Consider the following 57,001-nt stretch of genomic DNA (forward strand, 5'->3'; position numbering starts at 1 on the left):
GCATCAGGGCGATGGTGAGGAAGGCCGGGACGGCCACCTCGCGGTCGCCCCAGTCGATGTGGCGGGCCTGGCTGAGCATCATCGAGCCGATGACCACCAGGGCCGCCGCGGCGACCTGGCCGGGGACCATCCCGGCCAGCGGGGTGAAGAAGAGCATCGCCGCGAAGACGGTGCCGGTGATCACGCTGGCGAAGCCGGTCCTGGCGCCGTCGCCGACACCGGTGGCCGACTCGATGAAGACGGTCTGGCCGGAGGCGCCCGCGACGCCGCCGATCATGCCGCCGGCGCCGTCCACCAGCAGGGCCTTGGACAGGCCCGGCATCCGGCCCTGCTTGTCGGCCAGTCCGGCCTCGTTGCCGATGCCGATGATGGTGGCCATGGCGTCGAAGAAGCCGGCCAGGACCAGGGTGAAGACCGCGAAGCCGGCGCTCAGCGCGCCCATGCTGTGCGCGCCGAAGGCGCCGAATACGTCGATGTGGCCGAAGAGCCCGAAGTTCGGTGCGGAGACCGGGTTGCCGGGCCACTTGGGCACGGACAGGCCCCAGGTGCTGGCGGGCAGGTTCAGCGCCGCCTGCAGGATCAGCGAGAGCACGGTGCCGATGGCGATGCCGATCAGGATCGCGCCGCGGACCTTGCGGACCTGGAGCACGAAGATCGACAGCAGCGTGATGGCGAAGATCAGCACCGGCCAGCCGGAGAGGTTGCCGATGGCGCCCAGCTGGACCGGGGTGTCGGAGTGCGCCGAGTCCGGGACCCGGCTCACGAAACCGGCGTTGACCAGGCCGATCAGGGCGATGAACAGTCCGATGCCGATGGTGATCGCGTGCTTGATCGCCAGCGGGATGCCGTTCATGATCATCTCTCGGAGGCCGGAGACGACCATGATCACGATCAGCAGGCCGTAGATCACGCAGAGACCCATCGCCTGCGGCCAGGTGACATGGGGGGCCATGACCGCGGCGAGGGTGTTGGAGACGCTGAGACCGGCGGCCGCCGCGAGCGGGGCGTTGCCGACCACGCCGAGCAGGATGGTGGTGACCGCGGCCGCCAGGGCGGTGGCGGTGGTGACCTGAGCGTGGTTCAGATGGCCGCCGTTGACGTCCGCGACCGAGAGGATGAGCGGATTCAGCAGCAGGATGTAGGCCATCGCCATGAAGGTGGTGAGGCCGCCGCGGATCTCGTTGCCGATGGACGAGCCACGGGCACTGATCTTGAAGTAGGCGTCCAGCGCACTCTTCGGCGCCGGGCTTGCCGGGGACGCGTCCGCGTCGTGCTCGGCAGAGACTCTGGATTCCGTGGGGATCTGGGTCACGGGTTCCACTCCCAAGGTTCATAGGGGGTTGGGGTGGGGCTCGCGGCCGGCCTGGTGGCCCGTCTGGTGGGGGAACAGGGGACGGTGCGGCTCGCACTTGGTGCTTTCGCTGTCCGGCCGTACTGCTCCGGCGAGAGCGGTGTACGGGCGGTGATGCTGATCCGGTCGTGCGCGGGGCGCTGCGCGGGGTGGTGCGCAGCGTGGTGGTGCAGGTGGTGCAGGTGGTGCAGGTGGTGCAGGTGGTGCAGGTGGTGCGCTGGGTGGTGCAACCCCGGGGCGGGGCTGTGGGAAGACAGGACGACCGCCCCGGGGAGGTTCATGTGATGGCTCCTCAGGTCCCGGTGATGTGCTCGGGACGGACCGGCACCCGGTTCAGGGCCAGGCCGGTCGCGGCGCGGATGGCCGAGACGATTGCCGGGGTGGAGGAGAGGGTGGGGGCCTCGCCGACGCCGCGCAGCCCGTACGGGGCGTTGGGGTCGGCCAGCTCCAGGATCTCCACCGGCTGCGGCGGGGTGTCCAGGATGGTGGGGATCAGGTAGTCGGTGAAGGAGGGGTTGCGCACCTTCCCGTCCCTGGTGATGATCTCCTCCATCACGGCCAGGCCGAGGCCCTGGGTGGAGCCGCCCTGGATCTGCCCGATCACCGACAGCGGGTTCAGCGCCTTGCCGACGTCCTGCGCCGCGGCCAGCTCGACCACCTTCACCAGGCCCAGTTCCACGTCCACGTCCACCACCGCGCGGTGTGCGCAGAAGGTGTACTGGACGTGGCCGAAGCCCTGCCCGGTCTCCTTGTCGAAGGGGACGGTGGGCCGGTGGTGGTGCTCGCGGGTCAGGTCGATCGCCTGGTCGCCGAGCAGGTCCACCATGGAGATCAGCACGCCGGCCGAGGCGGAGACGACCTTGCCGCCGATCAGCGAGAGGTCGTTGTAGGTCCAGCCGTAGCGCGAACGCCCCAGGTTGAACAGCTCGTTGCGGACCGCCTCGGCGGCTAGTTTCACCGCGCCGCCGGTCATGTAGGTCTGCCGGGAGGCGGAGGTGGAGCCCGCCGAGCCGACCTCGGTGTTGGCCGGGTGGATGGTGACCCGCTCCACGCCCAGCTCGGTGCGGGCGATCTGGCCGTGCACGGTGACGCCGCCCTGGCCGACCTCGGCCATCGCGGTGTGCACCATGGCGACCGGCTCGCCGCCGATGACCTCCAGCCGGACCCGGGCGGTGGAGTAGTCGTCGAAGCCCTCGGAGAAGCCGACGTTCTTCAGCCCCACCGCGTAGCCGACGCCGCGGACGATGCCCTCGCCGTGCGAGGTGTTCGACAGCGCGCCGGGCAGCTCGCGGATGTCCAGGTGGGTCGTGTCCAGGGCCGGCGGCAGCGGCAGGTCCTTGACCTTCTGCAGCAGCTCGGCGACGGGCGCCGGGGCGTCGATGACCTGGCCGGTGGGCAGGTGCGAGCCCTGCGAGACGGCGTTCAGCTGGCGCAGCTCCACCGGGTCCATCCCCAGCTTCGCGGCCAGCCTGTCCAGCTGGGTCTCGTAGGCGAAGCAGGCCTGCACCGCGCCGAAGCCGCGCATCGCGCCGCAGGACGGGTTGTTGCTGTAGAGGGCGATGGCCAGCACGTTGACGTTGGGGATCTCGTACGGTCCCACGCTCAGCGAGGAGGCGTTGCCGACCACGGCCGGGGAGGCGGAGGCGTAGGCGCCGCCGTCCAGCACGATCCGGGCGTCCATGTAGACGAGCTTGCCGTCGCGGGTGGCGCCGTGCTCGTAGCGCATCTTCGCCGGGTGGCGGTGGACGTGCCCGAAGAAGGACTCCTCGCGGGAGTACACGATCTTGACTGGCTTGCCGGTGCGCTGCGCCAGCAGGCAGGCGTGGATCTGCATGGACAGGTCCTCGCGGCCGCCGAAGGCGCCGCCGACGCCGGCCAGGGTGAGCCGGACCTTGTTCTCGGGGAGCCCGAGCACCGGTGCGACCTGCTCGCGGTCCACGTGCAGCCACTGGGTGGCGATGTAGAGGTCGATGCCGCCGTCCTCGGCGGGCACCGCCAGGCCGGACTCCGGGCCGAGGAAGGCCTGGTCCTGCATGCCGACCTCGTACTCGCCGACGACCACGACATCGGCCATCGCCCGCACGTCCTCGTTCACGCCGAGGCCGGAGACGACCTTCTGCGAGTGCACGATGTTGCCGGAGGCGTGGCCGCGGTACTCGTGCGGCTCGTGGACGTAGCCGTGGGTCTCCGGGTCCAGGCACTGCTCCTCGGTGGTGATCGGGGGCAGCACCTCGTACTCGACCTTGATCTTCGCCAGCGCGCGGCGCGCGGTCTCCGGGTGGTCGGCGGCGACGATGGCCACCGCCTCGCCGTGGTAGCGGACCTTGCCGAAGGCCAGCGCGGGCTGGTCCTGGATCTCCAGGCCGTAGTACTTGGATCCGGGGATGTCCTCGTGGGTCAGCACCGCGTAGACGCCGGGCTGGGTCAGCGCCTCGGTGGTGTCGATGGAGAGGATCTTCGCGTGGGAGTGCGGCGAGCGCAGCGCCATCCCCCACAGCATGTCCTCGTGCCACAGGTCGGACGAGTAGGCGAACTCGCCCTTGACCTTCAGCGTCCCGTCCGGGCGCAGCGGGGAGCCGCCGATGCCGTCCGGGTGGGCGGTGGTGATCTCCTGGAGGTTCTTCTCGCCGCGGATCGTGCGCGTGGAGGAGTTGCGGGCACTCACTGGGACACCTCCGAGGCGTCGCTGCACTTGCGGGCGGAGGCGAGGCGGACGGCGTCCATGATCTTCTCGTAGCCGGTGCACCGGCAGAGGTTGCCGGACAGGGCCTCGCGGATGTCGCTGTCGCTGGGCTGCGGCTCGCGCTCCAGCAGGTCGTGGGTCTGCACCAGCAGCCCGGGGGTGCAGAAGCCGCACTGGACGGCGCCGGCGTCGATGAACGCCTGCTGCACCGGGTCCAGCCCGCTCTCGTCGTCGGCCAGGCCCTCGACGGTGCGGACCTCGCGGTCCTGCACCTGGCCGGCCGCCACCAGGCAGCTGCAGACCGGCGCGCCGTCCAGGTAGACCGTGCAGGAGCCGCACTCGCCCTGCTCGCAGGCGTTCTTGGAACCCGGCAGGCCCAGCCGCTCGCGCAGCATGAACAGCAGGCTCTCGCCCTCCCAGACATCGTCTGCCTCGACCGGACGGCCGTTGGCGTTGAAGGTCACCCTCATGCTGCTGCGCTCCTCAGGGACTGCGTGTACTCGTTCCAGGTCCAGGTCAGGGTGCGCCGGGCCATCACCGCGAGGGCGTGGCGGCGGTAGGCCGCGCTGCCGCGCACGTCGTCGATGGGGGAGGCGGCGGCGGAGACCAGTTCGCCGAAGCGCTGGACGGCGGCCGGGCCGATCAGGCCGCCGCTCTCCCACAGGCCGCGCGAGGCGAGCTCGTCCGCGAGGAACTGCTCGGCCTCGGCGGCGCGGCGCGGGGTGGGCGCGGCGGAGCCGATGCCGGTGCCGACCGTGCCGTTCTTGGGGTGCAGCGCGAAGCCGAACGCGCAGACCGCGATGACCATGGCGTTGCGGGTGCCGATCTTGGAGAACTGCTGCGGTCCGTCGGCGACCGGGATCCGGATCGCCCGGATCAGCTCGTCCGGCTCCAGGCTGTTGCGCTTGACCCCGACGTAGAAGTCGTCGATCGCGATCAGCCGGGTACCGCGCACCGACTCGGCCTCGACGAAGACGTCCTTGCCGGCCGCCAGCAGGGCGGGGTGGGCGTCACCGGCGGGGGAGGCCCCGCCCAGGTTGCCGCCCACGCTGCCCCGGTTGCGGATCTGCGGGGAGCCGACCGTGTTGCCCGCGATGGACAGGCCCTGCAGCGGCCCGGACAGCTCCTTGGTGATCCTGGCGTAGGGCACGGCGGAGCCGAGCCGGATCACCTCGCCCTCCTGGCCCTCGTAGGTCCCCGACTCCCACGTGGTGAGCTCGGTGATGCGGTTCAGGTCGAGCAGGGCGCCGGGGCGGTGGCGGTCGAAGTTGAGCTCGACCATCACATCGGTGCCGCCGGAGATCGGCAGCGCGGACGGGTTCTCGGCCTTCGCCGCGAGTGCCTCGTCCCAGGTGGCGGGCCGCAGGAACTCCATGCGGTGACTCCTTCGTCAGACGTGCGGTGTGTCGTGCTGTGGGGGGTCCACCGGGGGGTGGGCTTTCGGCTGCGTTGCCGTGATGCGGGGTTGTGAGCAGTACACAAGCGTCAAGGGGTGTGTCGGCAGTCACTGATGGCATGAAGCCCCCGGTACGGACCCACCGGAAGCGCTGTACTTTTCTCCAACGCCTCGCCGGCTGTTCACGCGGACGTCACCGGCAGGACCCGTGCGGGAATTGGGGAGCTGGGCTGCCACCCCGAGGCGTAGTGTCTGGCGGATGAGCAACCCCTTCCTGAGCCCCAGCACGCTGCCGTTCGAGCTGCCGCCCTTCACGGAGATCCGCGAGGAGCACTACCTGCCCGCGTTCGAGGCGGGCATGGCCGAGCAGCTCGCCGAGGTCGCCGCCATCGCCGGCAGCCCCGAGCCGCCGACCTTCGAGAACACCATCGAGGCTCTGGAGCGCTCAGGCGCGGTGCTGAACCGGGTGTCGCTGGCCTTTTTCAACGTCACCTCCTCCGACACCAGCCCCGTCCTGCAGGCGGTGGACGCGGAGACCAGCCCCCGGCTGGCCGCGCACAGCGACGCGATCAACCTGGACCAGGCCCTCTTCGCCCGGATCGACGCGCTCTACCAGCAGCGCGCCGAGCTGCGGCTCGACCCGGAGTCGGAGCACGTCCTGGAGCGCTACCACGCCCGCTTCGTCCGGGCCGGGGCCCGGCTCGGGGAGGCCGAGCGGAACCGGCTGAAGGAGATCAACGCCGAACTGGCCTCCGCGCAGACCGCCTTCGAGCAGAACGTCTTCGCCGACACCCGGGCTGCGGCGCTGGTCCTGGACACCGCCGATGAGCTGGCCGGACTCCCCGCGAGCGCGATCGCGGCGGCCGCCGAGAACGGGACGGCGCTGGGGCACGACGGCAAGTACGTGCTCAGCCTGAAGAGTTACAGCAACCAGCCCGAGCTGGAGTCCTTGGACGATCCCACCGTCCGGCGCCGGCTGCTGGCCGCCTCGCTGGGACGCGGAGCCGCGTCCAACCCCGCGCTGATCCGCCGGATGGTGGTGCTCCGGGCCGAGCGCGCCGCGCTGCTGGGCTTCGAGAGCCACGCCGACTACGTGGTCAGGGACCAGACCGCGGGCACGGTGGAGGCGGTCGAGTCCATGCTGACCGGACTGGTCGGCCCGGCCGTCGCCAACGCCCGTCGGGAGGCCGAGGCACTGGCGGCCGAGGCCGGGGTTGAGCAGATCGAGGCCGCCGACTGGAAGTACTGGTCCGAGAAGGTCCGCAAGGCCCGCTACCAGGTCGACGCCTCGGTGATGCGGCCCTACCTGGAGCTGGAGTCGGTGATCCGCAACGGCGCGTTCTTCGCCGCCGAGCAGGTCTACGGGATCACCTTCACCGAGCGCACCGACCTGGCCGGCTACCACCCGGAGGCCCGGGTCTTCGAGGTGACGGACGCCGACGGCAGCCCGATCGGCCTGTTCATCGGCGACTGGTTCGCCCGTGAGTCCAAGCGCGGCGGCGCCTGGATGAACGAGCTGGTGACCCAGTCGCACCTGCTGGACCGGCGGCCGGTGGTGGTCAACAACCTCAACATCGTCAAGCCGCCGGCGGGCGAGCCCGCGCTGCTCAGCTGGGACGAGGTCACCACGCTGTTCCACGAGTTCGGCCACGCGCTGCACGGGCTGCTCTCCGACGTGCGCTACCCGCTGGTGGCCGGGACGGAGGTGGCCAGGGACTTCGTCGAGTACCCCTCGCAGGTGAACGAGATGTGGGCCGAGTGGCCGCTGGTGCTCGACAACTTCGCCAGGCACCACGTCACCGGGGAGGCCATGCCGGCCGGTCTGGTCGAGCGGATGAAGCAGGCCGAGGCCTTCGGTGAGGGGTTCCGCACGGTGGAGTACCTGGCCGCGGCGCTGCTCGACTGGGCGTGGCACACGGTCCCCGCCGAGGAGGCTCCGCACGGGACCGCGGCCGCGGTGGAGGCGTTCGAGCGGGCGGCGTTGGAGCGGTACGGGGTGGCCATGCCGGAGATCCCGGTGCGGTACCGCAGCGGCTACTTCGCGCACATCTTCTCCGGCGAGTGGTACGCGGCCGGGTACTACGGCTACATCTGGTCGGAGGTGCTGGACGCGGACACGGTGGAGTGGTTCAAGGAGAACGGGAAGACCATCCGGGAGAGCGGGGAGATCTTCCGCCGGGAGCTGCTGTCGGTGGGCGGGAGCAAGGACGCGCTGGCCGCGTTCGCGGCGTTCCGGGGGCGGGGGCCGGAGGTGGAGCCGTTGCTGGTTCGGCGGGGGCTCGCCAGGTGACCGAGCCGTGACCGGGTGATCCTTGGGGGGTGGTTGATGTTCGCGCACGCTTTTCAGCAGGCACAGCCCCGCGCCCCTATCGGGGCGCTGGGGTTGCTGCCCGGAGGGTTGGGTCGGGTAACGTGCGCGGTTGCCACAAAACGTCAACCTGCAACCTGGAGGTACCGCCGTGCGGATCGGAGCACTGCTCGCGCCTGCCGCGCCGCGGTTGCGGCTGCTGGCGGGGCGGGAGGAGCTGGACCGGGTGGTCTCCGGGGTGATGACCACCGATCTGCACGATCCCGGGCGGTACCTGCAGGGCGGGGAGCTGGTGCTCACCGGGATGCTGTGGCGCACCGGCGCCGAGGACTCGGAGCGGTTCGTCCGGGGCCTCGCCGCCGCCGGCGCGGTCGGTCTGGCGGCGGGCGAGGCCGAGGTCGGGCCGGTGCCCGAGGACCTGGTCGCGGCCTGCGAGCGGCATCGGATGCCGCTGTTCGCGGTGCCCGAGGACGTGGCCTTCGCGCAGCTCACCGAATACGTGGTGCGCCAGGTGTCGGCGGACCGGGCCGCCGACCTGTCGGCGCTGGTGGACCGGCACCGGGCGCTGGTCTCCGCCAGCGGCGGGGCCGGTCTTGACGCGGTGCTGGAGCTGCTCGGCGGCGACCTGGACCTGGACTGCTGGGTGCTCACCCCCAGCGGCCGGGTGGTCGCCGGACCACCCGAGCGGCTCAACGACGCCGAACGGGACCAACTGGCCCGGGCGCACCTGGACGGCCAGCGCCGCCGCCCCGGCCCGTCGGTCCGGGCCAGGGTCGGCAACCGGCAGTTCTCGCTGCTGCCGGTGGCCGGGGAGGGCACCGGGCTGCTGGCGCAGTGGCTGCTGGCGGTCGAGGGCGATGTCACCGAGTGGACGCCCAAGCGGCAGCAGCTCGCCGAGAACCTGGCCAGGCTGGCCGGGGCCGAGCGGGAGCGCCGGGACGAGAGCCGCAGGCTGCGGATCCGGCTGGCCGACGAGGTGATCACGCTGCTGCAGCGGGACGCGCCGCCGGAGGAGCTCGGCCGGGCCCTGGAGGCCTCGCTGGCGATGGCGCAGAGCGCCGGTGGGAGCGCGGCCCCGGAGCACTGGGTGGTGGTCTCCGCCGAGGGCCACGGCCTGCCCGAGGGTGCCGCCAGGGCCGCCCTGGTGGAGGCGCTGACCGGCGCCGACGACCGGGCGCTGATCGGCGGCGGCGGGACCGGGGCGATCGTGCTGGTCCCCGAGCCGTCCGGCGGCGCGTCCTTGGCGGAGCGGCTGCGGGGGCTGTTGGGGCCGCTGGAGGCCGGGCTGGGCGCGGACGGACGGCTGACCCTGGGGGCCAGCGCCCCGGCCGCCTCGACCGGCGGGCTGCGCGGCGCGCTGGAGGAGGCCCGGCACGCCCGCCGGATCGCGGCCTCCCGGGTCGGCCGGATCTGCGTCAGCGGCCCGGAGGAGCTGGCCTCGCACGTGCTGCTGCTCGCCGCCGTCCCCGACGAGGTGCGGCGGGCCTTCCGCAGCAGGCTGCTGGACAAGGTCATCGGCTACGACCTGGAGCACCAGGCGGACCTGGTCCGCACCCTGGGCGCCTTCCTGCGCTACGACGGCTCCTGGACCCGCTGCGCCGCCGCGCTGCACGTGCACGTCAACACGCTGCGGTACCGGATCGGACGTATCGAGGAGCTGACCGGGCGGGACCTGTCCAAGCTGGAGGACCGGGTGGACTTCTACCTGGCCCTGGAACTCTCCTGAGCTCTCCTGACCGTTCGGGACATTTCGCCTGACGCCCAGTCACCCGGGCGGGCGAACGCGGACGGCGGCCGACCGTCCGGCACCGCAGACTGGGGCCATGCGCCGTCCCCTGCCGTTCGCCGCCGCGCTGGCCGCGGCCCTGCTGCTGTCCGGCTGCAGCAGCACCGGCGGGCTGCGCGCCGAGGAGGCCGCCCGCTCCTCGGCCGCGGCCGGGGGCGGATCCGGGGTCGGCACCCCGCGCTGGACCTTCGCCATGGTCACCCACGCCGGCAGCGGCGACTCCTTCTGGGACACCGTCCGCAAGGGCTCCGAACAGGCCGCCGCCAAGGACAACATCACCTTCGTCTACTCCAACGACGCCAACACCGCCAACCAGGTGCAGTTGGTTCAGGCCGCCGTCGACCAGAAGGTGGACGGGCTGATCGTCACCCTGGCCAAGGGCGATGCGATGAAGGACGTGCTGGCGCGGGCCGAGGCGGCCGGGATCCCGGTGATCAGCATCAACTCGGGCGAGCAGTACGCGGCGAAGTTCGGCGCGCTCACCCATGTCGGCCAGGACGAGTCCACGGCAGGGAAGGCCGCCGGGGCCGAGCTGAGGCAGCGCGGGCGCAAGAACGTGCTGTGCGTCATCCACGAGCAGGGCAACGTCGGCCAGGAGCAGCGCTGCAACGGCGCCAAGGCGGACTTCGGCGGCCCGCTGCAGGTGCTCTACGTCAACGGCACCGACCTCCCCGACGCCAAGGCGGCGATCGCCGCCAAGCTGCAGGCTGACCCGTCGGTGGACACCGTGCTGACGCTGAGCGCGCCGCTGGCCGCCACCGCGCTGCAGGCGGTCACCGAGGCGGGCCGGGCGGGCGGCAGCACCGAGACCGACACCTTCGACCTCAGCAGCCAGGTGGTCGCCGGGCTGCAGGCCGGGACGGTCGGATTCGCCGTCGACCAGCAGCCCTATCTGCAGGGCTACGAGGGCGTGGACCTGCTCTGGCTCTACAAGTACAACCTCAATGTGCTGGGCGGCGGCAGCCCGGTGGCGACCGGACCGCAGATCCTCACCCGGAAGGACGCGCCCGCGCTGGCCCAGTACGTGGCCAGGGGCACCCGGTGACCGGCCCCGACCTGCTGGCGGCGGGGGAGGACGAGCGGCTGGCGCCGCGCTCCGGGGTGCGCCGGCTGATGGGGCGTCCGGAGCTGGGGGCGCTGGTCGGGGCGGCGGCGGTGTTCCTCTTCTTCGCCGTCGTCACCAGCACCTTCATCACCGCCGGGGCGCTGGGCACGGTGCTCTACTCGGCCTCCACCATCGGCATCATGGCGGTGCCGGTGGCGCTGCTGATGATCGGCGGCGAGTTCGACCTGTCGGCCGGGGTGCTGGTGACCACCGCGGCGCTGGCCTCGTCCATGGTCTCGTACCAGTTCACCGCGGTGACCTGGGTCGGGGTGGCGGTCTCGCTGCTGGTCACCCTGGGCATCGGGCTGTTCAACGGCTGGGTGCTCACCCGGACCCGGCTGCCCAGCTTCATCGTCACCCTGGGCACCTTCCTGATGCTGACCGGCGCCAACCTGGGGGTGACCAAGCTGGTGGACGGCACGGTGGCGACCAAGTCCATCGCCGACATGCAGGGCTACCGCTCCTGTGCCTGGCTGTTCGCCGGCTCGTTCACCGTCGGCGGGCTGACCGTGCGGGCGACCGTGTGGTGGTGGCTGGGGCTGGTCCTGGCGGCCAGTTGGATCCTGCTGCGCACCCGGTTCGGCAACTGGATCTTCGCCGTCGGCGGGGACGCCGACGCGGCGCGCGCGGTGGGGGTGCCGGTCGGGCGGACCAGGATCGCGCTGTACCTGGGGGTGGGGCTGTGCGCCTGGATCCTGGGCCAGCACCTGCTGTTCTCCTTCGACACGGTGCAGTCGGGGGAGGGCGTCGGCAATGAGCTGATCTACATCGTCGCGGCCGTCATCGGCGGCTGCCTGATCACCGGCGGCTACGGCTCGGCGGCCGGCTCGGCGCTGGGCGCGGCGATCTTCGGGATGACCAGCAAGGGCATCGTCTACGCCCAGTGGGACCCGGACTGGTTCAAGTTCTTCCTGGGCGCGATGCTGCTGCTGGCCACCCTGCTCAACTCCTGGGTGCGGCGCCGGGCGGAGCGCGGATGACCGGCCCGACGCAGGCGGACGCGGTACAGGCCGACCCGGCGCCGGCCGCCCCGCTGCTGGAGCTCACCGGGATCGGCAAGAACTACGGCCATGTGCTGGCGCTGCGCGACGTGGACCTGGTGGTCGAGGCGGGGGCGATCAGCTGCGTGCTGGGCGACAACGGCGCCGGCAAGTCCACCCTGATCAAGGTGGTCGCCGGGCTGCACCCGCACGACGCCGGCTCGTACCGGATCTCCGGCGAGGAGGTCAGGCTCTCCTCGCCGCGGCAGGCGCTGGACCGGGGCATCGCCACCGTCTACCAGGACCTGGCCGTGGTGCCGCTGATGCCGGTCTGGCGCAACTTCTTCCTCGGCTCGGAGCTGCAGCGCGGCCGGGGGGCGACCGCCAGGCTGGACGTCCCGGCGATGCGCGCCACCGCCCGGGAGGCGCTGCTGCGGATGGGCATCGACCTGCGCGACGTCGACCAGCCCATCGGCACCCTGTCCGGCGGCGAGCGGCAGTGCACCGCCATCGCCCGCGCCGTCCACTTCGGGGCGAAAGTGCTGGTCCTGGACGAGCCCACGGCCGCGCTGGGGGTCAAGCAGTCCGGGGTGGTGCTCAAATACGTCGCCTCCGCCCGGGATCAGGGGCTGGGCGTGGTGCTGATCACCCACAACCCGCACCATGCCCACCTCGTCGGAGACCGTTTCCTGCTGCTGAAGAGGGGCAGGACAGCAGGGAGCCACACCAGGGCGGAGATCACCCTGGAGCAGCTGACGGCCGAGATGGCCGGAGGCTCCGAACTCGCCGAACTCAGCCATGAGCTGCGGCGCGCCGGGGTACTACGATCACTCGGGGAACGACCCCCGGACCCGCCCGGACCCCCTGGGCGGCCGGCATAGAGTCGGCGGACTCCGCGCAGTCGGCCGGAGGCGTGCCGGCAGACCCCGGTGAAGGAACGGAACCGACGACGTGACGAACCCGCGCAGTCCCTACATCCGCGCCACCGGCCTCCGGGCCTCCGGCCTGGACTTCTCGGCACGGGGCGGCTCGGTGGGACGCCGCACCCCGCCGCGCCGCGACGGCGCCCCCCGGCCCGGACTGCTGCGGCTGCCCACGGTGGGCATCGACATCGGGGGCACGAAGATCGCCGCCGGGGTGGTGGACGGCGAGGGGCGGATCCTGGAGCAACTGCGCACCGAGACCCCGCACAAGAGCAAGAGCCCCAAGGTGGTCGAGGACACCATCACCGATCTGGTGCTGGCACTCGCGGACCGTCACGATGTGCACGCGGTGGGCATCGGCGCCGCCGGATTCGTCGACTCCGACCGGTCCAGGGTGCTCTTCGCCCCGCACCTGTCCTGGCGCAACGAACCGCTGCGGGACGCCCTCAGCTCCCGGCTCCGGCTCCCGGTGGTGGTCGAGAACGACGCCAACGCCGCCGCCTGGGCCGAGTGGCGCTTCGGGGCCGGGGCCGGCACCGACCATCTGGTGATGGTGAACCTGGGCACCGGCATCGGCGGCGCCATCGTCCGCGACGGTTGGCTGGAGCGCGGGCGGTACGGCATGGCCGGGGAGTTCGGCCATATGACCGTGGTGCCGGGCGGGTTGCGCTGCCCGTGCGGCAACCGCGGCTGCTGGGAGCAGTACTCCTCCGGCAACGCCCTGGTCCGTGAGGCCAGGGAGTTGGCCGCCGCCGAGTCCCCGGTCGCCCAGCCGCTGCTGGACCGGGTCGACGGGGACGTCGGCCTGATCACCGGGCCGCTGGTCACCGAGGCGGCGCAGCAGGGCGACGCGGTGGCGGTCGAACTGCTCCAGGAGGTCGGCCACTGGCTCGGCCTGGGCATCGCCAATCTGGCCGCGGCTCTGGACCCGGGCCGCTTCGTCGTCGGCGGCGGGGTCTCGGCGGCCGGCGAGCTGCTGATCGGCCCGGCCAGGGAGGCCTTCCGGCGCAACCTCACCGGTCGCGGCTTCCGACCCGAGGCGGACATCGTGCTGGCCCGGCTGGGCAACGAGGCCGGACTGGTCGGCGCGGCGGACCTGGCCAGGCAGGTGGCGCGGCGGTTCCGCACGGTCAAGCGAAGCAGGGTCGAGCGCCGAACCGGGAGATGAGACGTCGCCGAGCCAGCCGGAAACCGCTACGCTCGGCGATTACGCCGGGTTACAGCGAGCACTTCCATTACGCAAAGGTGTCACCTGATGGACAAGCTGGTACAGAGCACTTCGCACAACGCTTCTGACGACGCCGGAGCGCGTACGGCACTTCCTGAGTACACCGAGCGACTGGCGACCTTGGAGTCCTCCGGATTCAAGCGACTGCTGCCGACGCAGGCCCCCTACCGCTGGAATCTGCGCAGGCTCGGCCTGGGCCGGGTGCTGGACGTGGGCTGCGGCCTCGGACGCAATCTGCTGAGCTGCTCGCCGGAGAGCGTGGGAGTGGACCACAACGAGCACTCGGTGGCGGCAGCCAGGGCGCGCGGCCTCAACGCCTATGTCCCGGACGACTTCTTCGCGTCCGAGGACGGCAGGCCGGCCAGCTTCGACAGCATGCTCTGCGCCCATGTGCTGGAGCACCTGGAGCAGTCGGTCGCCGAGGAGCTGCTGGTGACCTACCTGCCCTCGATCAAGCCAGGCGGCAAGGTCGTCCTGATCACCCCTCAGGAGGCCGGTTTCGCCAGCGATACGACGCATGTCCGCTACATCGACCTGGACGGGCTGCGCGCCCATGTCGAGAACGCCGGACTGGAGGTCGTCCGGGGCTACTCCTTCCCGCTGCCGAGGCCTGCCGGGCGCCGTTTCAAGTACAACGAGTTCGTGATGGTGGCCTCGCTTCGTGCGTAACGGAACCGACACACCTTCCGGCAACGCGTAGGCCGCGCAGTCCTCGTTCGCGAGGATGGCGCGCATGACTGACGGGTGGCGGCCGACGGGGGCCGATACGGCGGGGCCGCGGCTGGTGGGCGGGCGCTACCGGCTGATCGAACGGCTCGGGCACGGGGGAATGGGCACGGTCTGGCGTGCCATGGACGAGCGGATGCGGCGCTATGTGGCCGTGAAGGAGCCGCTGGTCCCGGAGAGCCTGGAGGCCGCCGCACGGGACGAGTTGTTCCGGCGGATGCAACGGGAGGCGCAGGCCGCGGCCGCGATCAGCCATCCGCATGTGGTGCGGGTGCACGACATCGAGACGGTGGACGGCTGCCCCTGGCTGGTGATGGAGCTGATCGACGGGGAGAGCCTGGCCGACCGGCTGGCCGCCGGGACCATCGGGGCGCCGGAGGCGGCCCGGATCGGCGCGCAGATCGCCGACGCCCTCGCCGCGGTGCACGCGGCCGGGGTGGTCCACCGGGACGTCAAGCCCGGGAACATCATGCTGACGCCCGGCGGACAGGCGCTGCTCACCGACTTCGGCATCGCCCGGATCGACGGGCAGGCCGATCTGACCCGCACCGGGCAGCTGGTGGGATCGCTGCCGTACCTCTCGCCGGAGCGGGCCACCGGGCGGCGCGCGGAGCCGGCGGGGGACCTGTGGGCGCTGGGGCTGGTGCTCTACGAGGCCGTCGAGGGGACGCACCCGTTCCGGCGCAGCGCGCCGGAGGCGTCGCTGTTCTCCATCGTCCAGGACCCGCTGCCGGAGCCGCGCCGGGCCGGGCGGCTCCGGCCGGTGATCAGCCTGCTGCTGGCGAAGGAGCCGGACCGGCGGCCGGACGCGTCGACCGCGCGCGAACTGCTGCGGACGGCGGCGGAGGAGCGGGGCGGCGCGACGGCGCAGGAGCCCGGCGCGCGGACGATGGTCCTGGGGAGCGGTGGCGGCAGCGGCAGCGGCGGCCTGCCGCGGACGCGGGTGGCTGCGGACGCGGGCGGTGCCGCGGTGCCGCCGCTGCCGTCCGCCGAGCAGCTGCCGGGGCGGCTGCGCGGTTACAGCTCCAGCTGGGGCGGCCGGTCGCTGGTGGCGGGGGCGGCCGTGGTGGCCGTCGGCGGCGGCTTCCTGGTCTCGTACCTGACCGGCTCGCTCGGCGGCGGGCCGGTGACGCCGGCGAAGAAGCCGGCCGGCTACACGTCCTACGCCCTGGACGGGGGGTCGGTCGCGGTCGCGGTGCCCGGGGACTACGCCGGCAGCCCCGGCGACACCGCCGCGACCTGGCTCAGCAAGGACGGCAACGCCAAGGTCGATCTGAGGGTGCTGGACAGCGGCGGCAGGAGCGCGCAGGAGCTGGCCGACGCCCGGGTGAAGGCGCTGCAGTCCGCCTCGACCAGCTGCGTCAGCTCCAGCACCGGGATGGCCGGCTTCTCCTGGGTCTCCCAGGAGCGTCCGGTGCTGCACCCGGGCGCGCCCAACGGCTACCAGTTCGCCTACTCCTACACCACCGCGCGCGAGGACGGCGGGAACCTCTGCCCCGGCACGGCCACCGACGACCAGGCCATGGAGGAGTACATCGTCACGGCCAGGCACGCCTACGTGCTCACGGTGACCTTCCTGCACTTCCCCGCGAACGCCGGCGCCTACACCGCGGTCTACTCCGCCGTCTCGAACTCCCTGGCCTTCCGCGGCTGATACCCCGATTCCCGGGAAGGGTGCAGGATGGTACTGATCATGAAGTGACAGCGCCACGACCGCGTGAACCGACGAGGAGAGCCATGCGCCTCACCAAGATGACCCACTCCTGCGTCCGTCTGGAGAAGGACGGCCGGACCCTGGTGCTCGACCCCGGTGTCTACTCGGAGCCGGAGGCGCTGGACGGGGCCGACGCCGTCCTGGTCACCCATGAGCACTTCGACCACTTCGAGGAGTCCCGGCTGCGGGCCGCCGCCGAGGCGAACCCCGCGCTGGAGATCTGGACCAACGGCGACGTCGCCGGCCAACTGACCGGCCTCGGCGCGGGGCGGGTGCACCGGGTCGGCGACGGGGACGCGTTCACCGCGGCCGGGTTCGAGGTCCAGGTGCACGGCGAGTGGCACGCGCTGATCCACCCGGACATTCCGCGCGTCGGCAATGTCGGCTTCGCCGTGGACGGCAAGGTGTTCCATCCCGGGGACGCGCTGACCGTCCCCGACCGGCCCGTCCCGACGCTGCTGCTGCCGGTGCACGCGCCCTGGTCCAAGACCGGGGAGGTCGCGGACTACGCCAGGGCGGTCGGCGCGGAGCGGGCACTGGCGCTGCACGATGTGCTGTTGAGCCCGCTGGGGTTGGCGGGTGTCGAGCGGTTCATCGGCATGCTGGCCAAGGACACCGGGTACGAGCGGTTGGCCCCCGGGCAGGGGATCGACCTCTGAGGAATCGAGCAGGGCCCCGCGCCCCTGTCGGGCTGCAACTGAACCTCTGTGAGCAAGTTGCACCTGCCAAGGGACGCGGGGCGCACCGGAAAGCCCTACGCGGTGAGCAGCGGGCGCAGGAACCCGGACTCCAGGCGCACGACCAGAGGCGGCGCATAGCGTCTGGCGACCAGCATCACCGGGACGGCCACCACCGCTCCGACGGCGAAGCCGACCAGGACGTCGTGCGGGTAGTGGGCGCCGACCCAGATCCGGGAGAACCCCATCACCAGCGCGGCCAGCGTCGCTACGGCCGCGAGTCGGCGGCTGATGAGCCACACCGCCGCGGCCGCCGCCGCGGCGATCGCGGAGTGGTTGCTGGGGAAGGCCCAGTCGCCGACGCCGGGGCAGGGCTGCAGTGTCGCCGGTGAGGTGATCACCTGGCAGGGCCGGGCCTCGTCGAAGATGCTCTTGACGATGTCGTTGACCACGTACGCCAGCACCACCGCGACCGGCACGGCCAGCGCCAGCGCCATCGCGGTGGCGCTGCGTGCTCGCCGGGCCTGCCACCAGCACCAGATCATCATCAACGCGAACAGCCCCAGGCCGTAGCTCGCGTAGAAGGAGACCAGGTCGTCGAACCAGTGCGGGGCGTCCGCAGCGCGGGTGATGAACCAGTGGTACAGGCTGCCGTCGATGGAGTCGCCGTTCAGCGCCGCGAGTCGCAGCGGGGAGTGCTGGGTCACTGGGCCGCCCGGGCCTTGCGGCTGCGCAGCAGTTCGAGGGCGATCGGGATCAGCGAGACCACGACGATCAGGGCGATGATCGGCAGCAGGTACTTGTCGATGCTCGGGATGGTGTTGCCGAGGCCGTAGCCGGCCATGGTCACCCCGACGCTCCAGAGCAGGCCGCCGACGACCTGCCAGAGCGTGAAGGTGCGGACCGGCACGCTGAGCGCCCCGGCCATCGGGTTGAGCACGGTGCGGACCACCGGGATGAAGCGGGCCAGCACGATCGCCTTGGCGTACCCGTACTTGGCCAGGATCTCCTCGGCCCTGACCGCGCCCTGCTGCACGTGCTTGTTCCTGCTGCGGGCGAGCAGCGCCTTCCCGCCCTTGGCGCCGAGGACGTAGCCGACCTGGGCGCCGAGCAGCGCGCCGAACACGGCGGCGACCAGCACCTCGGCGAGGTTGAGGTGGACGCCGTTCTTGCTGGTGGTGCAGAGCAGGCCGGCCGTGAACAGCAGCGAGTCGCCGGGCAGGAAGAACCCGACCAGCAGCCCGGTCTCGGCGAACAGGACGACGGCGATGCCGAGCGCCCCGAATGAGGCGAGCAGCGAATTCGCGTCCAGCGGGTTCACCGCCAGATTGATCAAGGCCGTCGGATCCGGGGCCATGGATGTCACACTCCTGCGATGGGGGAGACTGTTTCGAGCCGGGCACTATCGTCTACATGTGTGTAGACGATAGTGCCACTCTAGTGGATAGCAGCGGACGGCCTGTGGGAGGTGAAAGTCCTTGACGATGATCGGACCGCAGCGTCGCCACCCCGGCGAGCTGGAGGCGAGCGTCCTCGCCGTGCTCTGGGCCGGAGGGCGGGCGCTGACACCCGGCGAGATCCAGCGTGCCATCGGCGGCGACCTCGCCCGGACCACGGTGAACACCATTCTCACCCGGCTCTTCGAGAAGGGGATGGTGGTGCGCAAGCGTGTTGGTCGCGCCTTCGCCTACACACCGGCTCAGGAGGCGCAGGACGCGCCGGGGCTCGCGGCCCGGCGGATGCGCTCCGAGCTGGAGAAGGAGGCGGACCGGTCGGTCGTGCTGGCCCGCTTCGTCTCCGGCCTCAGCGAGGACGACGAACAGGTGCTGCGCGCCCTGCTCAGCCGGGACGCGGCCGGGGAGCAGCCGGACGGGGCCGGCCCCGCCGACGAAGGGGGCCCGGTGTGACCGTGGACGTCTGGGCGCCGGTGCTGCTGCCGCTGCTGCTGGCACCGCTGCTGGTACTGCCCTCGGTGCGGGCGCTGCCCGATCTGCTGCCGCCCAGGGCCGCCGCCTGGCTGCTCACCGCGACCGCGGCCGGGCTGGCCGCCGCCGGGGCGGTCGCGCTGGCGCTGCTGAGCGTGGCGGCGCTGCTGCACCTGCCGTTCGTGGCCGCGCTGGGCCATCTCGACCTGCCGGTCGCCCGGCACCTGGCGCCGGGAGCGGTGGTCCCGGTCGGGGCCGCCGCCGCGCTGGCGCTGGTGGTACTGGCGCTGCGGGCGCTGCGGGTGCTGGGGCGGCACCGGGCAGGGCACGCCGAGGCCAGGCTACTGGTCGCACTCCATGCCCGTCCCGGCGCCGGGGGCCGCGGCCGCGCGGGCGGTGACGTGAGCGGTGACATGGGCCGTGACGGCGATGTGATCGTGCTGCCGGACCGGCAGCCGGACGCGTATGCGCTGCCCGGCGGGCTGTTCCGGGGCGGCCGGGACCGGATCGTGGTCACCGCCGGGATGATCGAGGCGCTCCCGCTCGATGAGCGCGGGGTGCTGCTGGCGCACGAGCGGGCCCATCTGACGGGTCGGCACCACCGCTTCCTGCTGCTGGCCGACCTGGCCGTGGCGCTGCACCCGCTGCTCCGTCCGCTGCGCGACGGCGCCGCCTACAGCCTGGAGCGCTGGGCCGACGAGTCGGCCGCCGAACGGGTCGCCGACCGGCGGCTGGTCGCCCGTGCGGTGGGCCGCGCGGCGCTGGCCGGGGCCGGGGCCGGCGCGCTGCGGATGGCGGCGGGGCCGGTGCCGCGCCGGGTGGCGGCGATGCTGGACGGCCGGGCCGCGCCGCGCCGGCGCCGGGCGTCACTGCTGGCCGCGCTGGTACTGGCCGGGGCGCTGGCACTGTCGCTGGGGACCACCCTGGACGCGGCCAGCGACCTGCACCAGCAGGTCGAGGCGGCGCAGTCGCACTCCTGGCTGCAGGGGCTGCACGGGGCCCTGCACCGGCATGAGTGAAGCACCCGCATGACTGAAGCACCGGCATGAGCGAAGCACCGGGATGGATGAAGATGGAGGCATGTCCTTCACCACGCTGACGTTCGAGCTCACCACCGGCGGCCGGGAGGCCGCGGTGGACATCACCGACCGGTGCGACGACTTCCTGCGCGAGGCGGCCGCCGGCCGCGACGGGCTGCTCAATGTGTTCGTCCCGCACGCCACGGCCGGAGTCGCCGTGATCGAGACCGGCGCAGGGAGCGACCAGGACCTGCTGGCCGCGCTGCGCGAGCTGCTCCCCGCCGACGACCGCTGGCGGCACCGCCACGGCAGCCCCGGCCACGGCCGGGACCATGTGGTGCCGGGACTGGTCGCCCCGCACGCCACCCTCCCGGTGGTGGACGGCCGGATCGCCCTGGGCACCTGGCAGTCGGTGGTCCTGGTGGACACCAACGTCGACAACGCCGACCGCACGGTCCGGCTCTCGTTCCTGGGGGGCTGACGGATCGTCCGGGGGATGGGTGACGACACGTCAGAATTCATGGCATGCACACTATCGACAATGGGTTACCCGCCGGTATAAATGTGTGTGACGCACGTCACCCCGTGCGCCACCCATCAGCCGTGGAGGTCCCATGCGCTCACCCGGCGCACGCTCGCTCCGCACTGCCGTCCTGACCCTCCTCACCACCGTCGGCCTCGCCTTCACCGCGTTGGCCGCAGCCCCGGCCCACGCGTCCGAGCCCGGCTACGTCGCCCTGGGGGACTCGTACTCCAGCGGCGTCGGCGCCGGCAGCTACATCAGCTCCAGTGGCACCTGCGAGCGCAGCACCAAGTCCTACCCCTACCTGTGGCAGACCGCCCACAGCCCGTCCTCCTTCTCCTTCGCGGCCTGCTCGGGCGCGACCACGGCGGATGTGCTGAGCGGTCAGCTCTCCACGCTCAGCAGCTCGACCGGGCTGGTCAGCATCACCATCGGCGGCAACGACGCCGGCTTCTCCAGCACCATGGAGACCTGCGTGCTGGACGGCACCAGCTCCTGCCAGTCGGCCGTGGCCACCGCCGAGACCTACATCAACGGACCGCTGGCCGCCAGGCTCGACGCCACCTATGCGGCGATCCACTCGCACGCCCCCAACGCCAAGGTCGTGGTGCTGGACTACCCGCACCTCTACCAGGTCCCGGGGAGCTGCCTGTTCGGCATCAGCGACACCTCGCGCAATGCGATCAACGGCGCGGCGGACGAGCTGGACGGCGTGATCGCCAAGCGCGCCGCCAACGCGGGGTTCACCTTCGTGGACGTCCGCGGGGCCTTCACCGGCCATGAGATCTGCTCCGGCAACTCCTGGCTGCACAGCACCACCCTGCCGATAGACGAGTCCTACCACCCCACCGCGGCCGGCCAGTCCGGCGGCTACCTCCCCGGCTTCACCTCCGCCGCGGGCTGATCCACACCGCCGAGCGCCAGTGGGCCCCGTCCTGCCGGCGCTCGGCTGTACCCCGTTTTAGCGTCGGCCAGGGGTTCGAGTTGGAGGTGGTCTACGACGAGGCGCCGGCCGGGGTGTAGAGGGCGTCGATGTCACCGGCGTAGGCCTTGAGGACGGCTCGGCGGCGGATCTTCAGCGAGGGCGTCAGCAGGCCGCGGTCCTCGGTGAACTCGCCTGCCAGCACCCGGAAGGAACGGATCGACTCGGCCCGGGAGACGGCGGTGTTGGCCATCGCCACGGCGCGCTGCAGGTCGACCTTGAGGTCGGCGTCCTGCCGGGCGGCGGTCGCCGCGGAGTGCTCCGGCTTGCCGCGCTTGCGCTGCCACCGCAGCAGCGCGTCGGCGTCCAGGATCAGGAGCGCGCCGATGTACGGGCGGTTGTCGCCGACCAGCATGCAGTGGGCCACCAGCGGATGCGCCCGCACCCGGTCCTCCAGCACGGCGGGGGCGACGCTCTTGCCGCTGCTGGTGACGATGATCTCCTTCTTGCGGCCGGTGATGGAGAGGTAGCCGTCCTCGTCCAGGTGGCCGAGGTCCCCGGTGGCCAGCCAGCCCTGGTGCAGCGTCAGCCCGCTGGCCTCCGGGTCGCCCAGGTAGCCCTGGAACACCTGTCCGCCGTGGATCCACACCTCGCCGTCGTCGGCGATCCGCACCGTGGTGCCGGGCACCGGGTGTCCGACGGTGCCGAAGCGCGGCCGGTCCGGCGGGTTCGCGGTGGCGGCCGCGGTGCACTCGGTGAGGCCGTAGCCCTCGTAGACGGTGATCCCGGCTCCGGCGAAGAACAGCCCGAGCTCGCGGTTCATCGCCGAGCCGCCGGACATGGCGTGCCGCACCCGGCCGCCCAGCACGGCCCGTACCTTGCTGTAGACCAGCCGGTCGTAGACCTGGTGCTGCAGCCGCTGGGCCGCGCTCGGCCCGGGGCCGTCGCCGAACGCATGCCGTTCCACCGCGGCCGCGTAGCGCACCGCGGCGTCCACCGCCTTGTCGAACGGCCCGAGCTTCCCGGCCTCCTCGGCCGCCTCGCGGGCCCGCTGCATCAGCTTCTCGAAGATGTAGGGGACGGCCAGGACGAAGGTCGGTTGCATGGACTGCAGGGCCGGCATCAGGTCGCTCGGCGCCAGGCTGGGCTCGTGCGCCAGCCGCACCCCCGCGCGCAGCGCCGCGACCTGCACCATCCGGCCGAAGACATGGGCGAGCGGCAGGAACAGCAGGGTGGCCGGCTGCTCGCTGGCCTTGTTCGTGAAGACATCGTGGTAGCGCTCCACCACGTTGTCGGTCTCGGCGAAGAAGTTGGCGTGGCTCAGTACGCAGCCCTTGGGGCGGCCGGTGGTGCCCGAGGTGTAGATGACGGTCGCGGTGGACTGCGGGGTGACCGCCTGCCGGTGCCGCTCCACCAGTTCGTCCGGGACACCGCGGCCGGCCAGGGCCAGGGCCCGCAGCGCTCCGGAGTCCAGTTGCCAGATGCTGCGCAGCTGGGGCAGGCCCTCGACCACCGAGCCGACCGTCATCGCATGGTCCTCGTGCTCGACCACGCAGGCCACGGCCTGGGAGTCGGCGAGGATCCAGCGGACCTGCTCGGCGGAGGAGGTGGGGTAGACCGGGACCGGCTGGGCACCGATGGTCCACAGGGCGTAGTCCAGCACCGTCCACTCGTACCGGGTTCTGGACATCAGGGCGACCCGGTCGCCGAAGCGCACGCCCTGGTGCAGCAGGCCTTTGGCGATGGCGACGACCTCGTCGCGGAACTCGGCCGCGGTGACGGTCTGCCAGCCGCCGTCCTCGGTGCGCCGGGACAGGGCGGCCAGGTCGGGCTGCGCGAGGGCGGTCGCGAAAACGGAGTCGGCGAGACCGCCAGTGGTCGGCGGCACCGTGAGAGCCGGGGTGGAGAACTCGCGCAACACTTGCCCTCTCAAAGTCGCTGGCGCCGATTTGCGCTGACCTGTCCGAAAGTTACCGGGTCATAAAACCCCTGGCCAGGGTGTACTCCCGATCTCCACGTGATGTGCACGCGTCGCCCGCGATCGATCGTGCAGGACTGTTGACGGGGCGTCGGCGCCGGTCATAACTTACCAGTCAGTAAGTTTCGCTCTCCCCGCAGTAGGAGTTCGTAGGAGGCCGTTCATGTCAGTCGTCCCCGCCGCCACCGCCGTGCGCACCGTGACCACGGCTGACGGGGCCGCGCTCGCGGTCCGCACGGACGGCCCCGACGACGCCCCGGTCACCCTGGTGCTGGCGCACGGCTGGACCCTGGACGCCAGTGCCTGGGAGCGGCACGCCATGGAGCTGTCGGCCGACGGCGCGGTCCGGGTGGTCCGCTACGACCAGCGCGGCCACGGCGGCTCCACCGGCGGCAACGCCCGTCCCTGGAGCATCGACCTGCTGGGCGAGGACCTCGCGCGGGTCATAGCGGAGACCGCGCCGAGCGGTCCGCTGGTCCTCGGCGGGCACTCGATGGGCGGGATGACCGTGATGGCGCTGGCCGCCGCCCGCCCCGAACTCTTCGCGGAGCGGGTCGGCGGGGTGCTGCTGACCAGCACCTCCGCCGGGCAGCTGGACCCGCGTGGGCGCCCCGGCGTACCACTGCGGCTGCGGGCGCTGGGCCATGCCGAGTCCGCATTCTTCGGCTACTGCTCGCGCACCGCGGAGCGCTCCGAGCGGATCCGCGACCGGCTGCCCGGGCCCGCGGGGCGGGTCAACCCGTTCCTGGTCAAGCGCTACCTCTACGGCCCCAGGGCGTCCCGCGAGGCCGTGCTGGCCGGGGCCCGGATGATCCACGCCTGCCCGATGACCGCCGTCGCCGACTGGTTCCCGGCGCTGATGCTCCATGACAAGGCCGGGGCGCTGCAGGCGTTGGACGAGCTGCCGGTGGAGATCGTGGTCGGCACCGCGGACCGGCTCACCCCGGTGGCGCACAGCCGCCGGCTGGTGGAGGAGCTGCCGGGGGCGAGGCTGGAGATCGAGCCGGGCTGCGGGCACATGCTGCTGCTGGAACGGCCCGAGGCGGTGATCGGCCCGCTGCGGCGGCTGTGCGCTGCGGCGGCGGCCGGCTGACGGCTGCGGCTGCGGGTCGGCGGGGGTCAGGCCCTTCGACGCGGGTCGGGGCGGGTTGACGCGGGTCGGCGCGGCCGGGTCGGCGGTGGTTCGGCGGGTGCGGTCCGGTCGATGGTGCTCTAACTGCACGAAGCTCGAACTGACGCGCCCACAGGTAGTAGGCTCTCGCCGACACAGCGCCATCCCTGCCCCGTCGTCCCTCATCCACGCCGTCCAGTCGCGTCCGCCTCCGCGTGCACCTCCTGCGGTCGGTCCGGAGGAGCCCATGCGCATTCGCAGCAGGTCGGTCCGCGCGAAGATAGTCGCGCTGCTCCTGGTACCGCTGGTCTCGCTGACCGGCCTCTGGACCTGGACCACGGCCACCAGCGTCGACCAGGTGTGGGGCCTGATCCAGGCCGGCTCGGACTACCGCTGGTTCGGCACGCCCGCCGACGACCTCTCCCGGGCCCTGCAGGACGAACGCCGGGCGGCCGTCGCCTATGTCGCCGCCGCTCCGGGCAAGGGCGACCGCACCGCGCTGCAGAAGGCGGAGGCCGCCACCGACCAGCTGGTCACCGTGTTCCAGGCGCACGCCGACGACAACGGGCGGCGCGGAGACCTGACGGGCGCCCAGAAGCTGGCGCTGCAGGGCATCGAGACCCAGATCGCCGGGCTGCCGACCGAGCGCGCCCAGGTGACCGGGCACAAGGAGGTCTGGGACGAGACCTTCTTCTGGTACACCGACGCCCAGGAACCCTTCTTCAATCTGCGGCTGCAGATGAGCGACCTCCAGGCCGGCGACCTGACCCGGGAGGCCGGGAACCTGATCGAGCTGGTGCGCGCCCGCGAGTACCTCTCCGAGGAGGACGCGCTGATGTACGGGGCGCGGGCCACCGGGTACTTCAGCTCCAGCGAGTTCCAGCAGTTCCTCACCGTCAGCGACGGCGAGCGGCTGCTGTTCCAGGTGCACCAGCCGCAGCTCCCGGACCAGGAGCAGCGGCTGTTCCAGAACTTCACCACCGGCGAGGTCTACTCCCGGGTCACCAGCCTCGAGGGCGCGGTGAGCACCCTGGACGCCCAGCAGGCGCCCAAGGAGATCGACGCCGCCGCCTGGGTCTCGACCTTCGACAGCGCCCTCAGCCAGCTCGCCCAGCTGGACACCCGGTCGGCCTCGATGACCGGCGACCGGGCCAGGTCCTACGCCATGGGCGTGATCTGGCGGGGCGTCGCGGCCGGGGTGGTCGGGCTGCTGGCGGTGGTGCTCACCCTGGTGCTGTCGCTGCGGATCGGCCGCGGCCTGGTCCGTGAACTGGTCGGACTGCGGGACGACGCCTTCGACCTGGCCGGGGTGCGGCTGCCCGAGGTGATGCGCAGACTGCGCGCCGGCGACCGGGTCGACCTGGTGGCCGAGGTCCCGCAGGTGACCGTGCGGCCCAGCGGCAACGACGAGATCGCCCAGGTCGGCCGGGCCTTCAACGCGGTGCAGCGGGCCGCGGTCGAGGCCGCCGTCGAACAGGCCGACCTGCGCCGCGGGGTCGCGGCGGTCTTCGTCAACCTGGCCAGGCGCAGCCAGGCCCTGCTGCACCGGCAGCTGACCCTGCTGGACGAGATGGAGCGCCGCGCCGAGGACCCGGACGAGTTGGAGGACCTGTTCCGGCTGGACCACCTCACCACCCGGATGCGCCGCCACGCCGAGGGCCTGATCATCCTCTCCGGCTCCGCGCCCGGCCGTAACTGGCGCCGCCCGGTGCGGATCCTGGACGTGGTCCGGGCCGCGGTCGGCGAGGTCGAGGACTACGCCAGGGTGCGGGTGCACCGGATGCCGCAGGTCGCCGTCGTCGGCGGTGCGGTCTCCGACATCGTGCACATGATCGCCGAACTGGTCGAGAACGCCGCGGTGTTCTCCCCGCCGCACACCCAGGTCAGGATCCAGGGCGAGGAGGTCGCCAACGGCTTCGTACTGGAGATCGACGACCGCGGCCTGGGCATGGGCGAGGAGGCGATGGCGGCGGCCAACGACCGGCTCGCCACCGGCGGCGACTTCGACCTGACCGACACCGACCGGCTCGGACTGTTCGTCATCAGCCGGCTGAGTGCCCGTCACGGCGTGCAGGTGTCGCTGCGGCGCTCCCCGTACGGGGGCACGACGGCGGTGGTGCTGCTGCCGCGCGAGCTGATCACCGAGGTGCCCTCGCGGGGCGGCGACACCCCGGCGGGAGAGGCCGGCGATACGGACACGCAGGACGCCATGAGCCGCACCGGCGAGTACCCGCTGCTGGTCAGCCGGTCGCGGACCCGCAAGGAGCTGCCGGCCGGCGCCAGGTCCGACTCCGGGCGCAGGACCGGGCCGCGCCATGCGGCCCCGTTCCCGGGCGCGGCCGGGAACGGCGCGGGGGCCGGGAACGGCGCGGAGGAGGAGCGGGAGCAGCAGCAGGGGCCGGCGGCGCTGCCCAAGCGGCGCTCCGCGTCCAGCCGTGCCGACAGCTATCTGGCCGCGCGGGACGCCGCTCCGCGCGAGGCGACGGTGCACGAGGTCCCGCCGCGGGAGGCGCCGCTGCGGGAGGCGCCCGCGCCGGTGCACGATCCGGCGCCGCTGCTGCCGCGACGGGTGCGCCAGGCCAGCCTGGCCCCGCAGCTGCGGGTGGCCGCCCAGGAGTCCGACGCCGAGCACGCCGAGTCGTCGGGGCGCTCCGGGCCGGAGCTGCCCCCGGCGCGGGAGCGCTCGCCCGAGGAGGTACGGGCCACCTTCGCCTCGTTCCAGCGCGGCCTCAGCCGGGGCCGCGGCCGGGCCGGCGCCGAGCCCGCCGACCGCAGCGACCGTTCCGACAACAGCGACCCTTCCGACCGCGCCGACCAGGGCCGGGCGCGGCCGACCGATCCGCACACCGCCCGCGCGGGCGCATCATCCGAACCCTCAGCGGAAGGACCCTCCCGATGACCGTACCGACCACGAGCAGTGGCGATCTGAACTGGCTGCTCGACGATCTGGTCCGCCGCGTTCCCGAGGTCCGCCACGCGGTCGTGCTCTCCAGCGACGGGCTGGCCACCGGCGCCTCCTCCGGGCTGACCCGCGAGGACGCGGAGCACCTGGCCGCGGTGGCGTCCGGCTTCCACAGCCTGGCCAAGGGGGCGAGCCGGCACTTCCAGGCGGGAGGCGTCCGGCAGACCATGATCGAGCTGGACCACGCCTTCCTCTTCGTCACCGCCGCCGGGGACGGCAGCTGCATGGCGGTGCTGAGCGAGGCCGAGGCGGACGTGGGGCTGGTCGCCTACGAGATGGCACTGCTGGTCAAGCGGGTGGGCGAGCACCTGGGCAGCGAGCCCCGGGCGGGCCTGCCCACGGGGCGGTGAGCGGCGTCGTGCCGGAGACGGGGGACCTCGGCGGTCGAGGACGCGGTGCCAGGGGCGACAGCTCCTGGGAGCACGACGGAGCAACGGAGGAGGAGGTCGTCGACCCGGACGGCGCCCCCCACCAGGACGGCGGCCACGAGGACGACGGCTGCCTGCGGGACGGGTCGCTGCGGGACGGGTCCGGGCCGGACGGCTCCCTGGGCGACGACGAGCCCTGGGACGACGACGCCGAACTGTCGCAGCTGGTCCGTCCGTACACGCTGACCCGGGGCCGCACCCGGCACGCGGAGGGCGCGGCGTTCGACGTGATCGCCCAGGTCGTCGCCGCCGACCGGACCGGCCTGCCGGACCCGGACGAGGCGGAGGGCGCGGATGACCCCGAGCACCAGCAGATCCTGGAGCTGGTCCGGTCCCAGCCGCTGTCGGTGGCGGAGATCGCCGCGGAGACGGACCTGCCGCTGGGCGTGGTCCGCATCCTGCTGGGCGACCTGCTGGACGCAGAGCTGATCCGAGTGAGCCGCCCGGTGCCTACGGCGTTGCTGCCGGACGTGAGTGTGCTCCGCGAGGTGATCCAGGGGCTGCGGGCGCTGTAGCGGCGGTTCTCCGGCTGCGGACCGTAGGGGTGCGCGACAAGCCGCCTACGGTCCGCACCTGACAGCTCGACCGCGGCTACGGACGGCCGTGCACCTCAAGGAAGGTACGGACCGCGGATTCGAGCGCCCCCTCGATCCACGCGGGCTTCAGACTGGTGTGCTCGCCGGCGAAATGGACCCGCCCCTCGACCGTGCGGCCTGCGGCGTGCAGTTCGTGCAGTTGGCCGGGGGTGAAGACGACCGCCTCCCCGAGGGCGTAGCGGGCGCGGGCCCAGGACTGGGTCGCACCGGTCCCGGTGAACTCCCGGCGCACCACCGGGCCGAAGAGCTGCTCCAGATCGTTCAGCGCGAACGCGTACCGCTCCCCGTCGGTCAGCGAGTCCCACCGCATCGCGTCGTCCGACCAGGTGTACGCGGCCAGGACCACGCCGCCCCGGGAGCCGTCGGGGGCGTGCGAGGGGAAGTAGCTGAAGCGGCTGGTGCTGTCGGAGACGCACCCGCCGCCGGTGAAGCCGCCGGCCCCCCGCTCCCAGAAGCGGGTCTTGAACTCCAGCAGCACCTTGGTCGCCGAGTCGTAGTGCAGCTCGTTGACGGCGCGCCGCTTGGGGTAGGACATCAGCGGTTCGACCTGGCAGAACCGCAGGGCGCTGAACGGGATGGTGACGATCGCGTAGTCGCCCTCGAAGGTCTCGACCGGGGCCACCGGCCGACCGGTGAAGGAGTCCTCCGACCCGGTCTCGGCGGTGGTCTCCACCCGCACCCCGGTGGCCGTCTGGACCAGCCGGGTCATCCGCCGGCCCATCCGCAGGTCGTTGCGCAGCGGCTCGGCCAGGGCGTCGGTGAGGGTGGCGGTGCCGCCGGTGAGCTCCCAGTAGCGGCCGGTGGGGGAGATGGCGGCGTGGTCCATCAGGGTGGGGATCAGCGAGTAGTGCAGCCGCGAGGTGAGGTTCTCCAGGGTGCCCGCGGCCTGGATCCGGTCGAGGGACCAGCCGGCCTCCTCCACCAGGAAGCGGTGTGTGGAGTAGCCGTCGTACTTCTGCAGCAGCTTGGACCAGGCGACGATCTGGTCGGCGATCGGGCCGCCGGGGACGGTGACCGGCGCCAGGACCTGGTTGACCGCCTCGGTGGTGGTCTGCGTGCTGCTCACGCCGAAGGAGGCGTTCACCGCGGCCGGGGCGCCCGCGTAGTGGGACCGGGTGGTGGTGCTGCCGTTGACCCGGATCAGGGTGCGGTTGGTGGCCTTCGGCGCGGTGAAGCCGGGCACGGCCGGACCGTTGCGCCACTGGGTGCCGGTGAAGGACTGGTAGACCACCGGCGGGGTGCTGCCGGACGCTTCGGCGCCCGGGGCGACGTCGGCGTTGTAGAACAGCCGCCGCTTCAGCTTCAGCCGGTCCGCCAGGGCCAGCACCAGCGGGTGGAAGTCGGGCAGCCGCATGGCCCCGGCCTCGGCGTGCAGGGCCGGGTCGGTGAAGACGCCGCGGAAGGTCTTGACCCGGCCGCCCACCCGGTTGCCGTTGGCCTCGATCACCACGACCTCGTGCCCGGCCCGCTTCAGCAGCCCGGCGACCGTGAGACCGGCCACGCCCGCGCCGACCACCAGCACCTTCTTGCGCGGCGAACGCGGCGGCAGTTGCCCGTCGATGAGGATCCTCAGGTACTCCAGCTTGAGGTCCTCCCCGTGGTCGCCGACCAGCAGCAGCTTGCGGGCCAGGTCCCGGCTGACCTCGGGATCGGCTCCGCCGGGATATGACGCGGGGTCAACTACGGTTCCCTGTTCGGACGGTGCTGGAGCGAAGCCGGCCGCGCCGAGCAGCGCGGCAGCCGCGCCGGTGCCGAGGACCGTCCTGCGGCCCACTGCGGCACGGGCGTTGGGGACGGAAGCGAGGCCGGGTCGTCGAAAGAAGGCTGGCATGGGGACTCCTGGGATGCCGAAGTGCTGGACCGGGGCCGTGGGATGGCCCCGGAACCCAAGTCTCCGCACGGTTCGATCCCGAACGGTCGATTCACTCGTTTGACGTCGAGTCCCCGGATCAGGTCGCCACCACCCCAGCTGAATCAGATGTTTGAGAGGTATTCATCCTCATGGGTGGGTTTGCCGGATCTGCCTGTGGTGCGCGGCGCCGCCGGGCAATCCTTGCGCATGGCTCCGTCCCACCACCACCACTGGCCTTGCACCGTCCCCCCGCCACCACCCGTGCCCGCGCCGCCGAAGCCGCCGGTCGGCGGTCCGCCGCCGACCTCGTTCCCGAGCTTCCCGTCCTTCCCGCCGTTTCCGCACTGCAGCCCGCCGCCCAAGCCGACACCGCCCACTCCGACGCCGCCCACTCCGCCGCCGACTCCGACGCCGCATCCCGCGCCGCGTCCGGTGCACCACCCGGCGCCCGTCGCGGTGCACCGTCCGACTCCGCCGCCGACCCCGCAGCCGAGCCCGCGCCCGACCCCGCCGCCGCACCCGCTGGCGGTGCTGCCCACCCCCACACCGCACGCCCAGGTGCACACCACGACCGCGCCGCCGCGGATCATCACCGACACCGCGGCCCCGGCCACCAACGGGTCGCCGGAGGCGGCGTTCATCCTGGTCGCGGTCACCCTGCCGGCGCTGATCGCGGCCGGCGCCAGCTTCATCAACCACGCTGTCGGGAGGCACCGTTGATCCTCGGATTCATTCTCTTCGTCCTTCTCGGCACCCTGGCCGCGGTCGGGGTGCTGGCGGCCTTCGGCCGCACCGTGCGGTCCCGGGAGGGGACCTTCTCCGGCGGCGCCCTCAGCTTCCTGGGCTCGGCCTCGCTGTCCTCGTTCATCCTGGTGGCCGCCTTTCTGATCGCGGGTTCCTGGTCCAACATCAACACCGCCCGCGGGCACACCTTCGACGAGTCCCGTGCCCTCAATGCCGCCTACACGGACGCCGATACGACCACCCGTCCGCTGCTGACGAGGTACGTCACCTCGGTCATCGACGGCGAATGGTCCACCATGTCGCACGGCGGCGCCGACCCGGCCACCTGGACCGACCTGGACGCGGTACGGGCCCAGGTCGAGGCGCTGCCGCCGCAGAACCCGACCAGGGCACAGGAGTTGAGCGATCTGGCCAGCGTCTACACCGCCCGTCAGATCCGGCTCGCGGACACCCAGGCCTCGCTGCCGGCCCCGCTCTACCCGGCGCTGATCGGCGCCGGGCTGCTGGTCCTGCTGTATGCGCCGATCGCCGGACTGACCTTCCATCTGCGCGAGTCGATCGCCCTGGGACTGGTGGGCGCGGTGGTCGGCTTCGGCATCTACCTGGTGCTGCACATGACCCACCCGTACACCGGACCGGTGCATGTGACCCCGGTCGCCTACACCCAGAGCCTGGCCCGCTTCGCCCAACTCTCCGCAGGCTAGGGGCGTCGCGGGAGGAAGCCGCTAGGATCTCGCCCGTGGACCCGATATCACGGCGTAACGAGGCCGTCACCGCCCCGACGGCGCTCAAGATCCTGGTGGCCGGAGGGTTCGGGGTGGGCAAGACGACGCTGGTCGGCGCGGTCAGCGAGATCCGTCCGCTGCGCACCGAGGAGCAGCTGAGCGAGGTCGGACGGCCCGTGGACCGGACGGTGGGGGTGGAGGCCAAGACCACCACCACCGTCGCCATGGACTTCGGCCGCATCGACATCCGCGAGGGCCTGGCGGTCTACTTGTTCGGTACCCCCGGGCAGGACCGGTTCTGGTTCGTCTGGGACGAGTTGGCGGTCGGCGCGCTGGGCGCGGTGGTGCTGGCCGACACCCGTCGGCTCGACGAGTGCTTCCCCTCGGTGGACTACTTCGAGCGGCGCTCGATCCCTTTCGTGGTGGCCGTCAACTGCTTCGAGGGCGCCCGCCCCTACCCGCTGGAGCAGGTCCGCGCCGCGCTCGACCTCGGTCCGGAGATCCCGCTGGTGCAGTGCGACGCCCGGGTCAGGGACTCCGCCAAGGAGGTCCTGGTCTCCGTGGTCGAACTGGCCCTGGGCACAGCCGAGGACAATGCCGTACCACTCGGCTCCTTCTGACGCCCACCTCGCCGGCCGGCCACGTGCAGACCGGCGGTGGGGCCACTTTTCGGCAATTGGCCTTGGCGCGGCTCCGATTGGCATCGATACGGTCGTGGCATGCGTATCCATGTTGTCGACGCCTTCACTGATCGTCCGTTTGCCGGGAACCCGGCCGGCGTGTGCCTCCTGCCGGCCGGGGAGTGGCCGAACGACGGCTGGATGCAGCGGATCGCGGCCGAGATGAACCATTCGGAGACCGCGTTCGCGCTCCCGCTTCCCGTTGACGCCGACGCCGACGGCAGCGGCGCGGGCGCCGAGGGCGACGGCAAGGCCGAGGCCGGGGCCCGGTGGGCGATTCGGTGGTTCACGCCGCTGGTCGAGGCCAAGCTGTGCGGTCATGCCACCCTGGCCACGGCCCACGTGCTGCGCAGCGAGAGAGGGATCTTCGGCACCGTGCGGTTCACCAGCAACTGGCACGGTGTTCTGGTCACGCACGCCGAGGAGGCAGAGGAGGGCGGCATCACTCTGGACTTCCCGGCCGCGCCGCCCGATGCGGAAGTGCCTGTGCCGGAGGGGCTGTCCGCGGCGCTCGGGGTGGCGGTCGGGCCCGACGCCACCGCCTTCCGGACCGGCGTGCTCGGCGACCTGCTGGCCGTGCTGCCTGACGAGGCCGCCGTCCGGGCCGTGACTCCCGACTTCGAGGCCGTGGCCGTGCTGACGCGGCGCGAGGGGTTGCGCGGTGTCATCGTCACGGCGCCGGCAGCCGAGGCAGACCAGGGGTACGACTTCGTGTCACGCTTCTTCGCGCCTGCCAGCGGCATTCCCGAGGATCCGGTCACGGGCAGTGCCCACACCGTGCTCGCCCCTTACTGGTCCGCGCGCCTCGGACGCGCCGAACTCACCGGCCTGCAGGCCTCCGCGCGTACCGGACTGGTCCGCACGGCCGTGCACGGCGACCGTGTCCACCTGACCGGACATGCCGTCACCGTGATGGACGGCATCCTGTACGCGGCGGAAGGGGACCTGCGGTGATCGTGATCGCCCACCTCAGCGACATCCACATCGACCTCGACGACGGGCAGCGCAGTATCGGGCGTGCCCGGGCGGTCATGGAGTACCTGGAGGGCCTTCCGTACGACCTGGACGCCGTCCTGGTCACCGGGGACATCGCCGACCACGGCCTCCCCGCCGAGTACGAGCAGGCCCGTGAGCTGCTGGCGTCCCGGCACCCGGTGCTGGTCTGCCCGGGCAACCACGACGAGCGTGCCGCGTTCCGGGAGTCGCTGCTCGGCCGGCCGCGATCGTCGGCACCGGTCAACCAGGTGCACCGGGCTGCCGGGTTCACCGTCGCGCTCTGCGACTCCTCGGTGCCGGGGAAGGACGAGGGGTTCCTCGAAGAGGAGACCCTGGCCTGGCTGGAGGACGTGCTCGACGCCACCCCGAGCGGGGTGCCGGTACTGGTCGGGTTCCACCATCCGCCGGCGCTGCTGCACAGCCCGTTCCTGGACGGCATCCGCCAGTTCGGGGCGGAGCGGCTGGCCGACCTGGTGGACCGCCACCCGGCAGCGGTCGTCGCCTTCCTGGCCGGACATGCGCACACCCCGGCGGCGACGGCGTTCGCCGGCCGCCCGCTGCTGGTGGCACCCGGGGTCGTCTCCACGCTGCGGCTCCCCTGGGAGCAGCGCGCGCACCCCGAGGACCACGTCCACCTCGACGCGCCGCCCGCGCTCGCATTCCACGTCCTGGACGACGCCGGCCGGCTGACCACCCACTACCGCACCGTCACCGCCCCGGCGGGATCAGCGTGGTGGTGAGGGTCTGCGGGTCGTCGGTGAGGACCCGCAGATAGCTGCGGCCGGTGGTGCCGGAGCCGCCGGCGGCGGTGTCGGTGCCGCGGCGGGTGAGGCGGTAGGTGCCGGTGGCGTGGGGGGCCAGCATGGCCGGGCCCGAGACCACCCTCCAGTCGAAGCTGGTCCAGGCGTTGTCGCTGAAGGCGAACTGCGGGGTGAGCACCGAGTCGGAGGTGTTGGTCAACTTCACGGTGAGGGACGTGACGTAGCCCGCTCCCGCTCCCGCGCCGCCGCGGACAGCCGCCGTCCGGACCGTCGAGACGGACGCCTTCAGCGGCACCGGGGACGCGACCGCCGCGAGCAGGCACAGCAGCGCGGGCAGGCCGAGCAGTACCGGCACGGCCGCCCGGAACCGGCGGTCCGTGAGCAGCCGCAGCCGCGGCCGCCACTGCCGGAGGCGCTGGTAGTCCGGCTGCGGGCAGCTCGCGAAGGCGGTCAGCCAGAGCGGGGCGAGCAGCACGAAGTAGGTCTCCGGGGAGCGCGGGGAGAGCAGGAAGGCGGGCCAGGGCAGCAGCGCCAGCGCCGGGGCCAGCCGCCGGGGGTACAACAGCAGTGCGACCAGGGTGGCGGCCAGCAGCAGCGCGGCGGCGTCGGAGTAGAGGCCCAGGTTCCCGGTGCCGGAGGTGAGGTAGTAGCTGATGTCGACGGCGCCCAGCCCCTGCGGGGTGGCGTGCTGGGTGAGCACGCCGGTGATCCCGCCGATCCAGGCCGTGCCGTCCCGGATCACGAACGGCAGGTTGACCAGCAGGAACACGCCCAGGGCGATGGCCGCCCAGCGCCCGGTCACCAGGACCGCCCCGCGCCAGGGGAGTTCGCCGCGCCGGGCCAGCAGGATCCCGGCCAGCAGGAACGGCGCCAGGAACCAGGCGAGCTGGTGCGCCGAGGCGGCGAGCCCCAGGCAGCAGGCCGAGACCACGCCCGGCCGGCCCAGCACCCCGCCGGCCCCGGTACGGGTCCACCGGTGCACCGCGACGGCCAGGAACGGCAGTGCCAGGAAGACCGGGTAGCCGTTCCTGACGTAGAAGAGGTACCAGCCCATGCCGAAGCAGATCAGCGTGGCGGCGGGGCGCAGCCCCACCGGCAGGGTCCGGAACATGAACAGCGCGGTGGCGGTCAGCCCGGCGAATGCGAACAGACTGAGCACGGGTACCCAGTGCGGCAGGGTGTTGACGAAGGGTGCCGCCAGCAGGGCGCTCAGCGGCGGATAGCTGAAGGTGTCCGCGAACCGGCCGTTCATCAGCGGAGTGGTTCCCACGCCGAACTGCTGGGCGAAGTGCGGCCAGTGCCGCCCGTAGACGTGGCCGCCGGCGACCAGGGCCCGGGCCGCCAGGGTGACCAGCGGGCCCTCGTCGTCCTGGTAGGGGCGCTGGTGGGAGCCGACCGTGCCGACGAACATCGCGGCGAAGCGCAGGAAGCCGGCCAGCAGCACCGCCAGGTCCACCCGGACCAGCGCGCGCTGCCGACGCACCGTCAGCACCAGCGCGGCCAGCAGTACCAGCGCGGCGTACAGCGCCAGCAGCAGCACCAGCACGGAGTGGTCCGTCAGGGCGTGCGAGCGGATGGCGTCGGCCATGCCCTGGAACAGGGCCAGCACCGCGAGCAGGCTGATCCCGCGGTGCAGCAGGGACGGGCGCTCCTGGCCGTCCCCGGGATCCCGGCGCAGCACGACGAAGCGGCGGCTGGTCAGAGCCGCAGAAGGAACGGACATACTGAGCGGAGGTCCCCAAGGCTTGGTCAAACGCAGGATGTTCGGCTGCACCACGTTAGACGACCGGGGTAAGACACCCGGCACGACCCGGGTGAACGCCTGGTGCGTAAGACCCCGCTCACGCCCCGCCGCACGCTGCCGACGACTCCGTCCTATGGCGTACCGCGAGCAGTCCCGGCGCCCTTCATCCGCAAACCTGCTCGACCGGAGTCGCAATAGTTCTTCACCGGACCGGCACATCTGGGAGTCTGTCCACGAGAGGTGGACGAGGGGGAGGTGGGAGACAGCCGTGGCCGGACTCGCAGCGCAGCCGGGCACGCACGGCCGGCTGCCGCGCCGCCGGGTCCGCTGGCGGTACGGGCTCGGCTTCGTCCTGCTGCTGTGCAGCCTGCTGGCGCTGGTGGCGGTGGGGCAGTTCGCCGGCTGGATCGGGTCCTCGCACAGCCGGACCCGGGCCGAGGCCGAGGCCGACTACAGGGCCGGTGCGCTGCTGCTGGCCCTGCGGGGACTGGGCTCCGCCGGAACCGGAACCGGAGCCGGAACGGGACCGGTGGGCGAGGCGGCGTACGCGAGCGCCACCCGCCGGGTCGACGGCCAACTGCTGGACGCACGGTACGGCTCGGCCGCGGGCCGGGTCGAGCTGACGGTGCGGATCACCGGGACCGCGGCCGGCGGGAGGCTCACCGGGCACCGGCGGACGACCGTACGGCACTGCTACGACTACAGCTGGACCGGCAGCCCGGCCGGGGCGACCCAGCAGCCGGTCACCTGCCCGCCGGTGCCGGCCGGCCGGACCATGGCGCTCGGCAAGGGCGAGGCGCTGGCGAACCGGCTGGCGCAGCAGTCCGACAGCACCGCGGCGCTCCAGGGGGACCTGGCCTCGCTGCTGTCCGCGGCCGGAGCCGCGCCCGGGACCACCGAGCAGGGGGTCGCCTGGGGGCTCGGGGGGTCGAGCCCGGAAAAACTGGAGCAGCGGTCGGCAGTCACCGGAGGGGTGAAGGGCAGTACCGTCGTGGCAGCCGTCTCCGGCAGTACCGGCGGGTGCGTCTTCGTCGGGGTGCGCGCCGGAGTGGTGACCGCGTGGTCGGCACCTTTGCTGGCCGCGTGCACCACCGCCCGCGCAGCTCAGGCCGTGCAGGCCGGATAAGTTTTGGTCAATGGATTGCAAGAAATAGTAAGCAGCTTGCGCCCAATGACGTACACTTGCGGCCATGACACGACGACTTGCTGAAGTGGCGAAGAAGGTCGGGGTCAGCGAGGCGACGGTCAGCCGCGTCCTCAATGACAAGCCCGGCGTCTCCGAGAACACCAGGACCGCGGTCCTGACCGCACTCGACGTGCTCGGGTACGAACGACCGACCCAGCTGCGCGGGGAGCGCTCCCGACTGGTCGGCCTGGTGCTGCCGGAGCTGCAGAACCCGATCTTCCCGGCCTTCGCCGAAGTGGTCGGCGGAGCGCTGGCGCAGCAGGGGTTCACCCCGGTGCTGTGCACCCAGACGGCGGGCGGGGTGTCCGAGGCCGACTACGTCGAACTGCTGCTGCAGCAGCACGTCTCCGGGGTGGTCTTCTTCGGCGGGCTCTACGCCCAGGCGGACTCCCCGCACGAGCACTACGAGCGGCTGGCCCAGCGCGGACTGCCGACGGTGCTGCTCAACGCCGCCATCGACGGTCTCGGTTTCCCGCAGGTCTCCTGCGACGACGCGGTGGCCGTGGAGCAGGCGATGGGCCACCTGGTGTCGCTCGGCCACCGAAAGATCGGCCTGGTGCTGGCCACCCCGGACCACGTGCCGTCCCGGCGCAAGCTCGCGGCGGCCCGGACCGCGGCCGAGCGGGCCGGGATCGAGCTGCCCGACGCGCACATCGAGCACGCGCTGTTCTCGCTGGAGGGCGGCCAGGTCGCGGCCGGACGGCTGGTGGCCCGCGGGGTCACCGGCATCATCTGCGCCAGCGACCCGATCGCGCTGGGCGCGGTGCGCGCGGTGCGGCGTGCCGGTCTCACCGTGCCCGGGGACATCTCCGTCGTCGGCTACGACGACTCCTCCTTCATGACCTGCACCGACCCGCCGCTGACCACCATCAGGCAGCCCATCGAGGCGATGGGCAGGGCCGCGGTCGACCTGCTGGCCAGCGAGATCGCCGGCGCCAGGGTCACCCATGACGAGCTGCTCTTCGAGCCGGAGCTGGTGGTGCGCGGCTCCACCGGACCGGTGGGCGGCCGGGGGTAGTCCGCAGGCAGGCCGGGGGCAGCCCGGGGGGCAGCGCCGCTGCCGTTCGGCACGCAGCGCAGTGTCAAAGGGTCGGACGGTCACCGTCCGGCCCCTTTGTCATGCCCTCTCGTTACCATGTCGAAATCTTGCAATCTTTGGTCGACATATTGTGGTCATCTGCTCGCGATGGTTAAGTGTCCCGCATCACAGCGCGTCAACACTCTGAATCGCCACCCAGAAGGGTCCTCACAATGACCAGTGAGCGACTGACCAGTCCTCGCACCCGTAGAACGGCCGCCCTGCTCCTCGCGGCAACTGTCGGCCTCACCGCGGCCGCCTGTGGCAGCAGCGCCAAGACCGCTGCCAACGGCGGCGGCGCCAGCGCGGGTTCGGGCGGCGGAAAGGTGACCATCAGTATCGACTGCGAGCCGCCGACCAGCCAGCCGGTCCCCCGCAAGCAGTGGATCGACGACATCGCCGCGTTCCAGAAGCAGAACCCCGACGTCACGGTGAAGAGCATCGACACCTTCCCGTGCGAGACCCCGGCGCTGTTCACCGCCGCTCTGGCCGGCCACACCGAGCCCAACGTCTTCTACACGTACTTCACCGACAAGCAGCAGGTGCTGGACTCCGGCCAGGCCGCGGACATCACGCAGTACGTCAACGCCACCTCCGTGCCCAGCCTGAACGACATCCTCCCGGGCGTCATGGACGGCCAGAAGTCGGACGGCAAGCTCTACGGCATCCCGCGGAGCAACTACTCCATGGGCATGATCATCAACCGCAACCTGTTCACCCAGGCGGGCCTCAACCCCGACAAGCCCCCGACCACCTGGGCCGATGTGGCCACCGACGCCGCCGCCATCCAGAAACTGGGCAACGGCGTCAGCGGCTACGGCGACTACAGCGCCGGCAACAACGGCGGCTGGCACTTCGTGGCCGAGATGGACGCCCTCGGCGCCCCGGTCGTCAGCAGCGACGGCAAGACCGCCGCCTTCAACAACGCCCAGGGCCTCGCCGTCCTGCAGAACCTGCACGACCTGCGGTTCAAGGACAAGGCAATGGGCACCACCCAGCTGTTCAAGTGGGGCGACCTGCAGAAGCAGATGGCCTCCGGCAAGCTCGGGATGTACGTGGCGGCGCCGGACGACATCACCTACATGGTGCAGCAGCTCAACGCCAAGTACTCCGACTACGGCATGGGCCCGATCCCCGGCACCGACGGCCCCGCCAAGGGCACCCTGGCCGGCGGCGACGACTACATGTTCAACGTCAAGGACACCCCGGACCAGATCAAGGCCGGCGTCGCCCTGGTCAACTTCCTCAAGCTGACCATGGGTCAGGGCCAGTTCAACTACGCCCGGGCCAAGAGCACCAACCAGGCCGTCGGCCTGCCCGAGCCCGAGTTCTACCAGGGCGCCTCGCTGCAGGCGGACAACACGCTCAAGGCCGCCAATGCGACCATGCCGGTCACCAACTTCTCGCCGTTCATCCAGGCCGCCGTGCCCGGCGACCTGGAGCCCGGCAACGCCCAGGACATCTACAAGGTGCTGGACACCGCCATGGCGTCCACGCTGACCAACCCCAACGCCAACCTCCAGCAGCTGCTGAAGACCGCGGAGACCCAGGTCAACCAGGTCCTCGCGAACAAGTAGCAGCGACCGGTCCGAACCCGACGGATTCGGAGGCACGAGCGGGGCGGCCGCTGTCCCGGCCGCCCCGCCACCGTCCCCGTCCAGGCATTGTCAGGAGCCCCGATGGCGGCGATCGCCGTACTGGAGAGCACGACCGAACCGGGGCCCGGGTCCCGGCGGAACCCGCGGAGGCAGGACGGCTTCGTCCGGGAGCTGCGGCGCAACGTCAGCGCCTACGGATTCCTGGTCGGAGCGCTGCTCTGCTTCGGCCTCTTCTCCTGGTACCCCATGGTCCGGGAGTTCATCATGAGCTTCCAGAAGCAGAAGCTCGGCCGCACCCGCTGGGTCGGCATGCACAACTTCAACCAGATCTGGAACGACCCCAGCTTCGGGCAGGCCTGGAGGAACACGCTCTACTTCACCCTGCTGGCACTGCTGCTCGGCTACCTGGTCCCGTTCCTCGTCGCGATCGTGCTCAACGAGTTCCGGCACGCCAGCGCCTACCTGCGGATCGTGGTCTACCTGCCGGTGATGCTGCCGCCGGTGGCCTCGCTGGTGCTGTTCCAGTACTTCTACAACCCCGAATACGGCCTGTTCGACCACATCCTGCACGCGGTCGGACTGCCCACCCTGCAGTGGCTGCAGTCGCCCAACACCTCCATGATCGCCGTGGTGATCGCCTCCACCTGGATGAACATGGGCAGCGCCACACTGATCTACCTGGCCGCGCTGCAGGGCATCCCCGGCGAGCTGTACGAGGCCGCGGAGATCGACGGGGCCGGCATCCTGCGCCGGGTCTGGCATGTGACGATCCCGCAGACCCGGATGATCCTCAGCATGCTGCTGATGCTGCAGATCGTGGCCACCATGCAGGTCTTCGTCGAGCCGTTCGTGCTCACCAACGGCGGTCAGGGGGTCGACAACTCCACCACCACCATCGTCTACCTCGTCTACCAGTACGCCTTCAACTTCAGCAACTACGGCGCCGCGTCCGCCCTGGGGCTGCTGCTGCTCCTGGTGCTCGTCGTGTTCGCCGTCATCTACCGGTGGATCAGCCGCCGAGCGGAACAGTGAGGTCAGCCATGGCTGTCGCAACCGACACGTCCACCCGAACCCTGATCTCCCGGGTCCAGCTGAACCGCCCGCGCGGACGGTTCGTCTACTGGACCGTGCTGGTGCTGACCCTGCTGCTGTTCACCCTGGTCTTCATCGGACCGCTCTACATGATGGTCACCGGCGGCCTGAAGTCCACCGCCGAGGCGATCCAGAGCCCGCCCACGCTGTTCCCGCACAAGATCACCCCGGGCACGTACAGCACCGCCTGGACCCAGCTCAACCTGGCCAAACTGCTGATGAACACCCTGGTCTACGCCTTCGGCGCGCTGTTCTTCCAACTGGTCTTCGACATCAGCGCGGCGTACGCCTTCTCCAAGCTGCGCCCGGTACTCGGCAACGCGGTGCTCGGGGCGATGCTGGCCACCCTGATGATCCCGGCCATGGTGCTGATCGTGCCGCAGTACCTCACCGTCATCGACCTGCCGGTGCTGCACGTCAACCTGCTGAACACGCCCTGGGCGATCTGGCTGCCCTCGGTGGCCAACGCCTTCAACATCTTCCTGCTGAAGCGGTTCTTCGACTCGATCCCGCAGGAACTGCTGGACGCGGCTTCGATCGATGGGGCGGGATCCATCCGGATCCTCTGGTCGCTGGTGCTGCCGATGTCCCGGCCGATCATCTCGGTGGTGTCGATCTTCGCCCTGGTCGCAGTATGGAAGGACTTCCTCTGGCCGCTGCTGGCCGAGCCGTCCCCGACCAGGCAGACCCTGAACGCCGGCATCTACTCGCTCTCCCAGGGCGTACCGCAGAACGTGCTCATCGCGGCCTCGGCCATCTCGGCGGTGCCCACGATCCTGTTCTTCCTCTTCTTCCAGCGCAACATCATGGCCGGCCTGACCGCAGGCAGCCTCAAGGGCTGACACCCCGACAGACCGCCCGCGGACACACCCTCCCGCAGAGCCGCGCCCCCGACCCGGACCAGTCCCTCCCCGGACCGGCCTCGTCCCCGACAGATGGAGACCCCTACCGTGCACGAGCCCCAGTGGTGGCGCGGCGCCGCGATCTACCAGGTGTACGTACGCAGTTTCGCCGACGCGGGCGGCGACGGAGTCGGCGACCTCGCCGGCGTACGCTCACGGCTGCCCTACCTCTCCGACCTCGGTGTCGACGCACTCTGGTTCACCCCCTGGTACGCCTCGCCGTTCGCGGACGGCGGCTACGACGTCGCCGACTACCGCGAGATCGACCCGGCCTTCGGCACCCTCGCCGAGGCCGAGAAGCTGATCGCGGAGGCCCTGGACCTGGGTATCCGCACCATCGTCGACATCGTCCCCAACCATGTCTCGGACCAGCACACCTGGTTCCGGCAGGCACTGGCGGCGCCGCCCGGATCCCCCGAACGGGCCCGCTTCTGGTTCCGTCCCGGCCGCGGCGAGCACGGCGAACTGGCGCCCAACAACTGGCGGTCCCAGTTCGGCGGGCCGGCCTGGACCCGGGTCACCGAGCCGGACGGCACCCCGGGGGAGTGGTACCTGCACCGCTTCGCCCCCGAGCAGCCCGACCTCAACTGGGACCACCCGGAGATCCGGCGCGAGCACGAGGACGTGCTGCGGTTCTGGTTCGACCGCGGCGCCGCCGGGGTCCGCATCGACTCGGCGGCCGAACTGGTCAAGGACCCGGACCTGCCCGACTACGACTACGACGCGCCGCACGCCCCGGACGAGCCGCACCCCTACATCGACCGGGAGCAGCTGCACGACATCTACCGCTCCTGGCGCGCCATCGCCGACTCCTACCCGCAGCAGCGGGCCCTGATCGGCGAGGTCTGGCTGCCCGACCCGGTCCGCTTCGCCCGCTACCTGCGGCCGGACGAGCTGCACACCGCCTTCAACTTCGGCTTCCTGGCCTGTCCCTGGGACGCGGTCGAGCTGCGGGACACCATCACCACCACGCTGTCGGTGCACGCCCCGGTCGGCGCGCCCGCCACCTGGGTGCTGGCCAACCACGACATCACCAGGACCGCCACCCGCTACGGCCGCGAGGACACCGGCTTCGACTTCGCCGACAAGGCCCACGGCATCCCCACGGACCTGCGGCTGGGCACCCGGCGGGCGCGCGCCGCAGCGCTGCTCTCGCTGGCGCTGCCCGGCTCGGTCTACCTCTACCAGGGCGAGGAGCTGGCGCTGCCCGAGGTGGAGGACATCCCGCCGGACCGGATCGAGGACCCGATGTACCACCGCACCGGCGGAACGGACCCCGGCCGTGACGGCTGCCGGGTGCCGATCCCCTGGTCCGGACTGGTGCCCCCGTACGGCTTCAGCCCGCAGACGGCTACCGCCGAACCCTGGCTGCCGCAGCCGGCCGCCTGGGCGGAGCTCAGCGCCGAGGCCCAGGACGGCGACCCGGCCTCGATGCTGACGCTCTACCGGCAGGCTCTGCGGATCCGCCGCGACGAGCCGGCGCTGGGCGACGGCCCGATGGAGTGGCTGGCCGAGGGACCGGACGGCACCGCGCTCGGCTCACGGGTGCTCGCGTTCCGGCGCGGCCCCGGCTTCGCCTGCCTGGTCAACCTCTCCGACACCGACGTCCCGCTGCCCGGACCCGCCGCCGCGGAAGTCGTCCTGGCCAGCGGCCCCACCCCGGGCGGACACCTGCCCCCCGATACGGCGGTGTGGCTCCGGACCACCTGACAGGTCCCCGGCCATCTCGCTGGTCGCGCCGTCCCGTACGCGCCGAGGGTCACGTACGGGACGGACGTTCGACGCCCCAGAGGTGGTGCGACTGGCTCAGTTGCACTTGGTAGGGGCGCGAGGCCGTGCTGATTCAACTGCCTGCGCGGCCAACCCGGCACAACCCGCAGCCGAAAACCCGTCAGAACCCCCCGCCTACCCCACAACTGTCCCGCTGACCTCCCCGAACCCGATCCGCCCGCCGCCAACCCCCGGTGCACTCGCCCGGATCGTCACGGTATCGCCGTCCTGCAAGAACGTGCGCTCGCTTCCATCCGCAAGCCGCAGCGGCCACTCCCCGTTCCAGCTCAGCTCGATCAACGACCCGAACTGGTCCGGCTCCCGCCCGGACACGGTGCCTGAGGCGTAGAGATCCCCGGTCCGCAGCGAGGCACCGTTGACCGTGGTGTGCGCCAGCATCTGCGCGGGGGACCAGTAGGTGTCCCGGTACGGTGGCCGGGAGACCACCTCCCCGTTCAGCGAGACCTCCAGTCGCAGGTCAAGACCCCAGGACTCCTTCTCCGCCAAGTAGGCCAGCGGCTCCGGCTCCTGTACCGGCACCGGCACCCTCGCCGCCTCCAGTGCAGCCAGCGGCACCACCCACGGCGACACCGACGTCGCGAAGGACTTGCCCAGGAACGGCCCCAACGGCTGGTACTCCCACCGCTGCAGATCCCTCGCGCTCCAGTCGTTGACCAGGACCACGCCGAAGACATGCTCGGCGAACGCCCCGGTGGACACCGGCTCGCCCAGCGCGGACGGCGCGCCGACGACGAAGCCGACCTCGGCCTCGATGTCCAGCCTGAGGGTCGGGCCGAAGTCCCCGGCCGCCCGCTGCCCGGCGGGCCGCCGCACCGGGGTGCCGGAAGGCACCACCGTGCCGGCCCGCCCGTGGTAACCGACCGGCAGGTGCTTCCAGTTGGGCAGCAGCGGCTCCGGGGTCTCCGGGCGGAAGATCCGCCCCAGATTGGCGGCGTGCGCTTCGGAGGCGTAGAAGTCGACGTAGTCGGCGACCTCGATCGGCAGCCGCAGCGCCACCTCGTCCAACCGGTACAGGTTCCGCTCGCAGAACAGCCGGCGTTCGTCGGTCTCCAGCATCCGCCGGACCTCGGCGCGGACATAGGCCCACTCCCGCGGCCCGCGGCGGAGGAAGCGGTTCAGCGAGCCGGTCGCCAGGTCCGCGCCCAGCGGGGTGCCGGCCCACATCGCGGCCAGGTCGAGCACCTGGTCGCCGATGGCGACGCCGACCCGCGGGCCGTGCCCGCCTCCGCCCCGCCGGGGTTCGAACACCCCGTACGGCAGGTTCTCCAGGGTGAAGTCGGAACCCTCGGGCACCGGAACCCAACAACTCACGGTGCGTCACCCGTGCCGTCCGAACGCCGGCTGTCCGTGTCGGCCGGCCCGCGCCCGCTCCAGCTCCAGGCGTAGCGGCCGTCGTCGCTGGCCCGGCCGCCCTCGGCGAGGTCCAGCGGGCGGAAGGTGTCCACCATCACCGCGAGCTCGTCGAAGAACTCGGCGCCGATGCTGCGCTCGTAGGCGCCGGGCTGCGGGCCGTGGGTGTGCCCGCCGGGGTGCAGCGAGACCGAGCCCTGACCGATGCCGGACCCCCTGCGGGCCTCGTAGTCGCCGCCGCAGTAGAACATCACCTCGTCGCTGTCGACATTGGAGTGGTAGTACGGGACCGGGATCGACAGCGGGTGGTAGTCCACCTTGCGCGGGACGAAGTTGCAGATCACGAACCCGTTGCCCTCGAAGACCTGGTGGGCCGGCGGCGGCTGGTGCACCCGGCCGGTGATCGGCTCGAAGTCGCTGATGTTGAAGGCGTAAGGGTAGAGGCAGCCGTCCCAGCCGACCACGTCGAAGGGGTGGGTGGGCACGGTCAGCACGGTGCCGCCGATCGAGCCGCCGGCCCGGTGCTTCACGTAGACGTCCACATCACCACCGCCGTCCTCGGCCAGCAGCGGCCCGACCGGTCCGCGCAGGTCGCGCTCGCAGAACGGCGCGTGCTCCAGCAGCTGCCCGAACTTGGACAGGTAGCGCCGGGCCGGGGTGATGTGGCTGTTGGACTCGATCGCGTAGAGCCGCAGCGGGGCGTCCCCGGTGGGCAGCCAGCGGTGGGTGGTGGCCCTGGGCACGATGACGTAGTCGCCCTCGCCGACCTCGATGCTGCCGAAGACGCTCTCCAGCACGCCGGCGCCGGACTCCACGTACACGCACTCGTCGCCGGTGCCGTTGCGGTAGAGCGGGGAGGGCAGTCCGGCGGCGACGTAGGCGATCCGGACGTCCGCGTTGCCGAGCACCGTCCTGCGGTCGCGGACCGGGTCCGCCTGCCGCCAGCTCTCGCCGGGGAAGAGGTCGTGCAGCCTGAAGTGGTAGGGCTTGAGCGGGTGGTTGGGCTCGGGCTTGTCCTCGGGGAGCTGCCAGACCCGGCTGTCCACCATCGCGGACGGCAGGTGCCGGTGGTAGAGCAGGGACGAGTCGGAGAAGAAGCCCTCCTCGCCCATCAGCTCCTCGAAGTAGAGCCGGCCGGTCTCCCCGTCCCGGTGCTGGGTGTGCCTCTTCGGGGGGATCGTGCCCGCGCTGCGGTAGTACGCCACCTTCGCCTCCTGAGCGACCTGAGCGACTCTGACCAGGACCCATGCCCCCTGGGGATGTCCCGCGGGCATGTCCTCTCATCCCATGGCGCGGGCGGATCCCTGTCAAGCGGCGGCGGCCCCCGCCCGACACGGTCAACAGGCCGAGCGGCAACGACCAGGACACACGGATGTAACGATCACCCAGCCTTTCAGAAAGTTGCTGCAAGGTCTTTCCATGCCTGACCCGTCGCTGTTACGTTCCTCCCCAAGCCCGACGGCAGCAACGGTGCGTCGGCTCGGGGCGGTCCCTTCGCAGGTGCCGACCCACCCACTCGGGCATCCCACCTCAAGGAGTTCACAATGCGTCGTGGCATTGCGGCGGCCGTTCTGGCGGCAGCGATAGCGGTTTCTGCAAGCGCTTGCGGGAGTAGTGGCAGCGGAAGCAGTGGTTCTGGCGCCAAGGCGGACAGCCCGGTCACCATCACCTGGTGGGACACCTCGGACGCGACCAATGAGGCCCCCACCTACAAGGCCCTGGTCTCGGACTTCGAGAAGGCCAACCCCACCATCACGGTCAAGTACGTCAACGTCCCCTTCGCCGACGCCCAGACCAAGTTCCAGACCGCGGCGGGCAGCAAGGGCGCGCCGGACGTGCTGCGCTCGGACGTCGGCTGGACCTCGGGCTTCGCCAAGGCCGGCTACCTGGTTCCGCTGGACGGCACCCCGGCGACCGCGGACAGCGCCTCCTTCGAGAAGCAGCTCGTCACCCAGGCCGGCTACAACGGCCACCAGTACGGCGTTCCGCTGGTCACCGACACCCTCGGCCTGATGTACAACAAGCAGCTCTTCACCAAGGCCGGCATCACCAAGGCCCCCACCACCTGGGACGAGCTCAAGGCCGACGCCGCGCTGATCAAGCAGAAGGACGGCGTCGACGGCTTCGAGTTCAACGCCGCCTCCTACTACGCGATGCCGTTCCTCTACGGGGAGGGCACCGACATGATCGACGCCTCCGCGCAGAAGATCACCATCAACTCCGCGGCCGCCGTCAAGGGCGTCGACACCATCAAGAGCCTGCTGGCCAGCCCGGGCGTGACCAAGCTGGACACCACCGCCAACGCCTACGCGACCATGATGGACAAGTTCGGCAGCGGCAAGATCGCCATGATCATCCAGGGCCCGTGGGAGACCACCAACGTCTACAAGGGCTCGGCCTACAGCGACAAGGCCAACCTCGGCGTCGCGCAGGTCCCGGCCGGCTCCGCAGGCAAGGCCGGAGCCCCGGTCGGCGGCCACAACCTGGTCGCCTACGCCGGCTCCGACGCCGCGCACCAGGCCGCCTCCGAGAAGTTCATCGCGTTCATGACCTCGGCCGCCTCGCAGGCCACCATCGCGACCAAGAACGCGACCCTGCCCACCCGCAGTGACGCGTACACCGCCGCGGTCACCGCCAACCCGGCGATCGCCGCCTTCCAGTCGATCCTGTCCGCCGGCGTGCCGCGCCCCGCGGTGCCCGAGTACAGCTCGATGTACACCCCGTTCAACGACGAGCTGCTGAAGATCCTGGCCGGTCGGGAGAGCACGCAGACGGGTCTGAACAACGCCTCGGTCGCGCTCAAGAAGCTGGTCCCCTCCTTCGCGACCCAGTGACCCGCAGCCCGGCGGGCCGGTCCTCGATCCGGGACCGGCCCGCCGGGCCGCCTGACGTTCCCCATCGCCGTACGAGCAGCGGCCGTCCCACTGCGGCCGTCCCACCGCAGCCGTACCGGAAAGCCGCAGATCCGAAGAGGTGTCAGACCGATGACCGTCGCCGTCCAGGGCAGAGCCCGCAAGGAGCGCCGCGACCGCGAACCCCGGCCGGGGCTGATCGCCCGGCTGCGGCGCTCGTACGACCAGCACTGGTACGCCTGGGTGATGTGCGCCCCGGTCGTCCTGGTCCTCGCCGCGCTGGTCGGCTACCCGCTGGTGCAGGGTGTGCTGCTGACCTTCACCAACGCCAACTCCCTGAACGTCGGCCGCACCATCGGGGTCAACCACATCCCCGACACCTACAGCTGGGTCGGCTTCAAGAACTACGTCGACCTGATCACAGGGCCGGACAACCAGCTGGTGCCGCACTTCGTGTGGACCATCGTCTGGACCGCGGTCTGCGTGGTGCTCACCGTCGGCACCGGCCTGGGCCTGGCCGTGCTGCTGAACCGCAGGATCCGCGGCCGCGCCGTCTACCGGATGCTGCTGGTCCTGCCGTGGGCCGTGCCGACCTTCGTCACCGTCTTCTCCTGGCGGCTGCTGCTCAGCGACGGCGGCGCCGTCGACGGGCTGCTCGGCCTGCTGCACCTGCCCCAGCCCAGCTGGCTCAGCGACCCGCTGGCGATGAAGGTCGCCGCGATCCTGGTCAACACCTGGGTCGGCTTCCCCTTCATGATGCTGTCCTTCCTGGGCGGGCTGCAGTCCATCCCCAACGAGCTCTACGAGGCCGCCGAGATGGACGGCGCCACGCCGTGGCAGCGCTTCACCCAGGTGACCCTGCCCGGGCTCCGCCCGGTGAGCAGCACCGTGATGCTGCTCGGCATCATCTGGACCTTCAACCAGTTCAATGTCATCTACCTGCTCTTCGGATCCGGAGGCGACGACAGCGTGCAGATCCTGGTCACCTACGCCTACCAGTTGTTCTTCGGTCAGATGCCGCAGGACTACGCGGGATCGGCCGCGGTGGGCGTGATCTGCCTCTCCATCCTGGTGGTCTTCACCGGCTTCTACCGCCGCTGGGTGGCCAGGAACGGGGCGGCGGCATGAGTACCAGCGTCCTCCCCGAACCCGGCGACACCGCAGGAGCAGACCCGATGTCCACCCTCACCACCGCCGACCGGACCGTCGAGGCCGTCCCGGCCAGGGCCGCCCGCCGTCCGCTGCTGCGCGGCGAGCGCGGCAGGCTCGCCTCGGTGGGGCTGCACAGCCTGCTCGCGGTCTTCGCCTTCGTGGCGGCCTTCCCGGTGGCCTGGATCCTCTACATCTCCCTGGGCGCCGGCAAGGACGACTACCTGCACCCCGGCCGCATCCTCGGCCGGGTGACGCTGTCCAACTACGACTTCGTCATCAACCACACGGGCTTCGGCAGTTGGATGTTGAACTCGCTGATCGTGGGCCTGGGCACGATGGCCGTCGGCGTGCTGATCTCCGCCAGCGCCGGCTACGCGGTCTCGCGGATGCGCTTCCCGGGGCACCGCCAGCTGATGTACACCTTCCTGCTGACCCAGATGTTCCCGGTCGCGGTGCTGATGGTCCCGCTGTACAAGATCATGGCGACGCTGGGACTGCTCGACACCTACCAGGGCCTGATCCTGGTCTACTGCACCACAGCGGTGCCCTACAGCGCCTGGCTGCTGAAGGGCTACTTCGACACCATCCCGGTCGAGATCGACGAGGCCGGGCGGATCGACGGCCTCTCGCCGTTCGGCACCTTCTGGCGGCTGATCATCCCGCTGGCCAAGCCGGGACTGTCCGTCGCGGCCTTCTACACCTTCCTCACCGCGTGGGGCGAGGTCGCCTTCGCCTCGCACTTCATGCTCTCCGCCGACAAGTACACGCTCGCCGTCGGCATCCAGACCTACATCAGCCAGTACAACTCCCAGTGGAACTACATGGCGGCCAGCGCGGTGCTGATCGCCCTTCCCGCCGGAGTGGTCTTCTACCTGGTACAGAAGCACCTGGTGTCCGGCCTCACCGCCGGCGGCACCAAGGGCTAGCGCCCCCGCACATCCAGTCACCCCCGTCCACTGAGCCCCAAGGGATCCCATGGCCTCCCGCCCGTCGCCCGCCGCCACCCTCAACGGAGGGGCTGCGCCCCGCACCTCCTCCGCCGACCCGACCGCCTCTGCCGCCGACTCCGGCCGCAGATCCGGCTGGTGGCGCGACGCGGTGATCTACCAGGTCTACCCGCGCAGTTTCGCCGACGCCGACGGCGACGGGATGGGCGACCTGGAGGGCGTCCGCAGCCGGCTGCCGTACCTGCGGGACCTGGGCGTCGACGCGGTGTGGCTGTCCCCCTTCTACGCCTCCCCGCAGGCCGACGCCGGCTACGACGTCTCCGACTACCGGGTGGTCGACCCGATGTTCGGCGACCTCGCCGACGCCGTACGGATGGTCGAGGACGCCCACGGGCTGGGCCTGCGCGTGATCGTGGACATCGTCCCCAACCACGTCTCGGACCAGCACCCCTGGTTCCGCCAGGCGCTGCGCGAGGGACCGGGCAGCCCGCTGCGGGAGCGGTTCCACTTCCGTTCGGGCCGCGGTGCGGACGGCGAACTGCCGCCCAACGACTGGGAGTCCATCTTCGGCGGCCCGGCCTGGACCCGGACCGCCGACGGTGACGGCGTCCCGGGGGAGTGGTACCTGCACCTCTTCGCCCCCGAGCAGCCCGACCTCAACTGGGAGAACGCCGCCGTCGCCGACGAGTTCCGCTCGGTACTGCGGTTCTGGCTGGACCTCGGCGTCGACGGCTTCCGCATCGACGTCGCCCACGGCCTGGTCAAGGCGGCCGGACTGCCCGACATCGGCCACCACGACCAGCTGCGGCTGCTCGGCAACGACGTGCTGCCCTTCTTCGACCAGGACGGCGTGCACGAGATCTACCGCGACTGGCGCCGCATCCTGGACGAGTACGGCACCGACCCGGAGACCCGCCGGATCGCCGTCGCCGAGGCCTGGACACCAACCGTCCAGCGCACCGCCAACTACCTGCGCCCGGACGAGCTGCACCAGGCCTTCAACTTCCAGTACCTGGGCACCGCCTGGGACGCCGAAGCGCTGCGCGAGGTGGTCGACCTGACCCTGGACGCGATGCGCCCGGTCGGCGCCCCGGCCACCTGGGTGCTGTCCAACCACGACGTGGTCCGCCACCTCACCCGGCTGGCCGGGCCCGCCGCCGGTGAGAACGCCGAGCAGGACCTGCGCCGCGCCCGGGCGGCGACGCTGCTGATGCTGGCGCTGCCCGGCTCCGCGTACCTCTACCAGGGCGAGGAGTTGGGCCTGCCGGAGGTCCTCGACCTGCCCGACGCGGTCCGCCAGGACCCGGCCTTCACCCGGGCCAAGGGCACCGGCGCCGAGGGGCAGGAGGGGATGCGCGACGGCTGCCGGGTCCCGCTGCCCTGGTCCGGCACCGAGGCCCCGTACGGCTTCGGCCCGGTCTCCGGAGGTCCCAGCTGGCTGCCGCAGCCCGCCGAGTGGGCCAAGCTCAGTGTCGAGGCGCAGACCCGCGACCGCAGCTCCACCCTGGAGCTGTACCGGGCCGCGCTGACGGCCCGTCGGGAGCACCCGGCACTGGGCACCGGCGACAGCGTGGAGTGGCTGGACGCCCCGGCCGGGGTGCTGGCCTTCCGCCGCAGCAGCCCCGACGGTGCGTTCGCCTGCTTCGCCAACACCGGCGACCAGGCGGTGCGGCTGACCGCTCCCGGCCGACTGCTGCTGGCCTCGGAGCCGGTCACCGTGGTCGACGACGAGCTCGTGCTGCCGGCCGACACCACCGTCTGGTGGGCCGTCTGACATGCCCACTCACTCAGCGGCGTCGCCCAAGCCGGCCCCGGCCGCAGCCCCCGCTCCGGTCGGGACCCCGGCTGCGCCGACCGCCCGGCTCGCCGACATCGCCGCCCAGGCGGGGGTCAGCGAGGCGACCGTCTCCCGGGTCTTCAACGGCCGGGCCGGGGTCTCCCCGACGACCCGTCAGTCGGTGCTCGCCGCACTGGACGTGCTCGGCTACGACCGCCCGGTGCGGCTGCGGCAGCGCAGCGCCGGACTGATCGGGCTGATCACCCCCGAGCTCAACAACCCGATCTTCCCGGCGCTGGCCCAGGTCATCGAGCAGGTGCTGACCCGTTACGGCTACACCCCGCTGCTGTGCACCCAGACCCCCGGCGGTTCGACCGAGGACGAACTGGTCGACATGCTGGTGGAGCGGGGGGTCACCGGCATCGTGTTCGTCTCCGGACTGCACGCCGACACCACAGCCGACATGGAGCGCTACGCCCGACTGGCCGGCCGGGGCGTGCCGTTCGTGCTGATCAACGGCTACAACGAGCTGATCTCCGCGCCGTTCGTGTCCCCGGACGACCGGGCCGCGATGCGGATGGCGGTGCAGCACCTGGTCGAGCTCGGCCACGAGCGGATCGGCCTGGCCCTGGGCCAGCGCCGGTTCGTCCCGGTGCTGCGCAAGCTGGAGGGCTTCACCGCGGCCTGCCGCGACATCCTCGGCCAGTCCGACCAGGACATCGAGTCCCGGATCCAGCACACCCTGTTCAGCGTCGAGGGCGGCCACGCGGCAGCCGCGGCGCTGCTGGAGGCCGGCTGCACCGCGGTGGTCTGCGGCAGCGACCTGATGGCCTTCGGCGTCGTCAGGGCGGTCCGCCAGCACGGCCTCACCGTGCCGGGCGACGTTTCGGTGGTCGGTTTCGACGACTCCCCGCTGATCGCCTTCGCGGACCCGCCGCTGACGACGATCCGTCAGCCGGTCGAGGCGATGGGCGCGGCCGCGGTGGACGCGCTGCTGGAGGAGATCAACGGCAACGCGCTGCACCGCGCCGAGTTCGTCTTCCAGCCCGAGCTGGTCGTCCGGGGCTCCACCGGGGCGGCCCGCCCGCGCGTCTGAGGGGTCGCGCGGGACCGCACAGCGGCGCAGGGCCGCACGGGAGGTGCCTCCCCGTGCGGTCCTGCGCCGTGCGCGTGCGCGGGGCACCTGCGCGGCGCGTCGTGCGTCGGCGCCGGATCCGGAGCGCGGCCGCGGCCGGATAACCAGTGGCTCCGCCGCGGCACGCTGGCCAGACTGGGGCGGACCCAAGTCCCGCCGCTGTCAGGAGCACTGTGTTCTCCAGCTATCGCCGCACCCTGCAGGCGCCGGGGGCGGTGCCCTTCGTCCTGGCCGGGCTGCTGGCCAGGTTCCCCATCGGGATGTACAGCGTCGGGGCGGTCTTCATGATCACAGGCGCGGCCGGTTCCTACGAGCTGGCCGGCGCGCTCTCCGCCACCCTGCTGGTGGTCCTCGCCGTGGCGGGACCGCAGATCGCCCGGCTGACGGACCGCTGGGGCCAGGCCAGGGTCGCCGTCCCCGCGGTGCTGACCACCGTCACCGGCGGCTTCGCCGAACTGCTGTGCGTGCACTACCGCGGCCCGCACTGGCTGCTGTTCCTCACCGCCGCGATGACCGGCCTGGCCCCCAACACCGGCAGCATGTCCCGGGCCCGCTGGGCCGTGCTGCACCAGGGGAACGAGGAACTGCTGCACAGCGCCTACGCGCTGGACACCGTGGTCGACGAGCTGTGCTTCGTGCTGGGCCCGATCGCCGCCACCGCGTTGGCCACCTCCGTCTTCCCTTCGGCGGGCTATCTGACGGCGCAACTCCTGCTGCTGGCGGGCGTGCTGCTGTTCTGCGCCCAGCGGCGCACCGAGCCTCCGGTGACCCCGCGCGCCGGGCCGCAGGACGCGTCCGGCCCCGGCGGCTCCGCGCTGCGCACCCCGGCGCTGCGGGTGCTGCTGCCGACGCTGGCGGCCGTCGGCTCGGTGTTCGGGCTGATGGAGATCACCGTGATCGGCTTCGCCGACGCGCACCACCACAAGCCCGCCGCCAGCCTGGTGCTCTCCTGCTACGCGCTGGGGTCCATGCTCTCCGGGATCGCCTTCGGGGTGTGGCGGCCGAAGGGCAGCCCGGCCCGGCAGCTGCCGCTGTTCCTGCTGCTGATGACCGGCATGCTGTCGCTGCTCTCCCTCGTCCGCACCCTCCCGGAGCTGGCGCTCGGGCTCCTGCTGGCGGGCCTCTGCACGGCGCCGACCCTGGTCACGGCGATGGGCCTGGTCCGCGACCGGGTCCCGGCGCACCAGTTGACCGAGGGCTTCAGCTGGACCACCACCGGGGTGATGGTCGGCGTCTCACTCGGGGCCGCGGCCGGCGGCTGGGCGGTTCAGCACCTGGGCCCGGGTGCGGGCTTCCACATCCAGCCGGCCCTGAGCGGCCTGGCGATGCTCATCGCCCTGCTGGGCGGCCGCGCCCTGGCCGGACCGCCGGCGGACGCCCGCGCCGATGCGGAACCGTCCGAAGCCGTTGGGACGTCCGCCCACGTGCAATAAGGTGCCTGCTGTGTACAGCAGACGAAGACTGCTCGACGAAGACTGGGGACCCCTTTGAACACAGCGCGGCTCGCGGACATCGCCGCCCAGGCCGGGGTGAGCGAGGCCACCGTCTCCCGGGTGCTCAACGGCAAGCCGGGGGTCTCCGCCACCACCCGGCAGACGGTGATCGCCGCCCTCGACGTCCTGGGGTACGAGCGGCCGACCCGGCTGCGCCAGCGCAGCGCGGGTCTGATCGGGCTGATCACCCCGGAGTTGAGCAATCCGATCTTCCCGGCCTTCACCCAGGTCATCGAGCAGGTGCTGACCCGCTACGGCTACACCCCGGTGCTCTGCACCCAGACCCCCGGCGGCTCCACCGAGGACGAGCTGGTGGAGCTGCTGGTGGAGCGGGGGGTGACCGGCATCGTCTTCATCTCCGGGCTGCACGCCGACACCAGCGCCGACACCGAGCGCTACGCCCGGCTGACCGGCAAGGGCGTGCCCTTCGTCATGATCAACGGCTACAGCTCCAAGATCGCCGCCCCGTTCATCTCCCCGGACGACCGGGCCGCGATGCAGATGGCGGTGCAGCACCTGGCCGGCCTGGGCCACCAGCGGATCGGTCTCGCGGTGGGTCCGGCCCGGTTCGTGCCGGTGGAGCGCAAGCTGGAGGGCTTCGCCGACGCCATGCGGACCCAGTTGGGCATGGCCGCCGCCGAGTCGTCCGACCTGGTCCAGCACTCGCTGTTCAGCGTGGAGGGCGGCCAGGCGGCCGCCGGCGCGCTGCTCGACAAGGGCTGCACGGCGATCGTCTGCGGCAGCGACCTGATGGCGTTCGGCGCGATCCGCGGTGCGCGCTCGCGCGGGTTGAGCGTGCCGGGCGACGTGTCGGTGGTCGGTTTCGACGACTCCCCGCTGATCGCCTTCGCGGACCCGCCGCTGACGACGATCCGTCAGCCGGTCGAGGCGATGGGCGCGGCGGCGGTCAACGTGCTGCTGGAGGAGATCGGCGGCAACCCGGCGCAGCGCGGCGAGTTCGTGTTCCAGCCGGAGCTGGTGGTCCGCGGCTCCACCGGCGCGGCCCGGCCGCGCGCCTGACGGCTCGGCGCGGCAGAGCACAGCGCAGACAGCACAGCGGACGGCGGGGCGCCGGGCCCCGCCGTCCGTGTGGTTCCGCCCGCTCAGACCAGGTCGGGGTCCAGCTCGATGCCCAGTGCCGTCAGGTACAGGCCGAGGACCAGCCGGGCCACCGTCGGGTACGCCCCCAGCGGCTCCGACGCCTGGCACTCGGCCTCCGCCGGCACGGACTTGAGCAGGTCCGGGTCCACCTCGGGGCCGAAGAGGTAGGGCGCGAGCGCGGGCTGCGCGCAGCCGGTCTCGCGCAGGTGCGCGGCCGCCGCCGTGACCGAACCGGGCTCGTCCAGCGCGGCCGCCACCACGGGCACGGCCAGCCGGGCGGCCAGCAGCACCGCGGTCACCTCGGCGAGCTGCAGCGACTCGGCCCCGCCGACCGTGGCGAGCACGATGCCGTCGGCGGAGGTGTTGACCGCGAACAGCCTGGCCCGGTCGGCCCGGGCCAGCCCGGCCTCTGACAGCCGCACATGCAGCGCCTCGGCCAGCAGCGGGTGCGGTCCGAGCGTGTCGGTGACCCTGACCTCGCCGGGGATGCCGCTCACGGCGGACCGGAAGGAGTCGGAGGGACCGGGAAGCAGCGGCACGACCACCGGGGCCGGACGGCCCTCCGCGGCGGCGGCGCTCAGCAGCGCGGCCAGCGTCGGGGCCTCGGCGGAGTCGCCCTCCGTACCGGCGCCGGGCTCGGTGCCGGCTTCGGTGCTGGTGGAGGGCAGGTAGGCGGCCCGGGCGTCGATCCCGGACTGCTCGGCCCGGATCAGCGAGACCAACTCGTCGGCGATCTGCCGGGTGGCCTGGGTGGCCTCCGCAGGTACGGCCAGAAGCAGCGCGGGGGCCTCCGCGGGGATCTCGTGGCGTTCGGGCCGACGGTGCCGACCGCGTGCCCGGGTGCCGGGCGTGCGGACGGGCAGCGGTGTGCTGGGGATGGCGGCAGAGCTCATGTCGGACGATCGTAGGTCATCTGTGCGGACTGCTGAAGTCGGGCACCCTTCTTTGCGACTCAGCGGCGAGGCCATACCCGCTGAATCATCATCAATACGGACATATATTCACCGCCCGACGGTCGCGTGCAACCGGATCACGGTGAGCAGCGTCACATAGCTGTGCGACGCACATGATTACTGACTGTGTGTCACCGGGGCGCTGCGCGCTGTGGATCTTGAAAGTGACTCGACGGCACGTTGCAGTGCGACCGTAGCCGAGAGCGACGAGTCGGGTGGCAAATGTCCCTTTCGATCCGTCAGCCCGACATTGCGGAGCGGAAGTTGTCACATGTGGTGAACGCACGTGCACGCGCATAAGCAGCTGCACGTGCAACTGCACTGGCGATATCATTACGTGCAGTGAGGCGCCTCTCTGGCCCATCCTGCACGGCTCGTACAACCAGGAGACACCGATGCTTCGCATGTACAACGGCATGGCCGCCACGGAGATCGAGGGTGTGGTCTGGCAGAAGAGCCGTCTGAGCAATTCGCAGGGTGACTGTGTCGAGTTGGCCCGGCTCGCGGACGGGGATGTGGCGGTGCGCAACTCGCGGTTCCCGGACGGGCCGGCCCTGATCTACACGCGGGCCGAGATTGCGGCGCTGATCGACGGGATGAAGAAGGGCGAGTTCGACCACCTCGCCGAGCCGGCCTGAGCGAGGCTCCCCGAAGGACCTGCTGGACACCTGACCGAACGGCCGGCCGGGCGGACCGGTGGACGCCCGGAGCGGCGGTGGCGGGGGGTCACTCCCCCCCCTCCCCCCCCCCC

General features: G+C 71.8%; 48 protein-coding genes. 36 read left to right on the forward strand and 12 right to left on the reverse strand.

Features of this window, described 5'->3' with window-relative positions:
* The 4 genes from TR46_RS07995 to TR46_RS08010 form a co-directional block, all read right to left on the reverse strand.
* Window positions 1–1,312: NCS2 family permease (locus tag TR46_RS07995; RefSeq protein WP_042396208.1), on the reverse strand; the 1,312-nt coding region annotated here is incomplete at its 3' end.
* A 331-nt stretch (window positions 1,313–1,643) separates the two neighbouring features.
* Window positions 1,644–3,986, reverse strand: coding sequence for a xanthine dehydrogenase subunit D (gene pucD, locus TR46_RS08000; protein WP_042396210.1), 2,343 nt, complete (start codon window positions 3,984–3,986; stop codon window positions 1,644–1,646).
* Between the two features lie 26 nt (window positions 3,987–4,012).
* Complete coding sequence (locus tag TR46_RS08005) at window positions 4,013–4,504, reverse strand: (2Fe-2S)-binding protein (protein WP_042395992.1); 492 nt, start codon at window positions 4,502–4,504, stop codon at window positions 4,013–4,015.
* A complete protein-coding gene (locus TR46_RS08010; protein WP_042395995.1) occupies window positions 4,501–5,409 on the reverse strand; it encodes an FAD binding domain-containing protein in 909 nt (302 codons plus the stop codon). Before TR46_RS08010 ends, TR46_RS08005 begins: the two co-directional genes overlap by 4 nt.
* A 280-nt stretch (window positions 5,410–5,689) precedes the next feature.
* Here TR46_RS08010 and TR46_RS08015 point away from each other — a divergent pair, with 280 nt between their 5' ends.
* The 9 genes from TR46_RS08015 to TR46_RS08055 all read left to right on the forward strand — a co-directional run bounded on the left by TR46_RS08015 (window position 5,690) and on the right by TR46_RS08055 (window position 16,859).
* Window positions 5,690–7,720, forward strand: coding sequence for a M3 family metallopeptidase (locus TR46_RS08015; protein WP_052432615.1), 2,031 nt, complete (start codon window positions 5,690–5,692; stop codon window positions 7,718–7,720).
* A gap of 169 nt (window positions 7,721–7,889) precedes the next feature.
* Window positions 7,890–9,464: a PucR family transcriptional regulator gene (locus TR46_RS08020; protein WP_042395999.1), complete on the forward strand. Its 1,575-nt coding sequence runs from the start codon at window positions 7,890–7,892 to the stop codon at window positions 9,462–9,464.
* Window positions 9,465–9,561: 97 nt separating this feature from the next.
* Window positions 9,562–10,569 (forward strand): sugar ABC transporter substrate-binding protein, encoded by a 1,008-nt coding sequence (locus TR46_RS08025; RefSeq protein WP_042396001.1) that lies wholly within the window; start codon window positions 9,562–9,564, stop codon window positions 10,567–10,569.
* Window positions 10,570–10,637: 68 nt separating this feature from the next.
* Entirely contained in the window at window positions 10,638–11,609 is a 972-nt protein-coding gene (locus tag TR46_RS08030) for an ABC transporter permease (RefSeq protein WP_084718096.1), read from the forward strand.
* On the forward strand, window positions 11,606–12,490 hold the full coding sequence (locus tag TR46_RS08035) for an ATP-binding cassette domain-containing protein (protein ID WP_042396007.1): 885 nt from the start codon (window positions 11,606–11,608) through the stop codon (window positions 12,488–12,490). The genes TR46_RS08030 and TR46_RS08035 overlap by 4 nt, the downstream gene beginning before the upstream one ends.
* 151 nt (window positions 12,491–12,641) lie before the next feature.
* Window positions 12,642–13,700, forward strand: coding sequence for an ROK family glucokinase (locus TR46_RS08040; RefSeq protein WP_042396214.1), 1,059 nt, complete (start codon window positions 12,642–12,644; stop codon window positions 13,698–13,700).
* A gap of 87 nt (window positions 13,701–13,787) precedes the next feature.
* Window positions 13,788–14,429 carry a class I SAM-dependent methyltransferase gene (locus TR46_RS08045; RefSeq protein WP_042396009.1) on the forward strand — a complete coding sequence of 214 codons (642 nt, stop codon included), beginning with the start codon at window positions 13,788–13,790 and terminating at the stop codon, window positions 14,427–14,429.
* 64 nt (window positions 14,430–14,493) lie between these two features.
* Window positions 14,494–16,140, forward strand: a complete 1,647-nt coding sequence (locus TR46_RS37740; RefSeq protein ID WP_052432616.1) for a serine/threonine-protein kinase — start codon at window positions 14,494–14,496, stop codon at window positions 16,138–16,140.
* Window positions 16,141–16,223: 83 nt separating this feature from the next.
* The gene (locus TR46_RS08055) at window positions 16,224–16,859 is read left to right on the forward strand and encodes an MBL fold metallo-hydrolase (protein WP_042396010.1); all 636 of its coding nucleotides are present in this window, start codon (window positions 16,224–16,226) and stop codon (window positions 16,857–16,859) included.
* 95 nt (window positions 16,860–16,954) lie between these two features.
* Here the strand turns inward: TR46_RS08055 and TR46_RS08060 are convergent, their stop codons facing one another.
* Both TR46_RS08060 and TR46_RS08065 read right to left on the reverse strand, forming a co-directional pair.
* Window positions 16,955–17,584 (reverse strand): phosphatase PAP2 family protein, encoded by a 630-nt coding sequence (locus tag TR46_RS08060; protein ID WP_042396013.1) that lies wholly within the window; start codon window positions 17,582–17,584, stop codon window positions 16,955–16,957.
* Window positions 17,581–18,234 carry a DedA family protein gene (locus TR46_RS08065; RefSeq protein ID WP_042396016.1) on the reverse strand — a complete coding sequence of 218 codons (654 nt, stop codon included), beginning with the start codon at window positions 18,232–18,234 and terminating at the stop codon, window positions 17,581–17,583. The genes TR46_RS08060 and TR46_RS08065 overlap by 4 nt, the downstream gene beginning before the upstream one ends.
* 127 nt (window positions 18,235–18,361) lie before the next feature.
* Here TR46_RS08065 and TR46_RS08070 point away from each other — a divergent pair, with 127 nt between their 5' ends.
* The 4 genes from TR46_RS08070 to TR46_RS08085 all read left to right on the forward strand — a co-directional run bounded on the left by TR46_RS08070 (window position 18,362) and on the right by TR46_RS08085 (window position 21,248).
* A complete protein-coding gene (locus TR46_RS08070; protein ID WP_042396019.1) occupies window positions 18,362–18,784 on the forward strand; it encodes a BlaI/MecI/CopY family transcriptional regulator in 423 nt (140 codons plus the stop codon).
* Window positions 18,781–19,821 carry a M48 family metalloprotease gene (locus tag TR46_RS08075; RefSeq protein ID WP_042396021.1) on the forward strand — a complete coding sequence of 347 codons (1,041 nt, stop codon included), beginning with the start codon at window positions 18,781–18,783 and terminating at the stop codon, window positions 19,819–19,821. The genes TR46_RS08070 and TR46_RS08075 overlap by 4 nt, the downstream gene beginning before the upstream one ends.
* Window positions 19,822–19,882: 61 nt before the next feature.
* Window positions 19,883–20,302 (forward strand): secondary thiamine-phosphate synthase enzyme YjbQ, encoded by a 420-nt coding sequence (locus TR46_RS08080; RefSeq protein WP_174505102.1) that lies wholly within the window; start codon window positions 19,883–19,885, stop codon window positions 20,300–20,302.
* 133 nt (window positions 20,303–20,435) lie between these two features.
* A complete protein-coding gene (locus TR46_RS08085; protein WP_042396025.1) occupies window positions 20,436–21,248 on the forward strand; it encodes an SGNH/GDSL hydrolase family protein in 813 nt (270 codons plus the stop codon).
* Window positions 21,249–21,339: 91 nt separating this feature from the next.
* Here TR46_RS08085 and TR46_RS08090 read toward each other — a convergent pair whose 3' ends face one another.
* Window positions 21,340–23,184: an AMP-dependent synthetase/ligase gene (locus TR46_RS08090; protein WP_042396220.1), complete on the reverse strand. Its 1,845-nt coding sequence runs from the start codon at window positions 23,182–23,184 to the stop codon at window positions 21,340–21,342.
* A gap of 223 nt (window positions 23,185–23,407) precedes the next feature.
* Between TR46_RS08090 and TR46_RS08095 the strand changes: the two genes are divergently transcribed.
* The 4 genes from TR46_RS08095 to TR46_RS08110 all read left to right on the forward strand — a co-directional run bounded on the left by TR46_RS08095 (window position 23,408) and on the right by TR46_RS08110 (window position 28,260).
* Entirely contained in the window at window positions 23,408–24,337 is a 930-nt protein-coding gene (locus TR46_RS08095; RefSeq protein ID WP_042396028.1) for an alpha/beta fold hydrolase, read from the forward strand.
* A gap of 265 nt (window positions 24,338–24,602) precedes the next feature.
* Window positions 24,603–27,254: a sensor histidine kinase gene (locus TR46_RS08100; RefSeq protein WP_052432617.1), complete on the forward strand. Its 2,652-nt coding sequence runs from the start codon at window positions 24,603–24,605 to the stop codon at window positions 27,252–27,254.
* A complete protein-coding gene (locus TR46_RS08105) occupies window positions 27,251–27,667 on the forward strand; it encodes a roadblock/LC7 domain-containing protein (RefSeq protein WP_042396031.1) in 417 nt (138 codons plus the stop codon). Before TR46_RS08100 ends, TR46_RS08105 begins: the two co-directional genes overlap by 4 nt.
* 8 nt (window positions 27,668–27,675) lie before the next feature.
* On the forward strand, window positions 27,676–28,260 hold the full coding sequence (locus TR46_RS08110; protein ID WP_369405980.1) for a DUF742 domain-containing protein: 585 nt from the start codon (window positions 27,676–27,678) through the stop codon (window positions 28,258–28,260).
* 76 nt (window positions 28,261–28,336) lie between these two features.
* On the opposite strand, the gene TR46_RS08115 is transcribed toward TR46_RS08110, so the two are convergent.
* Entirely contained in the window at window positions 28,337–30,172 is a 1,836-nt protein-coding gene (locus TR46_RS08115) for a flavin monoamine oxidase family protein (RefSeq protein WP_042396034.1), read from the reverse strand.
* A gap of 477 nt (window positions 30,173–30,649) precedes the next feature.
* Here TR46_RS08115 and TR46_RS43605 point away from each other — a divergent pair, with 477 nt between their 5' ends.
* The 5 genes from TR46_RS43605 to TR46_RS08140 all read left to right on the forward strand — a co-directional run bounded on the left by TR46_RS43605 (window position 30,650) and on the right by TR46_RS08140 (window position 34,078).
* Window positions 30,650–30,913, forward strand: coding sequence for a hypothetical protein (locus TR46_RS43605; RefSeq protein WP_161790100.1), 264 nt, complete (start codon window positions 30,650–30,652; stop codon window positions 30,911–30,913).
* Complete coding sequence (locus TR46_RS08125) at window positions 30,910–31,641, forward strand: bestrophin-like domain (RefSeq protein ID WP_042396039.1); 732 nt, start codon at window positions 30,910–30,912, stop codon at window positions 31,639–31,641. Before TR46_RS43605 ends, TR46_RS08125 begins: the two co-directional genes overlap by 4 nt.
* Before the next feature lie 35 nt (window positions 31,642–31,676).
* Entirely contained in the window at window positions 31,677–32,282 is a 606-nt protein-coding gene (locus tag TR46_RS08130) for a GTP-binding protein (protein ID WP_042396041.1), read from the forward strand.
* A gap of 99 nt (window positions 32,283–32,381) precedes the next feature.
* Window positions 32,382–33,296 carry a PhzF family phenazine biosynthesis protein gene (locus tag TR46_RS08135; RefSeq protein ID WP_042396042.1) on the forward strand — a complete coding sequence of 305 codons (915 nt, stop codon included), beginning with the start codon at window positions 32,382–32,384 and terminating at the stop codon, window positions 33,294–33,296.
* The gene (locus TR46_RS08140; protein ID WP_042396044.1) at window positions 33,293–34,078 is read left to right on the forward strand and encodes a metallophosphoesterase; all 786 of its coding nucleotides are present in this window, start codon (window positions 33,293–33,295) and stop codon (window positions 34,076–34,078) included. The genes TR46_RS08135 and TR46_RS08140 overlap by 4 nt, the downstream gene beginning before the upstream one ends.
* Here the strand turns inward: TR46_RS08140 and TR46_RS42145 are convergent.
* Entirely contained in the window at window positions 34,047–35,822 is a 1,776-nt protein-coding gene (locus tag TR46_RS42145; RefSeq protein WP_052432618.1) for a glycosyltransferase family protein, read from the reverse strand. The two genes, TR46_RS08140 and TR46_RS42145, sit on opposite strands and share 32 nt — an antisense overlap.
* Window positions 35,823–36,111: 289 nt before the next feature.
* Between TR46_RS42145 and TR46_RS08150 the strand changes: the two genes are divergently transcribed.
* The 6 genes from TR46_RS08150 to TR46_RS08175 all read left to right on the forward strand — a co-directional run bounded on the left by TR46_RS08150 (window position 36,112) and on the right by TR46_RS08175 (window position 43,409).
* Complete coding sequence (locus TR46_RS08150) at window positions 36,112–36,969, forward strand: hypothetical protein (RefSeq protein WP_042396047.1); 858 nt, start codon at window positions 36,112–36,114, stop codon at window positions 36,967–36,969.
* Window positions 36,970–37,033: 64 nt separating this feature from the next.
* Window positions 37,034–38,047 carry a LacI family DNA-binding transcriptional regulator gene (locus tag TR46_RS08155; RefSeq protein WP_042396050.1) on the forward strand — a complete coding sequence of 338 codons (1,014 nt, stop codon included), beginning with the start codon at window positions 37,034–37,036 and terminating at the stop codon, window positions 38,045–38,047.
* A 233-nt stretch (window positions 38,048–38,280) separates the two neighbouring features.
* The gene (locus TR46_RS08160; RefSeq protein ID WP_042396053.1) at window positions 38,281–39,684 is read left to right on the forward strand and encodes an extracellular solute-binding protein; all 1,404 of its coding nucleotides are present in this window, start codon (window positions 38,281–38,283) and stop codon (window positions 39,682–39,684) included.
* Between the two features lie 102 nt (window positions 39,685–39,786).
* Window positions 39,787–40,737 (forward strand): carbohydrate ABC transporter permease, encoded by a 951-nt coding sequence (locus TR46_RS08165; RefSeq protein ID WP_052432619.1) that lies wholly within the window; start codon window positions 39,787–39,789, stop codon window positions 40,735–40,737.
* A gap of 8 nt (window positions 40,738–40,745) precedes the next feature.
* Window positions 40,746–41,639 (forward strand): carbohydrate ABC transporter permease, encoded by an 894-nt coding sequence (locus TR46_RS08170; protein ID WP_042396056.1) that lies wholly within the window; start codon window positions 40,746–40,748, stop codon window positions 41,637–41,639.
* A gap of 93 nt (window positions 41,640–41,732) precedes the next feature.
* A complete protein-coding gene (locus TR46_RS08175; protein WP_042396059.1) occupies window positions 41,733–43,409 on the forward strand; it encodes a glycoside hydrolase family 13 protein in 1,677 nt (558 codons plus the stop codon).
* A gap of 195 nt (window positions 43,410–43,604) precedes the next feature.
* Here the strand turns inward: TR46_RS08175 and fahA are convergent, their stop codons facing one another.
* Together fahA and TR46_RS08185 are read right to left on the reverse strand one after the other, a co-directional pair.
* On the reverse strand, window positions 43,605–44,783 hold the full coding sequence (fahA, locus tag TR46_RS08180; RefSeq protein ID WP_269084247.1) for a fumarylacetoacetase: 1,179 nt from the start codon (window positions 44,781–44,783) through the stop codon (window positions 43,605–43,607).
* 14 nt (window positions 44,784–44,797) lie between these two features.
* Window positions 44,798–46,045, reverse strand: coding sequence for a homogentisate 1,2-dioxygenase (locus TR46_RS08185; protein ID WP_042396062.1), 1,248 nt, complete (start codon window positions 46,043–46,045; stop codon window positions 44,798–44,800).
* Window positions 46,046–46,384: 339 nt separating this feature from the next.
* Between TR46_RS08185 and TR46_RS08190 the strand changes: the two genes are divergently transcribed.
* The 7 genes from TR46_RS08190 (at window position 46,385) to TR46_RS08220 (ending at window position 55,216) form a co-directional block, all read left to right on the forward strand.
* Complete coding sequence (locus TR46_RS08190) at window positions 46,385–47,674, forward strand: extracellular solute-binding protein (protein WP_042396064.1); 1,290 nt, start codon at window positions 46,385–46,387, stop codon at window positions 47,672–47,674.
* Between the two features lie 150 nt (window positions 47,675–47,824).
* Window positions 47,825–48,820: a carbohydrate ABC transporter permease gene (locus TR46_RS08195; RefSeq protein WP_042396065.1), complete on the forward strand. Its 996-nt coding sequence runs from the start codon at window positions 47,825–47,827 to the stop codon at window positions 48,818–48,820.
* A gap of 47 nt (window positions 48,821–48,867) precedes the next feature.
* Complete coding sequence (locus TR46_RS08200; protein ID WP_042396067.1) at window positions 48,868–49,770, forward strand: sugar ABC transporter permease; 903 nt, start codon at window positions 48,868–48,870, stop codon at window positions 49,768–49,770.
* 49 nt (window positions 49,771–49,819) lie between these two features.
* On the forward strand, window positions 49,820–51,565 hold the full coding sequence (locus tag TR46_RS08205) for a glycoside hydrolase family 13 protein (RefSeq protein WP_042396070.1): 1,746 nt from the start codon (window positions 49,820–49,822) through the stop codon (window positions 51,563–51,565).
* Between the two features lies 1 nt (window position 51,566).
* Window positions 51,567–52,664: a LacI family DNA-binding transcriptional regulator gene (locus tag TR46_RS08210; RefSeq protein WP_052432620.1), complete on the forward strand. Its 1,098-nt coding sequence runs from the start codon at window positions 51,567–51,569 to the stop codon at window positions 52,662–52,664.
* Window positions 52,665–52,876: 212 nt separating this feature from the next.
* Window positions 52,877–54,136, forward strand: coding sequence for an MFS transporter (locus tag TR46_RS08215; protein ID WP_052432621.1), 1,260 nt, complete (start codon window positions 52,877–52,879; stop codon window positions 54,134–54,136).
* 54 nt (window positions 54,137–54,190) lie between these two features.
* Window positions 54,191–55,216 carry a LacI family DNA-binding transcriptional regulator gene (locus TR46_RS08220; protein ID WP_042396072.1) on the forward strand — a complete coding sequence of 342 codons (1,026 nt, stop codon included), beginning with the start codon at window positions 54,191–54,193 and terminating at the stop codon, window positions 55,214–55,216.
* An 83-nt stretch (window positions 55,217–55,299) separates the two neighbouring features.
* Here TR46_RS08220 and TR46_RS08225 read toward each other — a convergent pair whose 3' ends face one another.
* Window positions 55,300–56,190 carry a sirohydrochlorin chelatase gene (locus tag TR46_RS08225; protein ID WP_042396074.1) on the reverse strand — a complete coding sequence of 297 codons (891 nt, stop codon included), beginning with the start codon at window positions 56,188–56,190 and terminating at the stop codon, window positions 55,300–55,302.
* 455 nt (window positions 56,191–56,645) lie between these two features.
* Here TR46_RS08225 and TR46_RS08230 point away from each other — a divergent pair, with 455 nt between their 5' ends.
* Window positions 56,646–56,888, forward strand: a complete 243-nt coding sequence (locus tag TR46_RS08230) for a DUF397 domain-containing protein (RefSeq protein ID WP_042396077.1) — start codon at window positions 56,646–56,648, stop codon at window positions 56,886–56,888.
* Window positions 56,889–57,001 lie beyond the last annotated feature (113 nt).

It is taken from the genome of Streptacidiphilus carbonis (assembly GCF_000787775.1).
Lineage (GTDB): Bacteria > Actinomycetota > Actinomycetes > Streptomycetales > Streptomycetaceae > Streptacidiphilus > Streptacidiphilus carbonis.

Excerpts from the sequence above, each read along its gene's own strand:
- TR46_RS37740 (WP_052432616.1), top strand. The coding sequence starts at position 14,494 with ATGACTGACGGGTGGCGGCCGACGGGGGCCGATACGGCGGGGCCGCGG.
- TR46_RS08065 (WP_042396016.1), bottom strand. The coding sequence starts at position 18,234 with ATGGCCCCGGATCCGACGGCCTTGATCAATCTGGCGGTGAACCCGCTG.
- TR46_RS08015 (WP_052432615.1), top strand. The coding sequence starts at position 5,690 with ATGAGCAACCCCTTCCTGAGCCCCAGCACGCTGCCGTTCGAGCTGCCG.
- TR46_RS08200 (WP_042396067.1), top strand. The coding sequence starts at position 48,868 with ATGTCCACCCTCACCACCGCCGACCGGACCGTCGAGGCCGTCCCGGCC.
- TR46_RS08085 (WP_042396025.1), top strand. The coding sequence starts at position 20,436 with ATGCGCTCACCCGGCGCACGCTCGCTCCGCACTGCCGTCCTGACCCTC.
- TR46_RS08205 (WP_042396070.1), top strand. The coding sequence starts at position 49,820 with ATGGCCTCCCGCCCGTCGCCCGCCGCCACCCTCAACGGAGGGGCTGCG.
- TR46_RS08080 (WP_174505102.1), top strand. The coding sequence starts at position 19,883 with ATGTCCTTCACCACGCTGACGTTCGAGCTCACCACCGGCGGCCGGGAG.
- TR46_RS08230 (WP_042396077.1), top strand. The coding sequence starts at position 56,646 with ATGCTTCGCATGTACAACGGCATGGCCGCCACGGAGATCGAGGGTGTG.
- TR46_RS08055 (WP_042396010.1), top strand. The coding sequence starts at position 16,224 with ATGCGCCTCACCAAGATGACCCACTCCTGCGTCCGTCTGGAGAAGGAC.
- TR46_RS08135 (WP_042396042.1), top strand. The coding sequence starts at position 32,382 with ATGCGTATCCATGTTGTCGACGCCTTCACTGATCGTCCGTTTGCCGGG.
- TR46_RS08165 (WP_052432619.1), top strand. The coding sequence starts at position 39,787 with ATGGCGGCGATCGCCGTACTGGAGAGCACGACCGAACCGGGGCCCGGG.
- TR46_RS08190 (WP_042396064.1), top strand. The coding sequence starts at position 46,385 with ATGCGTCGTGGCATTGCGGCGGCCGTTCTGGCGGCAGCGATAGCGGTT.
- TR46_RS08070 (WP_042396019.1), top strand. The coding sequence starts at position 18,362 with ATGATCGGACCGCAGCGTCGCCACCCCGGCGAGCTGGAGGCGAGCGTC.
- TR46_RS08010 (WP_042395995.1), bottom strand. The coding sequence starts at position 5,409 with ATGGAGTTCCTGCGGCCCGCCACCTGGGACGAGGCACTCGCGGCGAAG.
- TR46_RS08155 (WP_042396050.1), top strand. The coding sequence starts at position 37,034 with ATGACACGACGACTTGCTGAAGTGGCGAAGAAGGTCGGGGTCAGCGAG.
- TR46_RS08105 (WP_042396031.1), top strand. The coding sequence starts at position 27,251 with ATGACCGTACCGACCACGAGCAGTGGCGATCTGAACTGGCTGCTCGAC.
- TR46_RS08210 (WP_052432620.1), top strand. The coding sequence starts at position 51,567 with ATGCCCACTCACTCAGCGGCGTCGCCCAAGCCGGCCCCGGCCGCAGCC.
- TR46_RS08115 (WP_042396034.1), bottom strand. The coding sequence starts at position 30,172 with ATGCCAGCCTTCTTTCGACGACCCGGCCTCGCTTCCGTCCCCAACGCC.
- TR46_RS08175 (WP_042396059.1), top strand. The coding sequence starts at position 41,733 with ATGGAGACCCCTACCGTGCACGAGCCCCAGTGGTGGCGCGGCGCCGCG.
- TR46_RS08095 (WP_042396028.1), top strand. The coding sequence starts at position 23,408 with ATGTCAGTCGTCCCCGCCGCCACCGCCGTGCGCACCGTGACCACGGCT.
- TR46_RS08035 (WP_042396007.1), top strand. The coding sequence starts at position 11,606 with ATGACCGGCCCGACGCAGGCGGACGCGGTACAGGCCGACCCGGCGCCG.
- TR46_RS08005 (WP_042395992.1), bottom strand. The coding sequence starts at position 4,504 with ATGAGGGTGACCTTCAACGCCAACGGCCGTCCGGTCGAGGCAGACGAT.
- TR46_RS08160 (WP_042396053.1), top strand. The coding sequence starts at position 38,281 with ATGACCAGTGAGCGACTGACCAGTCCTCGCACCCGTAGAACGGCCGCC.
- TR46_RS08045 (WP_042396009.1), top strand. The coding sequence starts at position 13,788 with ATGGACAAGCTGGTACAGAGCACTTCGCACAACGCTTCTGACGACGCC.
- TR46_RS08030 (WP_084718096.1), top strand. The coding sequence starts at position 10,638 with ATGGGGCGTCCGGAGCTGGGGGCGCTGGTCGGGGCGGCGGCGGTGTTC.
- TR46_RS08100 (WP_052432617.1), top strand. The coding sequence starts at position 24,603 with ATGCGCATTCGCAGCAGGTCGGTCCGCGCGAAGATAGTCGCGCTGCTC.
- TR46_RS08170 (WP_042396056.1), top strand. The coding sequence starts at position 40,746 with ATGGCTGTCGCAACCGACACGTCCACCCGAACCCTGATCTCCCGGGTC.
- TR46_RS08225 (WP_042396074.1), bottom strand. The coding sequence starts at position 56,190 with ATGAGCTCTGCCGCCATCCCCAGCACACCGCTGCCCGTCCGCACGCCC.
- TR46_RS08195 (WP_042396065.1), top strand. The coding sequence starts at position 47,825 with ATGACCGTCGCCGTCCAGGGCAGAGCCCGCAAGGAGCGCCGCGACCGC.
- TR46_RS08025 (WP_042396001.1), top strand. The coding sequence starts at position 9,562 with ATGCGCCGTCCCCTGCCGTTCGCCGCCGCGCTGGCCGCGGCCCTGCTG.
- TR46_RS42145 (WP_052432618.1), bottom strand. The coding sequence starts at position 35,822 with ATGTCCGTTCCTTCTGCGGCTCTGACCAGCCGCCGCTTCGTCGTGCTG.